Origin of the sequence: Lelliottia jeotgali (assembly GCF_016771845.1) — a bacterium.
GTDB classification, from domain to species: Bacteria; Pseudomonadota; Gammaproteobacteria; order Enterobacterales; family Enterobacteriaceae; genus Enterobacter; species Enterobacter jeotgali.
The window spans coordinates 113,913-169,234 of record NZ_JAENMQ010000003.1 but is presented as its reverse complement, the minus strand read 5'-3'; the positions used below and the strand labels follow the sequence as shown (position 1 = coordinate 169,234).

59 protein-coding genes (2 of these 59 cut by a window edge) are annotated in these 55,322 nt (G+C 53.6%); 22 read left to right on the top strand and 37 right to left on the bottom strand.

The annotated features are described in order from the left end of the window. Together mfd and JBO43_RS09610 are read right to left on the bottom strand one after the other, a co-directional pair. Positions 1–796: the 5' end (the start) of a transcription-repair coupling factor gene (gene mfd, locus JBO43_RS09615; protein ID WP_202674199.1), read on the bottom strand. Its footprint begins 2,651 nt before the window's first position; the window shows 796 of its 3,447 coding nt (coding positions 1–796); its start codon is at positions 794–796; the stop codon falls past the left edge of the window. A gap of 138 nt (positions 797–934) precedes the next feature. After that, a complete protein-coding gene (locus tag JBO43_RS09610) occupies positions 935–2,008 on the bottom strand; it encodes an acyltransferase family protein (protein ID WP_095281615.1) in 1,074 nt (357 codons plus the stop codon). Positions 2,009–2,277: 269 nt separating this feature from the next. Here JBO43_RS09610 and lolC point away from each other — a divergent pair, with 269 nt between their 5' ends. From lolC to cobB, 5 genes are read left to right on the top strand one after another with little or no spacing between them, the layout of a single operon-like run. Further along, on the top strand, positions 2,278–3,477 hold the full coding sequence (lolC, locus tag JBO43_RS09605; protein WP_103947609.1) for a lipoprotein-releasing ABC transporter permease subunit LolC: 1,200 nt from the start codon (positions 2,278–2,280) through the stop codon (positions 3,475–3,477). Beyond that, positions 3,470–4,171: a lipoprotein-releasing ABC transporter ATP-binding protein LolD gene (gene lolD / locus JBO43_RS09600; RefSeq protein ID WP_095281617.1), complete on the top strand. Its 702-nt coding sequence runs from the start codon at positions 3,470–3,472 to the stop codon at positions 4,169–4,171. The genes lolC and lolD overlap by 8 nt, the downstream gene beginning before the upstream one ends. Beyond that, positions 4,171–5,415, top strand: a complete 1,245-nt coding sequence (gene lolE, locus JBO43_RS09595; RefSeq protein ID WP_202674198.1) for a lipoprotein-releasing ABC transporter permease subunit LolE — start codon at positions 4,171–4,173, stop codon at positions 5,413–5,415. The genes lolD and lolE overlap by 1 nt, the downstream gene beginning before the upstream one ends. A 54-nt stretch (positions 5,416–5,469) precedes the next feature. Further along, positions 5,470–6,381 (top strand): N-acetylglucosamine kinase, encoded by a 912-nt coding sequence (gene nagK, locus JBO43_RS09590; protein ID WP_202674197.1) that lies wholly within the window; start codon positions 5,470–5,472, stop codon positions 6,379–6,381. Positions 6,382–6,396: 15 nt separating this feature from the next. Then, complete coding sequence (cobB, locus tag JBO43_RS09585) at positions 6,397–7,218, top strand: Sir2 family NAD+-dependent deacetylase (RefSeq protein WP_103947606.1); 822 nt, start codon at positions 6,397–6,399, stop codon at positions 7,216–7,218. Between the two features lie 265 nt (positions 7,219–7,483). Here cobB and potD read toward each other — a convergent pair whose 3' ends face one another. Genes potD through potA form a run of 4 tightly spaced genes read right to left on the bottom strand, consistent with a single transcriptional unit; the run spans position 7,484 to position 11,292 of the window. Further along, positions 7,484–8,530, bottom strand: coding sequence for a spermidine/putrescine ABC transporter substrate-binding protein PotD (gene potD / locus JBO43_RS09580; RefSeq protein ID WP_202674196.1), 1,047 nt, complete (start codon positions 8,528–8,530; stop codon positions 7,484–7,486). Then, positions 8,527–9,318: a spermidine/putrescine ABC transporter permease PotC gene (potC, locus tag JBO43_RS09575; RefSeq protein WP_103948621.1), complete on the bottom strand. Its 792-nt coding sequence runs from the start codon at positions 9,316–9,318 to the stop codon at positions 8,527–8,529. Before potC ends, potD begins: the two co-directional genes overlap by 4 nt. Next, complete coding sequence (potB, locus tag JBO43_RS09570) at positions 9,315–10,172, bottom strand: spermidine/putrescine ABC transporter permease PotB (RefSeq protein ID WP_202674195.1); 858 nt, start codon at positions 10,170–10,172, stop codon at positions 9,315–9,317. Before potB ends, potC begins: the two co-directional genes overlap by 4 nt. Then, positions 10,156–11,292 (bottom strand): spermidine/putrescine ABC transporter ATP-binding protein PotA, encoded by a 1,137-nt coding sequence (potA, locus tag JBO43_RS09565; RefSeq protein WP_202674194.1) that lies wholly within the window; start codon positions 11,290–11,292, stop codon positions 10,156–10,158. Before potA ends, potB begins: the two co-directional genes overlap by 17 nt. A 250-nt stretch (positions 11,293–11,542) precedes the next feature. Here potA and pepT point away from each other — a divergent pair, with 250 nt between their 5' ends. Together pepT and JBO43_RS09555 are read left to right on the top strand one after the other, a co-directional pair. Further along, positions 11,543–12,766 (top strand): peptidase T, encoded by a 1,224-nt coding sequence (gene pepT, locus JBO43_RS09560; RefSeq protein WP_103947603.1) that lies wholly within the window; start codon positions 11,543–11,545, stop codon positions 12,764–12,766. Positions 12,767–12,877: 111 nt separating this feature from the next. After that, complete coding sequence (locus JBO43_RS09555) at positions 12,878–13,369, top strand: REP-associated tyrosine transposase (protein WP_202674193.1); 492 nt, start codon at positions 12,878–12,880, stop codon at positions 13,367–13,369. Between the two features lie 141 nt (positions 13,370–13,510). On the opposite strand, the gene JBO43_RS09550 is transcribed toward JBO43_RS09555, so the two are convergent. The 7 genes from JBO43_RS09550 to JBO43_RS09520 form a co-directional block, all read right to left on the bottom strand. Next, complete coding sequence (locus JBO43_RS09550) at positions 13,511–14,632, bottom strand: ribosomal protein uL16 3-hydroxylase (protein ID WP_095281627.1); 1,122 nt, start codon at positions 14,630–14,632, stop codon at positions 13,511–13,513. Positions 14,633–14,722: 90 nt separating this feature from the next. Next, positions 14,723–16,186, bottom strand: coding sequence for a two-component system sensor histidine kinase PhoQ (gene phoQ / locus JBO43_RS09545; RefSeq protein WP_095281628.1), 1,464 nt, complete (start codon positions 16,184–16,186; stop codon positions 14,723–14,725). Next, entirely contained in the window at positions 16,187–16,858 is a 672-nt protein-coding gene (gene phoP / locus JBO43_RS09540; RefSeq protein WP_095281629.1) for a two-component system response regulator PhoP, read from the bottom strand. 124 nt (positions 16,859–16,982) lie between these two features. Then, positions 16,983–18,353: an adenylosuccinate lyase gene (purB, locus tag JBO43_RS09535; protein ID WP_202674192.1), complete on the bottom strand. Its 1,371-nt coding sequence runs from the start codon at positions 18,351–18,353 to the stop codon at positions 16,983–16,985. 19 nt (positions 18,354–18,372) lie between these two features. Beyond that, positions 18,373–19,002 (bottom strand): high frequency lysogenization protein HflD, encoded by a 630-nt coding sequence (gene hflD, locus JBO43_RS09530; protein WP_202674191.1) that lies wholly within the window; start codon positions 19,000–19,002, stop codon positions 18,373–18,375. 27 nt (positions 19,003–19,029) lie between these two features. After that, positions 19,030–20,139, bottom strand: coding sequence for a tRNA 2-thiouridine(34) synthase MnmA (mnmA, locus tag JBO43_RS09525; protein ID WP_103947600.1), 1,110 nt, complete (start codon positions 20,137–20,139; stop codon positions 19,030–19,032). A 40-nt stretch (positions 20,140–20,179) separates the two neighbouring features. Continuing rightward, positions 20,180–20,653 carry an NUDIX hydrolase gene (locus JBO43_RS09520; protein ID WP_202674190.1) on the bottom strand — a complete coding sequence of 158 codons (474 nt, stop codon included), beginning with the start codon at positions 20,651–20,653 and terminating at the stop codon, positions 20,180–20,182. Positions 20,654–20,771: 118 nt separating this feature from the next. On the opposite strand from JBO43_RS09520, the gene JBO43_RS09515 reads away from it, so the two are divergent. After that, the gene (locus JBO43_RS09515; RefSeq protein WP_202674189.1) at positions 20,772–21,269 is read left to right on the top strand and encodes a methylglyoxal synthase; all 498 of its coding nucleotides are present in this window, start codon (positions 20,772–20,774) and stop codon (positions 21,267–21,269) included. On the opposite strand, the gene rluE is transcribed toward JBO43_RS09515, so the two are convergent. Continuing rightward, a complete protein-coding gene (gene rluE, locus JBO43_RS09510; protein ID WP_202674188.1) occupies positions 21,264–21,926 on the bottom strand; it encodes a 23S rRNA pseudouridine(2457) synthase RluE in 663 nt (220 codons plus the stop codon). The genes JBO43_RS09515 and rluE overlap by 6 nt on opposite strands. 108 nt (positions 21,927–22,034) lie before the next feature. Between rluE and icd the strand changes: the two genes are divergently transcribed. Continuing rightward, positions 22,035–23,285 carry an NADP-dependent isocitrate dehydrogenase gene (gene icd, locus JBO43_RS09505; RefSeq protein WP_174348626.1) on the top strand — a complete coding sequence of 417 codons (1,251 nt, stop codon included), beginning with the start codon at positions 22,035–22,037 and terminating at the stop codon, positions 23,283–23,285. A 91-nt stretch (positions 23,286–23,376) separates the two neighbouring features. Here the strand turns inward: icd and JBO43_RS09500 are convergent, their stop codons facing one another. The 5 genes from JBO43_RS09500 to JBO43_RS09480 form a co-directional block, all read right to left on the bottom strand. Further along, positions 23,377–24,051, bottom strand: coding sequence for a DUF1120 domain-containing protein (locus tag JBO43_RS09500; RefSeq protein ID WP_202674187.1), 675 nt, complete (start codon positions 24,049–24,051; stop codon positions 23,377–23,379). A gap of 327 nt (positions 24,052–24,378) precedes the next feature. After that, positions 24,379–25,008, bottom strand: coding sequence for a helix-turn-helix domain-containing protein (locus JBO43_RS09495; RefSeq protein WP_202674186.1), 630 nt, complete (start codon positions 25,006–25,008; stop codon positions 24,379–24,381). Positions 25,009–25,074: 66 nt separating this feature from the next. Then, positions 25,075–25,629 carry a DUF1120 domain-containing protein gene (locus tag JBO43_RS09490; RefSeq protein WP_202674185.1) on the bottom strand — a complete coding sequence of 185 codons (555 nt, stop codon included), beginning with the start codon at positions 25,627–25,629 and terminating at the stop codon, positions 25,075–25,077. After that, a complete protein-coding gene (locus JBO43_RS09485; RefSeq protein ID WP_202674184.1) occupies positions 25,626–28,070 on the bottom strand; it encodes a fimbrial biogenesis usher protein in 2,445 nt (814 codons plus the stop codon). The genes JBO43_RS09490 and JBO43_RS09485 overlap by 4 nt, the downstream gene beginning before the upstream one ends. 19 nt (positions 28,071–28,089) lie before the next feature. After that, positions 28,090–28,788 carry a fimbria/pilus chaperone family protein gene (locus tag JBO43_RS09480; RefSeq protein WP_202674183.1) on the bottom strand — a complete coding sequence of 233 codons (699 nt, stop codon included), beginning with the start codon at positions 28,786–28,788 and terminating at the stop codon, positions 28,090–28,092. 267 nt (positions 28,789–29,055) lie between these two features. On the opposite strand from JBO43_RS09480, the gene JBO43_RS09475 reads away from it, so the two are divergent. Further along, a complete protein-coding gene (locus JBO43_RS09475) occupies positions 29,056–29,718 on the top strand; it encodes a DUF1120 domain-containing protein (protein WP_202674182.1) in 663 nt (220 codons plus the stop codon). 97 nt (positions 29,719–29,815) lie between these two features. Next, positions 29,816–30,028 carry a hypothetical protein gene (locus JBO43_RS09470; protein ID WP_095281643.1) on the top strand — a complete coding sequence of 71 codons (213 nt, stop codon included), beginning with the start codon at positions 29,816–29,818 and terminating at the stop codon, positions 30,026–30,028. A gap of 84 nt (positions 30,029–30,112) precedes the next feature. On the opposite strand, the gene JBO43_RS09465 is transcribed toward JBO43_RS09470, so the two are convergent. Then, a complete protein-coding gene (locus tag JBO43_RS09465; RefSeq protein WP_237730004.1) occupies positions 30,113–31,681 on the bottom strand; it encodes a methyl-accepting chemotaxis protein in 1,569 nt (522 codons plus the stop codon). Between the two features lie 480 nt (positions 31,682–32,161). Here JBO43_RS09465 and JBO43_RS09460 point away from each other — a divergent pair, with 480 nt between their 5' ends. Further along, complete coding sequence (locus JBO43_RS09460; RefSeq protein WP_095281646.1) at positions 32,162–32,410, top strand: GlsB/YeaQ/YmgE family stress response membrane protein; 249 nt, start codon at positions 32,162–32,164, stop codon at positions 32,408–32,410. Positions 32,411–32,466: 56 nt separating this feature from the next. Here the strand turns inward: JBO43_RS09460 and yoaJ are convergent, their stop codons facing one another. From yoaJ to JBO43_RS09445, 3 genes are read right to left on the bottom strand one after another with little or no spacing between them, the layout of a single operon-like run. Beyond that, complete coding sequence (gene yoaJ, locus JBO43_RS23180) at positions 32,467–32,541, bottom strand: protein YoaJ (RefSeq protein ID WP_202674288.1); 75 nt, start codon at positions 32,539–32,541, stop codon at positions 32,467–32,469. Beyond that, positions 32,542–32,640, bottom strand: a complete 99-nt coding sequence (locus JBO43_RS09450; RefSeq protein ID WP_041689378.1) for a YoaK family small membrane protein — start codon at positions 32,638–32,640, stop codon at positions 32,542–32,544. 42 nt (positions 32,641–32,682) lie between these two features. Then, positions 32,683–33,711 (bottom strand): sensor domain-containing diguanylate cyclase, encoded by a 1,029-nt coding sequence (locus tag JBO43_RS09445; protein ID WP_095281648.1) that lies wholly within the window; start codon positions 33,709–33,711, stop codon positions 32,683–32,685. Positions 33,712–34,020: 309 nt separating this feature from the next. Here JBO43_RS09445 and JBO43_RS09440 point away from each other — a divergent pair, with 309 nt between their 5' ends. Both JBO43_RS09440 and JBO43_RS09435 read left to right on the top strand, forming a co-directional pair. Beyond that, positions 34,021–34,263 (top strand): putative hemolysin, encoded by a 243-nt coding sequence (locus tag JBO43_RS09440; protein ID WP_095281649.1) that lies wholly within the window; start codon positions 34,021–34,023, stop codon positions 34,261–34,263. Positions 34,264–34,345: 82 nt separating this feature from the next. Then, the gene (locus JBO43_RS09435) at positions 34,346–34,651 is read left to right on the top strand and encodes a hypothetical protein (RefSeq protein ID WP_103947589.1); all 306 of its coding nucleotides are present in this window, start codon (positions 34,346–34,348) and stop codon (positions 34,649–34,651) included. On the opposite strand, the gene JBO43_RS09430 is transcribed toward JBO43_RS09435, so the two are convergent. After that, complete coding sequence (locus JBO43_RS09430; protein WP_202674181.1) at positions 34,637–34,990, bottom strand: DUF488 domain-containing protein; 354 nt, start codon at positions 34,988–34,990, stop codon at positions 34,637–34,639. The two genes, JBO43_RS09435 and JBO43_RS09430, sit on opposite strands and share 15 nt — an antisense overlap. Further along, complete coding sequence (locus tag JBO43_RS09425; protein WP_202674180.1) at positions 34,977–35,480, bottom strand: 2-thiouracil desulfurase family protein; 504 nt, start codon at positions 35,478–35,480, stop codon at positions 34,977–34,979. Before JBO43_RS09425 ends, JBO43_RS09430 begins: the two co-directional genes overlap by 14 nt. Before the next feature lie 154 nt (positions 35,481–35,634). Between JBO43_RS09425 and JBO43_RS09420 the strand changes: the two genes are divergently transcribed. Then, a complete protein-coding gene (locus JBO43_RS09420) occupies positions 35,635–36,342 on the top strand; it encodes a CTP synthase C-terminal region-related (seleno)protein (RefSeq protein WP_095281653.1) in 708 nt (235 codons plus the stop codon). Positions 36,343–36,372: 30 nt separating this feature from the next. Here the strand turns inward: JBO43_RS09420 and JBO43_RS09415 are convergent, their stop codons facing one another. Further along, on the bottom strand, positions 36,373–37,560 hold the full coding sequence (locus JBO43_RS09415) for a CynX/NimT family MFS transporter (protein ID WP_095281654.1): 1,188 nt from the start codon (positions 37,558–37,560) through the stop codon (positions 36,373–36,375). A gap of 99 nt (positions 37,561–37,659) precedes the next feature. Here JBO43_RS09415 and JBO43_RS09410 point away from each other — a divergent pair, with 99 nt between their 5' ends. Then, positions 37,660–38,451, top strand: a complete 792-nt coding sequence (locus tag JBO43_RS09410) for an AraC family transcriptional regulator (protein WP_202674179.1) — start codon at positions 37,660–37,662, stop codon at positions 38,449–38,451. Here JBO43_RS09410 and JBO43_RS09405 read toward each other — a convergent pair. The 3 genes from JBO43_RS09405 to JBO43_RS09395 all read right to left on the bottom strand — a co-directional run bounded on the left by JBO43_RS09405 (position 38,435) and on the right by JBO43_RS09395 (position 42,373). Beyond that, positions 38,435–38,881, bottom strand: coding sequence for a DUF441 domain-containing protein (locus JBO43_RS09405; protein ID WP_202674178.1), 447 nt, complete (start codon positions 38,879–38,881; stop codon positions 38,435–38,437). The genes JBO43_RS09410 and JBO43_RS09405 overlap by 17 nt on opposite strands. Before the next feature lie 105 nt (positions 38,882–38,986). Further along, positions 38,987–41,023: a glycoside hydrolase family 31 protein gene (locus tag JBO43_RS09400; RefSeq protein WP_202674177.1), complete on the bottom strand. Its 2,037-nt coding sequence runs from the start codon at positions 41,021–41,023 to the stop codon at positions 38,987–38,989. Between the two features lie 15 nt (positions 41,024–41,038). Further along, complete coding sequence (locus JBO43_RS09395; protein WP_095281657.1) at positions 41,039–42,373, bottom strand: glycoside-pentoside-hexuronide (GPH):cation symporter; 1,335 nt, start codon at positions 42,371–42,373, stop codon at positions 41,039–41,041. 287 nt (positions 42,374–42,660) lie between these two features. Between JBO43_RS09395 and yoaI the strand changes: the two genes are divergently transcribed. Beyond that, entirely contained in the window at positions 42,661–42,765 is a 105-nt protein-coding gene (gene yoaI, locus JBO43_RS22945) for a small membrane protein YoaI (RefSeq protein WP_095281658.1), read from the top strand. Positions 42,766–42,786: 21 nt separating this feature from the next. On the opposite strand, the gene JBO43_RS09390 is transcribed toward yoaI, so the two are convergent. Beyond that, positions 42,787–43,287 carry a YbaK/prolyl-tRNA synthetase associated domain-containing protein gene (locus JBO43_RS09390; RefSeq protein ID WP_095281659.1) on the bottom strand — a complete coding sequence of 167 codons (501 nt, stop codon included), beginning with the start codon at positions 43,285–43,287 and terminating at the stop codon, positions 42,787–42,789. A gap of 164 nt (positions 43,288–43,451) precedes the next feature. Here JBO43_RS09390 and JBO43_RS09385 point away from each other — a divergent pair, with 164 nt between their 5' ends. After that, positions 43,452–44,348, top strand: coding sequence for a diguanylate cyclase (locus JBO43_RS09385; protein WP_202674176.1), 897 nt, complete (start codon positions 43,452–43,454; stop codon positions 44,346–44,348). Positions 44,349–44,382: 34 nt separating this feature from the next. Here the strand turns inward: JBO43_RS09385 and JBO43_RS09380 are convergent, their stop codons facing one another. Next, positions 44,383–45,663 (bottom strand): YeaH/YhbH family protein, encoded by a 1,281-nt coding sequence (locus JBO43_RS09380; protein WP_095281661.1) that lies wholly within the window; start codon positions 45,661–45,663, stop codon positions 44,383–44,385. Positions 45,664–45,788: 125 nt separating this feature from the next. Next, a complete protein-coding gene (gene yeaG, locus JBO43_RS09375) occupies positions 45,789–47,723 on the bottom strand; it encodes a protein kinase YeaG (RefSeq protein WP_095281663.1) in 1,935 nt (644 codons plus the stop codon). Between the two features lie 435 nt (positions 47,724–48,158). Between yeaG and JBO43_RS09370 the strand changes: the two genes are divergently transcribed. After that, a complete protein-coding gene (locus JBO43_RS09370) occupies positions 48,159–48,905 on the top strand; it encodes a MipA/OmpV family protein (RefSeq protein WP_202674175.1) in 747 nt (248 codons plus the stop codon). 91 nt (positions 48,906–48,996) lie between these two features. Beyond that, the gene (locus tag JBO43_RS09365; protein WP_202674174.1) at positions 48,997–49,851 is read left to right on the top strand and encodes an aldo/keto reductase; all 855 of its coding nucleotides are present in this window, start codon (positions 48,997–48,999) and stop codon (positions 49,849–49,851) included. Positions 49,852–49,892: 41 nt separating this feature from the next. Here the strand turns inward: JBO43_RS09365 and JBO43_RS09360 are convergent, their stop codons facing one another. Both JBO43_RS09360 and gapA read right to left on the bottom strand, forming a co-directional pair. Continuing rightward, the gene (locus JBO43_RS09360) at positions 49,893–50,777 is read right to left on the bottom strand and encodes a D-hexose-6-phosphate mutarotase (protein WP_202674173.1); all 885 of its coding nucleotides are present in this window, start codon (positions 50,775–50,777) and stop codon (positions 49,893–49,895) included. Positions 50,778–50,851: 74 nt separating this feature from the next. Beyond that, a complete protein-coding gene (gene gapA / locus JBO43_RS09355) occupies positions 50,852–51,847 on the bottom strand; it encodes a glyceraldehyde-3-phosphate dehydrogenase (protein ID WP_095281667.1) in 996 nt (331 codons plus the stop codon). Between the two features lie 341 nt (positions 51,848–52,188). On the opposite strand from gapA, the gene msrB reads away from it, so the two are divergent. Continuing rightward, positions 52,189–52,602 carry a peptide-methionine (R)-S-oxide reductase MsrB gene (gene msrB, locus JBO43_RS09350; protein WP_202674172.1) on the top strand — a complete coding sequence of 138 codons (414 nt, stop codon included), beginning with the start codon at positions 52,189–52,191 and terminating at the stop codon, positions 52,600–52,602. Between the two features lie 41 nt (positions 52,603–52,643). Then, entirely contained in the window at positions 52,644–52,916 is a 273-nt protein-coding gene (locus tag JBO43_RS09345; protein ID WP_095281669.1) for a YeaC family protein, read from the top strand. A 117-nt stretch (positions 52,917–53,033) separates the two neighbouring features. On the opposite strand, the gene JBO43_RS09340 is transcribed toward JBO43_RS09345, so the two are convergent. The 3 genes from JBO43_RS09340 to pncA form a co-directional block, all read right to left on the bottom strand. Then, positions 53,034–54,290 carry a chitinase ChiD gene (locus tag JBO43_RS09340; RefSeq protein WP_202674171.1) on the bottom strand — a complete coding sequence of 419 codons (1,257 nt, stop codon included), beginning with the start codon at positions 54,288–54,290 and terminating at the stop codon, positions 53,034–53,036. Between the two features lie 187 nt (positions 54,291–54,477). Beyond that, a complete protein-coding gene (yajD, locus tag JBO43_RS09335) occupies positions 54,478–54,822 on the bottom strand; it encodes an HNH nuclease YajD (protein WP_095281671.1) in 345 nt (114 codons plus the stop codon). Positions 54,823–54,858: 36 nt separating this feature from the next. After that, positions 54,859–55,322, bottom strand: the 3' portion of a protein-coding gene (pncA, locus tag JBO43_RS09330) for a bifunctional nicotinamidase/pyrazinamidase (protein WP_103948568.1). 178 nt of this gene lie beyond the right edge of the window; the window shows 464 of its 642 coding nt (coding positions 179–642); the start codon falls outside the window, past its right edge — the gene reads right to left on this strand; its stop codon occupies positions 54,859–54,861.

Below are 55,322 nucleotides of genomic sequence, written 5' to 3'. Positions count from 1 at the left end.
TGAAGAACAGTGGCTGCCAGTATTCAATCCCCGCAGGCAGCGTACCTTTGCTGACCTGCTGATAAATGTGTTCGGCGTCGCGCTTCACATCGAACTTATCGCGCCACTGGCTGCGGAAAAGCTCGATGGCGGTTTTGTCGGTCGGGAATTCGTGTGCTGGCAGTAAATTAATCGCTTCAACCTCTTCCAGCGTGCGCTGGGTGTCGGGGTCAAAGACGCGCAGACTGTCGATTTCATCATCGAAGAAATCCAGGCGATACGGCTGATCGCTGCCCATCGGGTAGAGATCCAGCAGTGCGCCGCGCGTGGCGTATTCGCCGTGCTCCATCACCTGATCTACGTGACGATAGCCCGCGCTGTCGAGCTGCGCACGCAGCGCATCGCGCGACAGGCGCTGGCCTTTTTTCATCACCAGCGCATGACCGTTCAGGAAGCTGTGCGGGCAAACTCGCTGCATCAAAGTGTTGACCGGAACGATCAGCACGCCGCGCTGCATTGACGGCAGTTGATAGAGCGTTGAAAGGCGCGAGGAGATGATCTCCTGATGCGGGGAAAAACTGTCGTAGGGCAGCGTTTCCCAGTCAGCCAGGTTGAACACCAGGCTGTCGGTAAACTGGCGGATCTCGTCGTGCAAACGGAGCGCATTTTGCATATCGGGGGCCACGAGGACCACCGGTCCAGAGTGACGCTCAACGATCTCTGCCACCAGCGTGGCGCAGGCAGCGCCCGTCAGTTCGCCTAGCTGGCGCTGGTCGCCCGCTTTGTTGGGCAGGGAATAACGGTATTGTTCAGGCATGGCTTTGTCAGAGTCTCTTATGAGTTTTGGGACATATCACTGATACGCAATGTCTTTATTATCCTTGATCGTTTTGCATTAGCAAACCGGAACCGCACAGAGCGTGAATTCGCCCCCGGAAGAGGGCGAAGGGAAGGGTTAGCGTGTGGCCTGAACCGGTGCGAGACGGGCGGGAGGAGCAAAGAAAACGTCACCAAACAGGGCGCTGGAGACTTTGCGCGCGCCCAGGCCAAACAGCGTACACACCAGCAGGCTGATGAACGGGTAGACCAGAATCAGGCTCAGCTCGGCCCACACCGGCCAGGTCCCGGCGTTGAGTTGACCAATCAGGAACAGGCTAAACATTTCAATTAAAATGCGATGGGTGGTGTAAATCGCAATGGTATTCGAGCCGACGACGTTCAGCAGATTGCTCGGATGGACGGCATAACGCTGCTCGACGCTGTAAAAGAGTTTCATGATCAGCAGAATCGACAGAAGCGACAGCAACAGGGGAACATTGGCAAACCACAGCACCACCGAGACCGCGCCAAATGCAACAATCGGCAGCCAGGTGCGGCGCATTGTCATCCCTTTCATCCACTCCATCAGCTGCGCGCCGTACCAGGCCCCAAGGCTGTAGTAGATCATATTGCGCACCACACTGTTCATCCCCCACCACGGCAGCGGCAGGAAATTAATCGCCACGCTCGCCAGGGCCATGAACGCCAGAACCGGCAATTTCCAGCGGCTGAGCAGTTTGCACAGGATGAAATAGACAATCAGCGCATAGAGATACCACAGGCTGGTGCTGGCGGTGAGCATGGCACGCATAAATTCGCCGATCGAACCTGCGTATGCGGCGTTGGAAGAGGTGGCTAATTCACGCTCCGGCGCAAGCCAGGCGTTAATGTGGCTCAGCGCTTGCCACTGCAACACGCCCCACAGCGCCAGCACCCAGACGATACTCCAGATTCGCTTATCCAGGCTGATTCGCCAGCCTACTTCATCGATATAACGACGAATAAGATAGCCCGAAATAAAGAAAAACACCGGCATACGAAACGGTGCGAGATAGAGATTAAAATAGACCCAGCATTTGGCGAGCAGACCGGACAGCGGGTGTTGTAGCCCGTTCAGGTGAGGATAAAAGGTGATCACCGAGTGGTAAATCACCACCAGGCAGATACACAGCCCCTTTATCTGATTAATCCATAATGCTTTTTGTTTCATCGGTCTTCGAACCTTGTTTTGCCATAAAAGAAGCCGTTAATCCTGGGCGAAGGGGCCAGAGATGTAACGGGTAACAGTCTGTATCCGGAGGATTTTCAGAAAAGGTGGAGAATGGCGCGTCTCTCGGGAATATTGATTCGTGAAGTAGCGTGATGATTTCTCAGACTTTTTCGCCAGAATCATTACCAAAGCTTACGGTTTCAGTCATTTACGCTTAACGGATTCGCTTATATACTCGTGGGTCTGCTATCAGCAACCAGACGGATTTCATGTATCAACCTGTCGCACTCTTCATAGGCTTACGCTACATGCGTGGGCGCGCCGCGGACCGCTTCGGTCGCTTTGTCTCCTGGCTTTCCACTATTGGCATTACGCTTGGCGTGATGGCGCTGGTGACGGTTCTGTCCGTGATGAATGGCTTCGAGCGCGAGCTGCAAAACAACATCCTGGGGCTAATGCCGCAGGCGGTTCTCTCTTCGTCTAATGGCTCGATCAACCCGCAACAGCTGCCGGAAAGCGCCGTGAAGTTACAGGGCGTGAGCCGAATTGCGCCGCTGACCACCGGTGACGTGGTGCTGCAAAGCGCGCGCAGCGTGTCGGTGGGCGTGATGCTGGGTATCGATCCGGCGCAAAAAGACCCTCTCACACCCTATCTGACCAACGTCAAACAGACCGATCTTGAACCCGGCAAATACAACGTGATTCTCGGCGAACAACTCGCCAGCCAGCTGGGCGTCAACCGTGGCGATCAGCTGCGCGTGATGGTGCCCTCTGCCAGTCAGTTCACGCCGATGGGCCGCTTGCCGAGCCAGCGTTTGTTCAACGTTATCGGTACTTTCGCCGCCAATAGCGAAGTCGACGGCTATCAAATGCTGGTCAATATTCAGGACGCTTCGCGCCTGATGCGCTATCCGCTGGGCAACATCAGCGGCTGGCGTTTGTGGCTCAATGAACCGCTGAAAGTGGATACCCTGAGCCAGCAAAAACTGCCGGAAGGCACCAAATGGACGGACTGGCGTGATCGCAAAGGCGAGCTGTTCCAGGCCGTGCGTATGGAAAAGAACATGATGGGGCTGCTGCTGAGCCTGATCGTTGCCGTCGCCGCGTTTAACATCATCACGTCTCTTGGCCTGATGGTGATGGAAAAACAGGGCGAAGTGGCGATCCTGCAAACTCAGGGGCTGACGCCGCGCCAGATTATGGCGGTGTTTATGGTTCAGGGGGCGAGCGCCGGGATTATCGGTGCGCTGCTCGGTGCCGTGCTGGGCGCATTACTTGCCAGCCAGCTCAATAATTTAATGCCGATAATCGGTATTCTGCTCGATGGTGCCGCGCTGCCGGTGGCAATCGAGCCATTGCAGGTAGTGGGTATTGCGCTGGTCGCAATGGCCATCGCGCTGCTCTCTACGCTTTATCCTTCCTGGCGCGCCGCCGCCACTCAACCCGCTGAGGCTTTACGTTATGAATAAGATCCTGTTGCAATGCGACAACCTGTCCAAACGCTATCAGGAAGGCACCGTGCAGACTGATGTGCTGCATGAGGTCACTTTCAGCGTGGGCGAAGGCGAAATGATGGCGATTGTCGGCAGCTCCGGCTCGGGCAAAAGTACCTTGCTGCACCTGCTGGGCGGGCTGGATACGCCAACGTCTGGCGATGTGATTTTCTCGGGCCAGCCGATGAGCAAAATGTCGTCGACGGCAAAAGCCGATCTGCGTAACCAGTCGCTGGGCTTTATCTACCAGTTCCACCACTTGCTGCCTGATTTCACCGCGCTGGAAAACGTCGCCATGCCGCTGCTGATTGGCAAAAAGAAACCGGCAGAGATCAACACCCGTGCCAGCGATATGCTGAAAGCCGTTGGCCTGGGGCATCGTGCGAATCATCGTCCGTCTGAACTCTCCGGCGGCGAACGTCAGCGTGTGGCGATTGCCCGCGCGCTGGTGAATAACCCGCGTCTGGTGCTGGCCGATGAACCGACCGGTAACCTTGATGCGCGTAACGCAGACAGTATTTTCGAATTGCTGGGTGAACTTAATGCCTCTCAGGGAACCGCGTTCCTGGTGGTGACCCACGATCTGCAGCTGGCGCGTCGCATGAGCCGCCAACTGGAGATGCGTGACGGTCGTCTGACGGCGGAACTGACCCTGATGGGAGCCGAGTAATGGCTTCATCGTTATCCTTATTGATCGGTACACGTTTTAGCCGTGGTCGCCGTCGCGGCGGCATGGTGTCGCTGATTTCGGTGATCTCCACCGTGGGTATCGCGCTGGGTGTGGCGGTGCTGATTGTCGGTTTAAGTGCGATGAACGGTTTTGAACGCGAGCTGAATAACCGCATTCTGGCAGTGGTTCCGCACGGCGAAATTGAGCCGGTGAATCAGCCGTGGACCAACTGGAGCGAGGCCCTCACTAAAGTCGAAAAAGTGCCGGGCATTGCTGCCGCAGCGCCGTACATCAACTTCACCGGGCTGGTGGAGAGCGGGGCGAATTTGCGTGCTATTCAGGTCAAAGGCGTGAATCCAGAGCAGGAAGCGCGTTTGAGCGCTCTGCCACAGTTTGTGCAGAACGGCGCGTGGGCGAACTTTAAAGCCGGTGAACAGCAGATTATTATCGGCAAAGGCGTTGCCGATGCGCTGAAGGTCAAGCAGGGCGACTGGGTATCAATCATGATCCCGAACGCCAGTGCCGACCATAAGCTCCAGCAACCGAAGCGCGTGCGTTTGCACGTCACCGGTATTTTGCAGCTGAGCGGTCAACTCGACCACAGTTTTGCGATGGTGCCGCTGGACGATGCGCGTCAGTATCTGGATATGGGCGACAGCGTCACCGGCATTGCCATCAAGGTGAACGACGTCTTTAACGCCAACAAACTGGTGCGTGATGCGGGCGGTGTGACCAACAGCTATGTCTATATCAAGAGCTGGATTGGCACCTACGGCTATATGTATCGCGATATTCAGATGATCCGCGCCATTATGTATCTGGCGATGGTGCTGGTGATCGGCGTGGCCTGTTTTAACATCGTTTCGACGCTGGTTATGGCGGTCAAAGACAAGAGCAGTGACATTGCCGTACTGCGTACTCTGGGTGCGAAAGACGGTCTTATTCGTGCCATTTTCGTCTGGTATGGTTTGCTGGCGGGACTGTTCGGCAGCCTGTGCGGCGTGGTGATTGGCGTGGTGGTTTCTCTACAGTTAACGCCCATTATCAACGGGATTGAAAAGCTGATCGGGCACCAGTTCCTGTCCGGCGATATCTATTTTATTGACTTCCTGCCGTCTGAATTGCACTGGCTGGACGTTATTTATGTGCTGGTTACAGCACTTTTACTGAGTCTGCTGGCAAGCTGGTATCCGGCGCGTCGCGCAAGCCGAATTGATCCGGCGAGGGTGCTAAGTGGCCAGTAATTACGTCATGATTTAGCGGTTTTAGGACCGCCAAATCAGAAAGAGGAATGCGTTATGTATTATGGATTTGATATTGGTGGCACCAAAATTGCGCTCGGCGTCTTTGATGAACAGCTCAAACTGCAGTGGGAAACCCGCGTTCCCACGCCGCGCGACAGTTACGACGAATTTTTAAACGCGGTCGCCGCCCTGGTGACCGAAGCCGATACCCGTTTCGGCGTGAAAGGCTCCGTGGGGATCGGCATTCCTGGGATGCCGGAAACCGACGACGGCACGCTGTACGCGGCCAACGTTCCCGCCGCCAGCGGCAAACCGCTGCGCGCCGACCTCTCTGCTCGCCTTGACCGCGACGTGCGTCTCGACAACGATGCCAACTGTTTTGCTCTCTCCGAAGCCTGGGACGACGAGTTTCGTCAGTATCCTTTAGTTATGGGACTGATTCTGGGTACCGGCGTCGGCGGCGGGATTATCATTAACGGCAAGCCGATTACCGGGCGCAGCTATATCACCGGCGAGTTCGGTCATATTCGCCTGCCGGTGGATGCACTCGAGGTGGTCGGGCGTGATTTTCCCCTGACACGCTGCGGCTGCGGACAGCACGGCTGTATTGAGAATTATCTTTCCGGTCGCGGGTTTGCATGGCTTTACGAACACTTCTATCATCAGAAACGTGAGGCCCCAGAAATCATCACCTTGTGGGAGCAGGGCGATGAACAGGCCCGTGAACACGTTGAGCGCTATCTCGATCTGCTGGCGGTGTGTCTGGGCAATATTCTGACCATCGTCGATCCCGATCTGCTGGTAATTGGCGGCGGATTATCCAACTTCTCGGCGATCACCGAGCATCTGTCCGGGCGACTGCCTCGTCATTTGCTGCCGGTCGCCCGCGTACCGCGTATCGAACGTGCGCGTCATGGGGATGCCGGAGGCATGCGCGGTGCGGCATTCCTTCATCTCACCCGCTAGTTATACGAGGTTTTTATGCTGTCGCGTCGGTTAGGTCGACTGAGCCGTTTTCGCAAAACTAAACGCCGCCTGCGTGAGCGCTTGCGCCAGCGGATTTTTTTCAGAGACAGGGTGATGCCAGAAGGTATGGAAAAGCCAAGAGTCGTAGTGTTGACCGGGGCGGGGATCTCCGCCGAGTCCGGAATTCGGACTTTCCGCGCCACTGACGGACTGTGGGAAGAACACCGTGTAGAAGACGTGGCGACGCCGGAAGGTTTCGCCCGTAATCCTGAGCTGGTGCAAACTTTCTATAACGACCGCCGCCGACAGCTTCAGTCGCCGGAGATTGCGCCCAATGCGGCGCATCTGGCGCTGGCGAAGCTCGAAGAGGCGTTAGGCGACCGCTTTCTGCTGGTGACGCAGAACATTGACAACCTGCATGAACGCGCCGGGAATCACAACATCATCCACATGCACGGCGAACTGCTGAAGGTGCGCTGCGCGTGGAGCGGGCAGGTGCTTGACTGGACCGGCGATATCACCCCGGACGATAAGTGCCACTGCTGCCAGTTCCCGTCCCCTCTGCGTCCGCACGTGGTGTGGTTCGGCGAAATGCCGCTCGGCATGGACGAGATCTACAGCGCGCTGGCGATGGCCGATGTGTTTATCGCGATTGGTACCTCCGGGCATGTCTATCCGGCGGCGGGTTTTGTCCATGAGGCGCGCCTGCACGGTGCGCATACGGTGGAGCTGAATCTGGAACCGAGCCAGGTGGGCAGCGAGTTTGAAGAGAAGCAGTATGGTCTGGCGAGCGTGGTGGTGCCAGATTTTGTCGAGAAGTTGTTGAAGGGATTGTAAGGCGGTTTCTCGCTCTTGTAGGCCCGGTAAGTGTAGCGCCACCGGGCATTTTTCAGCTTACACAGTCGTTTTTTGCCGGGTGGCGGCTTCGCCTTACCCGGCCTACTTGACGTTAGCGACCCGCTTTCAGGTGCCAGATTGAAGGGATTGTAAGGCGGTTTCTCGCTCTTGTAGGCCCGGTAAGCGTAGCGCCACCGGGCATTTTTCAGCCCGCACAGTCGTTTTTTGCCGGGTGGCTGCTTCGCCTTACCCGGCCTGCTTAACGTTAACGACCCGCTTTCAACTTCTGATAATAATCTTCATAAATGCGGCTCGCGTCGCCAACGTCGTTTTGCCACTCGCCTTTCTTGACCGTTTCTGCATCCGGATACAGTGACTTATCGTTCGCCACTTCCGGGCTCAGCAACTTGCGGGCCGCCAGGTTTGGCGTGGGATAACCGATGGTTTCGGCTACCTGTTTTGCAACTTCCGGGCGCAGCAGGAAGTTAATCAGCTTCATCGCGCCGTCGACATTTTTAGCATTTGCCGGAATTGACAGGCTGTCCATCCAGAAGATCCCGCCTTCTTTCGGCCACACAACTTGCAGCGGAGTCCCCGCCTGACGCGCCACGTAGGCCGAGCCGTTCCACACCATCCCCAGATTCACTTCGCCTTCCATATACGGGTTGGCCGGGTTGTCGGAGTTAAACGCCGCCACGTTGGGCATCAGCTTTTTCAGCTCGTTATATGCCGCCTCAATCTCTTTTGGATCGGTGGTGTTACCGGAATAACCTAATTTACGCAGCGCCATCTGGAACACTTCGCGTGCGTCGTCGGTCAGCAGCAGGCTGCCTTTGTACTCTGGCTTCCACAGATCGGCCCAACTGGTGACAGTTTTTGGATCGATCTCGTCGCTATTCACACCGATAGCCGTCGCGCCCCAGATGTACGGAATGGAGTAGTCATTGTTCGGGTCGAACGGCTTGTTCAGCATCTCCGGATCGAGATTATCGAAGTTGGTGAGCTTGGTTTTGTCGATCTTCTGGATCATCCCTTCTTTGCGCATTTTGTCGACAAAGTAGGTCGACGGCACTACCAAATCGTACGCGCCGTCTTTGTAGGTTTTGAGCTTGGCATACATGGTTTCATTCGACTCGTAGGTCGAATAGATCACCTTGATCCCGGTCTCTTTGGTGAACTGCTCCAGCAGGCCCGGAGGCACATACTCGGTCCAGTTGTAGAAGTAGAGCGTTTTACTGTCGTCCGCGTGCGCGGCGCTCATGCCGATTGCGAGAGCGCCTACCGCGAGCAGGTGGCGTGACCATTTTTTCATTTTAACGTCCCCTGAGATTTAGTTGTATCACGAGCAATAAGCTGGCTGGCAATCACCATCACCAGCGATAGCACCAGCAGTATCGTCGCCAGCGCGTTCACCTCAGGCGACACGCCGACTTTCACCATCGAATAAATCTTCAACGGCAGAATTTCATAACCCGGACCGGTGACGAACGATGAGACCACCACGTCGTCCATCGACAGGGTAAAGCTCAGCAGCCATCCGGCGGCGACCGCGGGCATTGCCAGCGGCAGGATGATTTTACGCAGGATGGTCATTTCACTCGCGCCCAGATCTTTCGCTGCTTCGAGCATCCGCACGTCAAAGCCTTTCAGACGGGAGTAAACCGTCACCACCACGAACGGCAGGCAGAAGGTGATGTGGGAGAAGAGCAGCGACCAGAAGCCAAGCTGAATGCCGAGGAGCATAAACAATACCAGCAGGGAGATCGCCATTACGATGTCCGGCGACATCATCACCACAAACAGCATTCCACTGACAAACGGTTTACCGCGAAAACGGTAGCGATACAGCGCCACGGCGGTCAGGGAGCCAATCAGCGTGGCAAAGGTCGCGGAGACTATCGCCATCGTCAGGGAGTGCTGTGCGGCCTGCAACAGGCTATCGTTGTTCATCAGCAGGCTGTACCAGTTGGTGGTAAAGCCTTGCCAGTTAATTCCGAATCGCGAACTGTTAAACGAGTTCACGATCAGAATGATAATCGGGATGTACAGGAATGCGTAAATGGCGGACATAAAACCGCCGCGCAGCAGACGACCGATCATTCGAGATCTCCCTTCTTATTCAGCCAGCGGGAGGCACGCCAGTAAACGAGCAGCATCAGGCCCATTACCACCGTTAGCGTTATGCTGGTGGCCGAGCCAAACGGCCAGTCGCGAATGTTCAGGAACTGGCTCTTAATCACGTTGCCGATCAGCAGGTTTTTCGCACCACCCATCAGATCCGAGACGTAGAACAGCCCCATCGCCGGGAGTATCACCAGCAGACAACCGGCGATAATGCCCGGCATGGTCAGCGGAATAATGATCCGCAGGAAGGTTTGCAGCTTGCTGGCACCCAGATCGCGTGCCGCTTCGAGCAGCGGTTTATCGAGCTTTTCGATGCTCGAATAGAGCGGCATCACCATAAACGGCAGCAGAATATAGACCAGGCCGATAATCACCGCGCTCGGGGTGAACATGATACGAATCGGTGTATCAATCACCCCCAGCCAGAGCAAAAACTCGTTCAGATACCCTTTGGTGCTCAGGAAAATCTTCAGGCCATAGATGCGGATCAGCGAGTTGGTCCAGAAGGGAACAATCAGCAGAAACAGCAGCAGCGGGCGGATTTTTTGCGGCAGCCGCGCCAGAAACCAGGCAAAGGGATAGCCCAGCACCAGGCAGGCGAGCGTGGCAATCAGCGCCATGTTGAGGGAGTGCAGCAAGACCTCAAAGTAGAGTGGGTCCAGCAGGCGCGCGTAGTTATCCAGCGTAAAGACCAGACTGACGAAGTTCGTATCGTCGCGGGTCAGAAAACTGGTGACAATGATCATCAGGTTGGGCAGAAAAACAAACAACACAAGCCAACCCACGATCGTGGCGATCACCGCGTTCTGGAATTTACTGGTGTTCTTCATCGGCCAGCACAACCTCCCAGCTTTCTACCCAATTAACGACCATTTTCTGATCGAGCGGATGGTCAAAGTCGGGGTCATCCTCGTTAAAGAACTCACTGACCATCACCATTTTGCCGTTTTCCAGCTCAACTACGGATTCAAGCGTCATACCTTTGTAGTTACGCTCGCGGATGTAGCCGATCAGGCCTTCCGCGTCGGTGGTATCGTGAATTTCATCGACGCGAAGATCTTCCGGGCGCAGCATCACGTTCAGCTTCTGACCTTTCTCGACGGCAAAATTGACGTAAATGTTGCACTCGCGGCCTTCCACGCTGGCACGCACGCGCTGCTCGTCGAGACGCTCAATCACCGTGGCATCAAAGATATTGATCTCGCCAATGAAACTGGCGACAAACAGGTTTTTCGGCTCTTCGTAGATTTCGCGCGGCGTGCCGTCCTGCTCAATTTTGCCGTCGCGCATCACTACGATACGGTCCGACATGGTCAGGGCTTCTTCCTGATCGTGCGTAACGAATACAAAGGTAATGCCAAGCTTACGCTGCAGTGCTTTCAGCTCGTTCTGCATCTGCTTGCGCAGCTTGTAGTCGAGCGCGGAGAGGGACTCATCCAGCAGCAGCAGGCGCGGTTTATTGACCACTGCGCGGGCAATCGCCACCCGCTGTTGCTGGCCACCGGAGAGCTGATGCGGTTTACGCTGGGCGAACTCGTCGAGCTGAACCATTCGCAGGGCATCGTTCACACGCGGGGTGATTTGATCGGCAGGTGTTTTTTGCATGCGCAGGCCGAATGCCACGTTTTCGAACACGGTCATGTGCGGAAACAGGGCGTAGCTCTGAAAGACGGTATTAACGTGACGATGTTCGGCGGGAACATCGGTGATGTTCTGATTTTCAAGATGAATTTGGCCGCTGTCGACGTTTTCCAGTCCGGCAATCAGGCGCAGAACGGTTGTCTTGCCGCAGCCAGAAGGGCCAAGCAGCGTGAGAAACTCACCGTTATTGATAGTCAGGTTAAGATCGTCAATGACGGTTTTACCATCGAAACTTTTGCTGATCCCCGACAGAAGAACCAGCGGTGACAGTGTTCCTGGTTGTGTATTCAATTTTTGGCGCTGTCCCATATAAACGCGTCGGTGGGTTTACCGACTGCGGGGTTTGTGTGTAACCACCTTGGTGACTCTTAATGAGGGCGGTCATTCTACGGCAAACCACTGAAATCACCAATCCTTGTGACTGATTGATAAGCTACATTTATTAACGAATCACGACAAAATCGAAAATATTCTCGTTTACGGGATAAAAGTGACCTGACGCAATATTTGGGATTTGATGCTTCCTGATAATGTTGTCACAAAAAGTGAGGGTGACTGCATGGAAAAATTACTTGAGCGTTTTTTACAGTACGTTTCGCTGGATACCCAATCTAAAGCGGGTGTCAGACAGGTGCCGAGCACCGAGGGCCAGTGGAAGCTTTTAAACCTGCTGAAGGATCAGCTGGAGGAGCTCGGCCTGGTCAACGTGACCTTGAGCGAGAAAGGCACGGTGATGGGGACGCTGCCGTCGAATGTCAAAGGTTCGGTTCCGGCGATTGGATTCATTTCTCACGTTGATACCTCACCTGATTTTAGCGGTAAGAACGTCAATCCGCAGATTGTTGAAAATTACCGTGGTGGCGATATCGCGCTGGGTATTGGCGACGAGGTGCTCTCGCCGGTGATGTTCCCGGTGCTGCATCAGCTTCTGGGCCAGACCATTATCACCACCGACGGCAAAACGCTGCTGGGCGCGGATGATAAAGCCGGTGTGGCGGAGATCATGACTGCCCTGGCGGTGCTGAAAGGCAAAAACATTCCGCACGGGGATATCCGCGTCGCCTTTACGCCGGATGAAGAGGTGGGCAAAGGGGCGAAGCATTTCGACGTCGAAGCGTTCGATGCGAAGTGGGCTTACACCGTCGACGGCGGTGGCGTGGGGGAGCTGGAGTTTGAAAACTTTAACGCAGCTTCTGTGACCATCAAAATCGTTGGTAATAATGTCCATCCCGGTTCGGCAAAAGGGGTGATGGTCAACGCCCTGTCGCTGGCTTCGCGGATTCATGCGGAAGTGCCCGCCGAAGAAAGCCCAGAGCAGACTGAAGGCTATGAAGGTTTTTACCATCTCACCAGCATCAAAGGCACGGTGGACAGTGCGCAGATGCACTACATCGTTCGCGATTTTGACCGTAAAGCCTTTGAAGCGCGTAAGCGTAAGATGATGGAAATCGCCAAAAAGGTCGGCAAAGGGCTGCACCCGGATTGTTACATTGAGCTGATCATCGAGGACAGCTACTACAACATGCGCGAGAAAGTGGTGGAGCATCCGCACATTCTCGATATCGCCCAGCAGGCGATGCGCGATTGCGACATCGAACCCCAGCTCAAACCGATTCGCGGCGGCACCGATGGCTCGCAGCTCTCGTTCATGGGACTGCCATGCCCGAATCTGTTTACCGGTGGCTATAACTACCACGGCAAACATGAGTTTGTGACGCTGGAAGGGATGGAGAAAGCGGTGAACGTGATTGTGCGGATTGCGGAGTTGACGGCGAAGCAGTAGCCGCTTTGTGCCGGGTGGCGGCTACGCCTTACCCGGCCTACGATTTAATGTTTTTGTAGGTCGGGTAAGCGAAGCGCCACCCGACGCCCGACACCCGGAAAAGGATTTCCCATGTCAAATTACCGCCGAAACTACATCTCCGGTGGAACCTGGTTTTTCACCGTCAATCTGCAAAACCGCCAGAGCGATCTGCTCACCCGCCATATCGACCCTCTACGCGCTGCAATCAAAACCGTCAAACGCACAAAACCCTTCACCATCAACGCCTGGGTGGTGCTCCCCGAACATATGCACTGTATCTGGACGCTCCCGGAAAACGATGATGACTATTCGGGGCGCTGGCGGGAAATCAAGAAAAACTTTACCCGCGCGATTGAAATGCGTTACGTGTGGCAACCGCGTTTTTGGGAACATACGATTCGTAATGAAGAAGATTACCGGCGGCATATGGACTACGTGTATATCAATCCGGTGAAACATGGGTATGTCAATCGCGTGGCGGATTGGCCGTTTTCAACGTTTCATCGGGATGTGCGTAGTGGATTGTATCCGGAAGATTGGGCGGGAGATTTGGAGGACATTGCAGCTGGGGAGCCGAAATAAAAGCCGGGTGGCGGCTACGCCTTACCCGGCCTACAAAATCTAACTCGTAGGTCGGGCAAGCGACGCGCCACCCGACATCAACAAACCGCACCGTTTTTGTAGGTCGGGTAAGCGAAGCGCCACCCGACACAAGCAGGCAACTCAGTCCTCGAAGAACCAATACCCGCTATTCACCAGCGCGGCTAACATCGCGAGGAATGACGGATCTTCCAGCGCATCACCGAAGGTTTCTGCATTCAGCACCAGATGGCTGGCAAGGGCTTCCAGCGCTGGACGGTGCGGGGAATCCAGCTTCTCGCCGTTGACGAAAATATCATCGCCAATGCGCAGCACGCGCAGCCCACCCAGACGGACCAGCGAATCACCCTGTTGCAGGGCGTCGTAAATTTCATCCGGCTGATAAGGCGGTTCGGCGGGCGCAACGTCCAGCTCGTGACGTGACTGGCTGACAAACTCGCCAAACCACTGGCGGAAATGCTCCGGCTCGTTAATCAAACCGAGCATCATTTCGCGCAGTTTATCCAGCTCCTGCGGCAGAATGTCGGCAGGATGTTCACGCGCAGGCACGTCCGGGTCGCTGTAGCGATGGCTGCCCAGCTCGCGTTGCAGAACGTAATCCGCAAATCCGCTGATCATCTCGCGACCGCTTGGCGCACGGAAGCCAACCGAATAGTTCAGCGAGTTCTCAAGAGAATAGCCTTCATGAGGGAATCCTGGCGGAATATAGAGAATATCGCCCGGCTCCATCTCTTCGTCGATGATGCCTTCGAACGGGTCAACCTGCAGCAGGTCCGGGTGCGGGCAGTGCTGTTTCATCGGCACTTTATCGCCGACGCGCCAGCGACGACGGCCAGTTCCCTGAATGATAAACACATCGTACTGGTCGAGGTGCGGGCCCACGCCACCGCCCGGAACAGAGAAGGAGATCATCAGATCGTCCATGCGCCAGTCGGGCAGGGCGCGGAACGGATGCATCAGGGCTGCGGTGGGTTCATGCCAGTGGTTGACGGCCTGAACCAGCAGCGACCAGTTGGTTTCCCCGAGGTGATCGTAGCTTTCGAAAGGACCGTGGCTGACCTGCCATTTCCCATCCTGATGGCTCACCAGACGGCTGTCGACTTCGTTTTCCATCGCCAGTCCAGCCAGTTCATCCGGCGAGATCGGGTCGACAAAGTTGCTGATGCCGCGCTTAAGAACGACCGGGCGTTTCTGCCAGTAGCGTTCGATAAATTCGGGCCAGTTAAGTGTTAATTGATAATCCATAATTATATTTCCGCAGGCTCTTACTGACTCGGATTATAACGGAAGCGCAAGAGCCTGAGTGCGACAATCTCGCTTTTTTCACATTCCGCTCTAACTATCGTCAGATGAGGGATGCTGGCGGCCAAAAATGGCGACCATGCGCGCGCCGCCCAGCAGGCTGTCGCTGGTTTCAATTCTGCCGTTGTATTGATCGACAATCTCCTGCGCAACGGATAAACCGACACCCTGACCAGGGCGGAGCGTATCGGCGCGTTGACCGCGATCAAACACCACGTCACGCTTGTTTTGCGGGATACCGGGGCCATCGTCCTCAACGATAATTTGCAGCTCGTCATCGGTCTGGTGCGCAGAAACCTCGACAAATTCGAGGCAATATTTGCAGGCGTTATCCAGCAGATTGCCCATCACTTCCATAAAGTCATTTTTCTCACCGACAAAACTGATTTCCGGCGAAATATCGAGGCTAATGTTCACCCCTTTGCGTTGATAGACTTTATTCAGCGCTGAGGTCAGGCTATCCAGCAGCGGGGCGACGGGGTGCAGTTCACGGCTTAACAACGGGCTGCCGGAGCGCATACTGGCGCGGTGGAGATAATAGCCAATCTGCTGGGAGATACGGCTGATTTGCTCCAGCATTACCGGCTCGGCGTCGTCGACGCTGAGCTTCGAACTGCGCATCGATCGCAACGTGCTTTGCATCACCGCGAGCGGCGTCTTCAGACTGTGCGTCAGATCGGTCAGGGTGGTGCGATATTTATCGTAACGTTCGCGCTCGCTTTTCAGCAGGCGGTTGAGATTTCGCACCAGGCTGGTGAGTTCGCGCGTGGTTTGCGAATTGAGCTTATCCCGGTTGTGTTCTTCGAGCTCGCGGACCTCTTTCGCCAGCGATTCGATAGGACGCAGGCTCCACCAGGCAGCGACCCACAGCAGCGGGATAACCAACAGCAGGTTGGCAGCCAGAACATATACGAACCAGCTCCAGACCATGTAGGAACGTTTAAGCTCTACCGGAATGGTGTCGATGACTACGATGGTGAGCTGCGGCATATCAATGGTCGCCGGGTAGAGATTAATCGCTACCGAGTGCGTCATCTCTGTATTGTCGTCATCCTCACGAATTTCAGCGAGTTCGCGCTGCATGGACTCGTCGTTGCCCAGCAGTGAACTGGTCGCATTCAGATCGGCTTCAATTTCGTGGAATCCGTTAGTTTTAAGCCACTCTGGACGAATGCTTTTTTCAACCCACGGCACATGGCGCTGCGCCCACAGCAACTGACCTTTTTCATCATAAATCAGTGCCATCGTCGGGCTTTGCCGGTTGAGATTTTCCGGCATTTCCACGCTGATTCGATTATTTTCCCATTTAGCCAAGGTGTAGAAGAGATTGCTCTCGCCGCGCAGCAGACGGAATGTGGTCTTGTCGAAGCTGACGCTATACCCGACCAGCGCCACCATGCCGTAAGCGAGAGACAGGATCAGCACCACGGCAGCGGTGGCCAGTAAAAAGCGGACCCGCAGCGACAGCGGCAAAAAGTGGCGAAGGATTTTTTTCATTTAGCGTAATTCAAACAGGTATCCCTGACCCCTCACCGTGGTGATGACGTCCTGTGGGTATTGTGCCTGGATTTTTTTACGTAAGCGGCCCATCAGCACATCAATGGTGTGGCTCTCGCGCAGTTCGGCATCGGGATAAAGCTGGAGCATTAAGGAATCTTTACTCACCACTTTGCCGCTGTTGCGGATCAGCGTTTCCATAATGGTGTATTCAAACGCCGTCAGCTTGATAACTTCGTCGTTGATCGAGAATTCACGACGCGAGAGATCCACCTGGAATGGCGGAAGGGAGATAACCTGGGACGCCAGACCGCTGTTACGGCGCATCAACGCCTGCATACGGGCGGCCACTTCTTCGATATGGAACGGTTTGGTGACGTAATCATCAGCGCCTGCGCTGAGCACTTCAACTTTGTCCTGCCAGCCTTCACGGGCAGTTAGAACCAGCACCGGAAGAGAGACATCGTGGCTGCGCCAGCGGCGGATCAACGATAAACCGTCTTCATCCGGCAGCCCCAGATCGACGATGGCGATATCGGGCAGGTGTTCATTGAGATAATAATCTGCCTCTTTTGCGTCTTCCGCGTCATCCACCTGATGCCCCATTTCCTGAAGCTGAACTTTCAGGTGATGACGTAGCAATGCATTATCCTCAACAACCAGTACGCGCATCATCTCTTCTCCCTAACATGAATGGTATGAATAGTTTAACGTGATTATGTTGTTACGGGGATAAACATTGCGTAAACCGCAGAGGAAGGAACCCTCTTTCCGGGCGGAAAGAGGGTAAAGGCAATTACTTCAGCTCATCTACCATTTTAATGGCGCGACCGATGTAGTTCGCCGGAGTCATCGCTTTCAGGCGCGTTTTCTCTTCTTCTGGCACATCCAGACCGTCGATAAACTGTTTCATGCCTTCAGCGTCGACGCGTTTGCCGCGGGTCAGCTCTTTCAGTTTTTCGTACGGTTTTTCGATGCCGTAACGACGCATCACGGTCTGGATTGGCTCGGCCAATACTTCCCAGTTGTGATCCAGTTCGTCCAGCAGACGATCGCGGTTCACTTCCAGTTTGCTCACGCCTTTCAGGGTGGACTGATACGCAATCAGCGCATAGCCGATACCCACGCCGAGGTTACGCAGGACTGTGGAGTCCGTCAGGTCACGCTGCCAGCGGGAAACCGGCAGTTTGCTCGCCATGTGTTGCAGCAGGGCATTGGCCAGACCCAGGTTGCCTTCGGAGTTTTCGAAGTCAATCGGGTTCACTTTATGCGGCATGGTGGACGAGCCGATCTCACCGGCGATGGTTTTCTGCTTGAAGTGGTTCAGAGCCACGTAGCCCCACACGTCGCGGTCGAAATCGATCAGGATGGTGTTGAAACGCGCGATGCAGTCAAACAGCTCGGCGATGTAATCGTGCGGCTCGATCTGAGTGGTGTACGGGTTCCACTGAATTCCCAGAGAGGTCACGAACTCTTCGCTGAACTGATGCCAGTCCACTTCCGGATACGCCGCGATGTGGGCGTTGTAGTTCCCGACTGCGCCGTTGATTTTACCGAGGATCTCAACCTGCTCCAGCTGGCGATACTGACGTTCCATACGGTACGCCACGTTCGCCATCTCTTTGCCCATCGTGGACGGTGTGGCTGGCTGGCCATGAGTACGGGAAAGCAGCGGGATATCACGGTATTGCACGGCGAGGTCTTTCACCGCGTCGATGATTTTGCGCCAGTAAGGCAGCACCACGTCCTGACGCGCAGTCGACAGCATCAGGGCATGAGACAGGTTGTTGATATCTTCAGACGTACAGGCAAAGTGGATGAACTCAGACACCGCGTGCAGCGCCGGTACGCTCTCTACTTTCTCTTTCAGGAAGTATTCAACCGCTTTCACATCGTGGTTGGTGGTGCGCTCAATGGTTTTGATACGCGCCGCGTCTTCTTCGCTGAACTCCGCGACGATTTTATCAAGGTAATCGTTTGCCTGGGCGTCAAAAGCAGGAACTTCCTTGATTGCTGCCTGGGTAGCTAACTTTTGCAGCCAGCGCACTTCAACCTGTACACGGAACTTCAGCAGACCATATTCGCTGAAGATCCCGCGCAGCGCGCTGACTTTATCGCCGTAACGTCCATCGACAGGGGAAACGGCGGTCAGTGAGGATAATTCCATAATTCGCAACTCCGGGAGGTTAACAATGAGCAAGAATTTGTTTTGCCTGAGTCGTCAGGCGATTACGAGAGAACATTAACTGCAGTCGGCCACCGCCAACCTGATGCCACAGCACGGCGGCACGAATCCCGGCCAGCAGCGAGGCGCGGACTTTGGCCTGCACCTGTGGGCTTTGCAGCACGGCAGGGGAGCCGGTCACCTGAATGCGTGAACCGAGCGGGCTGATGACATCGACGTAAATCGCGGCCATCGCACTCATCAGGGTTTCGGACTGCAAATCAAAATGGTCAAGCTGACGCTGTAAACCGTCAATGCGGTTGCCGAGCGTGTCCATCGCGCCTTTTGCGCCGCTCAGCTTACGCTCCAGCACCATCAGGCTTAAGGTGTAACGGGTCAGTTCTGAATTCAGTCCCTGACGATTGCTGGCATTCAGCACGCCGAGCAGGGTTTCAAGGCCGAGGCGAAGATTGGTTTCGCTGCCACCGAACACCCCAAGCGTCGAGCCTGGGTTAAGATCGATAACGCTGTTGAGCGAAACGTGCAGCGCATCAGCGTCGCAATGACCCTGATGTGCCAGCTGTTGCACCAGACGGGCGGACTGGCAAATGCCGGCCAGCGCCAGGGTGATGTCATAATAATTCTTCGCCACACGTGCTCCTTTTGGTGTGCAAACTGTTTATTCGGCCAGCGGCAGACGCTGTTCAATGATCCCGCCGCCGAGGCAAATTTCGCCGCTGTAGAAGACAGCGGACTGGCCAGGCGTGACGGCAGAAACCGGCTCGTCGAAACGCACTTCGATACGTTCGTCATCAATGGCGGTGACAGTGCAAGGGATATCAGTCTGACGATAGCGGGTTTTCACCGTGCAGCGCAGAGTGCCGGTAAACGGTTCACGATCGACCCAGTGCAGCTGCTGAGCGATAAGCCCGACGGACATCAAACGCGGATGCTCGTGGCCCTGAGCCACCACCAGAATATTGTTTTCGACATCTTTATCGACCACATACCACGGCTCTTCGCTGCCTTCTTTGGTGCCGCCAATGCCCAGACCTTTACGCTGACCGAGGGTGTGGTACATCAGGCCCTGGTGCTCGCCGACGTCATCGCCGTCAACGGTGATAATTTTGCCCGGTTGAGCAGGGAGGTAGCGCCCCAGAAATTCGCGGAATTTGCGCTCGCCGATAAAGCAGATGCCGGTGGAGTCTTTTTTCTTCGCGGTGATCAGATCCAGTTCTTCGGCGATTTTACGCACTTCTGGTTTTTCCAGCTCACCGACCGGGAACAGGCTTTGTGCAATCTGTTCGTGACCGAGGGTGTAGAGGAAATAGCTCTGATCTTTATTGCCGTCGAGACCGCGCAGCAGCTGGCTTTTGCCATCAACATCCGCGCGGCGCACGTAGTGACCGGTCGCGATGTAATCTGCGCCCAGGTCTTCGGCGGCGAATTCGAGGAAGGCTTTGAATTTGATCTCTTTGTTGCAGAGGATATCCGGGTTCGGGGTGCGGCCCGCTTTGTACTCTTCGAGGAAGAGTTCGAACACGTTGTCCCAGTACTCGGCAGCAAAGTTAACGGTATGCAGTTCAATGCCGAGTTTGTCGCACACGGCCTGCGCATCTGCAAGATCCGCTGCCGCCGTACAGTATTCCTCGCCATCGTCTTCCTCCCAGTTCTTCATGAACAGGCCTTCCACCTTGTAGCCCTGTTGTTGCAACAGGTACGCGGAAACGGAGGAATCGACACCGCCGGACATGCCGACGATCACTTTTTTCTGGCTGTTATCTGACATGGAATACTCACGACATTGAACTTAAAGGCGGCGTATTCTATCACGCGCCCCCCGCGTTGGCACCCTCTGTAAACGGCCAGTTAAATTCCGCGATCACCTCAAGCGGCAGGCGGCTACCGGACTGATAGCAGCGAATGCTTTCGGCAACCAGCGGCGAGCGCAGGTTTGGCGCGTTCAGGATCTCCTCTGCCGTCACCCACAGGCAACGGTCGATATCGTTGTCGTGCGGCTCAGTGGCGCACATTTCGTTAAGTTCGACGACGAATAAAAAGCGCAGGAATGGCGTGCGATCGGGAGCGATCCACTGATGCAGACGTACAAAGTGCTGCGGTTCGGCGTGAATACCGGTCTCTTCCCACAGCTCGCGACGCGCGGCCTGAACCAGCGTTTCGTCGGCTTCAAGATGACCCGCGGGCTGGTTCCACAGCGCTTTGCCGTTGATCGTCTCTTCGACGACGAGGAATTTGCCTTCGGCGTGAACCAGGGTGGCGACGGTAACGTGTGGTTTAAACATCGTTTTTCCTTAGTTAGCTGAATGACGCAATTCAATATCAATATTTGATCTGGATCACATTTTTACCCGGTGCTCTATACTTGCTGAGGTTCTGATTCTCACCACCGAGGGTACCATCATGCAGCTTACCACGCGTACTATGCCGCAAAAGAAACGTATCGCTTTAGTGGCTCACGATCCCTGCAAACCCGACCTGCTCAACTGGGCAATCGATAATCAAACGGCACTTGAGGGCCACACCATCTACGCCACCGGCACCACCGGAAACCTGCTGCTTGCCCACACGCGTTTGCCCGTCCTGGCGCTGATGAGCGGCTCGATAGGCGGCGACCAGCAGCTGGGTTATCTCATCGCGTCGGGCCAGATTGATGTGCTGGTCTTTTTCTGGGACCCGCTGAGCGCAGTGCCGCATCACTCGGATGTGAAGGCCCTGATGCGTCTGGCAACGGCGTGGAATATTCCCATCGTCAGCAATGCCTGTAGCGCCAATTTCCTGATCCACTCGTCGCTCTTTGAGCAGACGTTCGATATCACCGTTCCGGACGGAGATGCGTTCCTCAGCAGTCGCGTATCCCACGTCACGCAAAATGGCGTTCATACGCAGCATCTTTTATAACGAATCTATCGGGATTTCCCGCCACTCACCCGATGCCAGATTGTCCAGCGTCAATGTCCCCATCGCATACCTTATCAGGCGCAACGTTGGAAAACCGACATGCGCCGTCATGCGTCGCACCTGGCGATTCCGCCCTTCATATAAGGTGATTTTCAACCAGCTGGTGGGGATGGTTTTGCGTTCGCGAACCGGCGGGTTACGCGGCCATAACCACTCGGGTTCTGCGACCAGCTCAATACCGGCGGGCAGGGTGGGGCCGTCATTGAGCGTCACGCCATTGCGCAGGGCATCAATCGCCTCTGCCGTCGGTTCGCCCTCCACCTGCACGTAGTAAATCTTACCGGTGCCCTTGCCCGGCTGGGTCAGTCGCGCCTGGAGCTGTCCGTCGTTAGTCAGCACCAGCAGGCCTTCGCTGTCCCTGTCTAAGCGGCCAGCGGCATAAATTCCTTGTAACGGGATGTAATCTTTCAGGGTGCTGCGTCCCGCCTCATCCGTGAACTGCGGCAGCACATCATAAGGTTTATTGAAGATAACCAGCCGCTTCGGTCCAGTGTCAGGCTTTTTTTTGGCGTTGCGTCGCGTGCTGAATCGTTCAACTTGGTGATTTCTAAAAGAAGTTTTGTTCATAGTGTTTTCAGAATGGGTGGATTCGAGCATTATAACGGAAATTCATGAGTGATTGGCGCGAGCCTGATATTCGAGTAGTATGAGCTCGCATATTACAACTCATTAACAAAAAACCAGAAGCGCTCGAAGGAGAGGTTAATGGAAAGCAAAGTAGTCGTTCCGGCGGAAGGTAAGAAGATCACCCTGCAAGATGGCAAACTGAACATCCCTCACAACCCAATCATTCCTTTCATTGAAGGTGATGGTATCGGTGTGGATGTGACGCCAGCCATGATCAAAGTGGTGGATGCCGCCGTGCAGAAAGCCTATAAGGGCGAGCGGAAAATTTCCTGGATGGAAATCTATACCGGCGAAAAATCTACCCAACTGTATGGCCAGGATGTCTGGCTGCCAGAAGAAACTCTGGACCTGATTCGTGATTACCGCGTTGCCATCAAAGGCCCGCTGACTACCCCGGTCGGTGGCGGTATTCGTTCCCTGAACGTTGCGCTGCGCCAGCAGCTTGACCTGTACGTGTGTCTGCGCCCGGTGCGTTACTACGCGGGTACGCCAAGCCCGGTTAAACACCCTGAGCTGACCAACATGGTTATCTTCCGTGAAAACTCCGAAGACATCTATGCCGGTATCGAGTGGAAAGCCGACAGCGCCGAAGCCGAAAAAGTGATCAAGTTCCTGCGCGATGAGATGGGCGTAACGAAGATTCGTTTCCCTGAACATTGCGGCATCGGCATCAAGCCGTGCTCCGAAGAAGGCACCAAGCGCCTGGTTCGTGCAGCCATCGAATACGCAATCACCAACGACCGTGATTCCGTGACCCTGGTTCACAAAGGCAACATCATGAAATTCACCGAAGGCGCTTTCAAAGACTGGGGTTACCAGTTAGCGCGTGAGGAGTTTGGTGGTGAGCTGATCGACGGCGGCCCATGGGTGAAAATCAAGAACCCAAATACTGGCAAAGAGATCGTTGTGAAAGACGTGATCGCCGATGCGTTCCTGCAGCAGATCCTGCTGCGTCCGGCGGAATACGACGTGATCGCCTGTATGAACCTGAACGGTGACTACATCTCCGACGCCCTGGCAGCCCAGGTTGGCGGTATCGGTATCGCCCCAGGCGCCAACATCGGTGACGAGTGCGCGCTGTTCGAAGCCACCCACGGTACCGCACCGAAATACGCAGGCCAGGATAAAGTGAACCCAGGTTCCATCATCCTGTCCGCGGAAATGATGCTGCGTCATATGGAATGGTTCGAAGCCGCAGACCTGATCGTTAAAGGTATGGAAGGCGCGATTAACGCTAAGACCGTGACTTACGATTTCGAACGCCTGATGGACGGCGCTAAGCTGCTGAAATGTTCAGAGTTTGGTGACGCGATCATCAAAAACATGTAATCCAGTTTACTGGGTTAAATGAAAACGGGAGCCGAAAGGCTCCCGTTTTTTTTATGTCTGATTGAGATGAATGTCCTTCGTGAGGACTGTATTACAGGTACTTCACAGAGATAGTTGCCTGGCCATCCAGCGGGGTGTCATCGGTGATTGCCAGGGTAGTTGTATCCTGGATTGATGCGCCGACAGTCAAAACATCAGTAGCTGTAGTGATTTCTACAGGGTTACCCAGAGTGTCAGCGAAAGTGATCAGTCGGCTACCGTCTGGGTGGTTATAAACGTCACTTACCTCTGCGGCCCAGGTGGCACCATTATCAACAGAATCAGCCAAATGCCCAGGGGCTGAATCAACGGTGACTTTTTCGTAGTTGGCAACGAGACCATATGAGCCTAACTTAACATGATCTGCCGTTTCGCCCAGACCAAACTCATTGGCTGGGCTTGTGACAGCCTCAGCTACTTTCGGTCCGGTATCGACAACGCTTGAGGATTTATCATCCATGGTCGTCCAGGCTACTTTTGTTGGACTTGTGCAGCTCAGGGTCAGGGTAATATCCTTATCGCCTAACTGGTTTACGGCAGTATCACTCAGAGAAGCGATCGGCAGTGATCCATAATCCACAACGCCACCGGATGAAAGAGAAGGCGTACAGGAACCCATAATTAAAGTTCCTTGTACTTTCAGGTCGGCAGTATCTGCTGCGAATGCGGAGTTAGCAGTAGAGATAACGAGTGCAGCGGCTGCACAGAATTTAAAAATGTTTTTCATGGAATAATGACTCTTCAGTTGGATGATTTAAATAAGACACTGTTGTCTTGTTGAACATATTATCTGTATTATCTCGCAATCCTTCAATTCAATAAGCACGCAGTTATGGATTCAATGTTGAGTGTAAAACTGGACTCGACTTTATATTTATAGAGATCAGGCTTTTTAAAGGTCCATGAAAATAAAAGCGATTATTAATAGAGAGAGAATTAAGAGGAGCAACGCGTGGAAATGAAAAAGGGGAGGGCGAAACAGAATCTAAATGGCTACGGAATGCCTGATCAACCGATACAGGCAATCCGCATAGTAGAAAAGTTGATAGGCTGATTACTCGAGGTTTTTCACATCCATCAGCAAGCCCTTACTTAGCAGTACCTTACCTTCGGCTTTGAACTGGGCCAGCATTTTCATCACTGTGCTGCGCGATAGTCCGCTTTTATCGACAATATAATCAGCCGCTGTGCGGCGTAAGCGAATAATCTCCGGCTCAGCCTGAAGTTGATACAGGCAGTTAATCACCTGGGCGTAACTGGACACCCCGGCCATGTTGTTAACATACTTCAGCATGTTAGCGATGGTCATCATGTGGTTGACGGAGACACCTTGCCACAGATTTTTTTCATTGATGATTTTCTCTGCCTCCACGAAAGGCAGAAACTCATAGCGGATGTCGGTGCAGGCCCGAAAATATAAAAGCGTGGTGTCAAAATAGAGGTTGATGCCGAAAATCCGTGGTGCACTGAAATTCACTAAAAGTCGGTCATCACTCGGCCGACAACCTGAAATAACCCCCTGGTGAAAAATGAGAATATTTCTTTCAGTGAAGCCGTCCATCGTGACAATCTGGTTTTTACGTTTGGTGAAGATATTTTCTTGCTGCGATAAATTATCAATTAAGAGCTGAATATGTTCTCTGGGATTTAACATAGAATGTTTTCCACTCGTCACTTTTGCCATTAATAGTAGCCTATATTCGAAAGGAGATGTGTCTTTACAGCCACATACGTGAAGTCCATGGCTTTTTTACTGGCTCTCAATCTGAACGGTCAAATTTGCCAGTAAATCCTCTTCATCCTGAGGATGTTGTTGTTGTGGCTTCAGCGCTGGTCGAATATGCAAAAGCACAGAAAATTGCTGGCCGACAGGCACTTCGCCGTTATGTACGGGGAGGAGACCGTCGTTGTTGAGTACCAATAGTTTTTTCCGATTTCTCTCCTGCTTTGGCACGAAAGAACCGTGAGTCAGCGTCTTGCCAAGATCAACGGGTTTACCGTCCAGCACCGCCTGTTGAGCGGAAATCAGAATGTCTCCGCTGTCGCCGAAGCGAAAACGTCGCTGGCCAGAGTCATCGCTAATAAAAATTGCCATCGCCTGCGGTTCGCTGCAAATCGCATTCACTCTGACTTCACGCTCATCCAGGGTATAGACACCGCCACGCTGGCTGGTGACTTCGCTGTTGCTGAGCTTTCCATAATCCACGGTCGTATCAGAGACGTTGACGTCACATTCCGCGCGGGCAGTCCCTGCACAGAGTAATCCGGCCAGCAGTGTTAATGTCAGGATCGTTTGGATTTTCATTTGCATACCCCGTTAATGTTTTCATAAGTCTGATTTTCACCACCCTTTGCCAGGGCATAGCTGATCTGGCAAACGCGTAAGCCGTCTTCATCAGTGAGATAAAGTGCCGGTTTGGCAGAGACGTCTTCCATGAACAGCAGGCCGTCGTCGACTGCAGTGGCAGCGTAGTCGCCATTTCCATCAACCACGGTGCTGCCTTTTTTTAGGGTCTTACCCTTTGCCATTTGCACGCGGATCATGGCCCGGTGGACATGCAGCGTATTGAACGCTACGTGCCCGACGGCACCGCGACCTGCTGCCAGTTCACTGAAACCGTTCTCGACGTCCACATCCTTCGGAAGGGTGTTGGTGTCCAGTTCGACGCGTACTTTGTGATACGGATTAACGGACGGCACGATGGCCTTGCCCCAGCGATCGGTCCAGACATCACCCGCTGGAGTATTGATTCGCGTTCCGGCCAGATCTTTACCGGCATCAATGATGGCGAAGGTGTCCTTAACCGGCCAGGGTGAGAAGGTTACGCCGTTATCATGCGCAACCACGCCACCAGAAAGTGCCACGCCATAGTTACGACCATCTGGACCATCGGTTCCGGCGCTAACGCCCAGTCGGGTGTAGTGCAGATTACTGTTGATCGAGCCGCTGAAGCTGTTTTCCCGATCGGCCAGATCGCGCTCGGCGGCCAGGGAATAACTGGTGCTCTGGCTGATATCCCCGTTGGTCTGCAGTCCGGTATTGGTCTCATGATGCATGGTGTGCGAGTAGGCGCTGATGTGTTGACCGCCAAGCGGCATGCTGATATTCACAAACACCGTATCCCCGTTGTCGTCGCTCTCGTTGCGACCATCGTCCTGATCGTCATTTTTCTGATTTACAGAGCGCTGCCAGCTGACGTTCAGGTTCATGTGGCCAAATGACTTGCCCCATGACGCGTTCACAAATTCGCTGCCTTCGTTTCCGTCTGTACCCTGGTTCTTTGAGTAACGCAGATTAAAGGAACCCAAATTCGACAGGGAGTAGTGCAGCCCTGCGGAATATTGCCCTTCGTACTGCTGGAAATCATCCTCAAGAGAATCTTCCAGCTCGCGATAGCCCTGGGTATAACGCGTCATACTGACATCGGTCGTCAGTTGGCCGGACAAGGCGTAGCTGGCAGACAAGGTGCTACTACGTCCTTTTACGCCATGCTCTTCATCCATTGACGCTTTAAAGGTGGTCGATAACAGCATCTTATTAAACGGTAGGGTATCCAGAGTCAGAGCGGCGGAGTCGTAGCCCTGTGCAGTCATCACACCGGTACCGACATTCAGCCAGGGTTTGACTCGCCAGCCGTCGGAGAGGGTCGCCAGCATCGGCTCACTCTCTCCGTCGCCGTTGCTGCGATAGCGTCCCACGGCGGCAGAAAGGCCTGACGGGCTGGTCAACTGATGGCTGTTCACCGCATCAGCAGGGATCACGAAATGGCTCTTACTGCCGTCGGTTTCCGTGACCGTGACATCGAGTTCGGCATTGCTGCGAATAATCGGAACATCGTTCAGAGTGAACGGACCCACGGGGACCAGAGTGGAATAGACCATCCGGCCCCCCTGGCGGACTTCCACACGCGCCTGGGCTGTGCGGGCAATACCAGAAACCGCCACACCGCTGCTGCCTTCCGGGCTCAGCGCTTCTTCCGGCATAATCTGCACACCTGAAATGGCGGTGCCAGCGAAAATCGTACCGCCGGTGTTGATTTCACCCGCCTGGAATATTTTCTTGCTATCAACGAGCGTATGCTGCAGATAAGCGTAAAGGTTATCGGTGGTGCGCGTGCCGTCATTCTCTGCCAGGGATTGTCTGCTGCGAAACAGCCAGTCATGGACGTTCAAACCCTCTTCCAGCATCAGTTGCTTAGTCTCGCTGTTGCCGCTGTCCGACCTGTTTTGCGTTGCGAAAGCGGTGTAATTGAGAATGCCCGCCGTACCGCCGGTGCTGTAATCTTTGGCCTGGTCGCCTTCGCCTGATGTGTCGATCGCTTCTTGCGGCACCACCAGATCCAGCTCTTCTTGGGCAGGGACGGGGGTAATCACCGTGCCGGGGAAAGCTTTGGTGTAGTCGTAACAGCTGTCGTTCTTTTCGTCATCGCTGAGCTTCGCCACTTCGCGTGGGACGACCAGTGAAGCGCCCTGCAGAAAAGGCGTGCTGGCACACAGCTGGCCGTCCTGGCCAAAAGTTGCGGATACCTTTCCTTTTTTCTCGCCATTCACTACCACGGTGACCATTTTTACGCCGGGCGTAAATTTCGGCGTGGAGGCGAAATAATGACCGAGAGAGGGATCAAGCCCACGATCTTTGATGATGCTGGTATCAAATTCCACAGGTGCTTCAGCCGCCGAGGAAAGAACCGGGTACAGGCAGCAAAGCACGGCGAGTGATAAACAACGACGCGATAACGAAACCATCTCAGAATACTCGGTTAGATTATTTATTCAGAGTGGCGGTGTAGCTTGGGACATCAATGCCGTAGCGACTGGCCGGGAAGAATTTTAATTGACTATCTCCGGCAAGTGATGTTTTTGCCTGAGCAGTCAGCGTCTGACCCGGAAGAATATACGTTTGCTTAATTTTCATTTGCGTACCTGAAGGCTGAGCCACCAGATTTTCAGCCATACGAACGACATAAGGTGAATCATTTTTAACGGTGACAGTGTTACCGGATGCAGACCATTTCAGCAGTGTCCAGGCATCTTTTACGACCGCAAGACTTGCCGGATGAATCAGTACCGGAATATCCTGACGAATATTAATGGACACTCGGCTGTGATCGCTTTTTGTTTTCGGTGGAATGCCTTCAAAGGTTACGCGCTTCAAATGCTCTGTCGTTAATGGAGCATCAGTTGCCAGAATAAAACGCAGCTGCTGGGTCTGTCCATCTTCGACACGGGTGACGGGTTGGGTGACGGTCAGATGTGTACCTGTGTCGCCAGGAATATCGACAATATTGGTATATAGAAGGGAAGGATGCGGGTCGGTATTCTTAACATTAATACTGCCGCCTTTATCCTGCTCTTCAATAATAAGCAGCGAGGATTCGGGAACCATCCCCGTTGCCAGTGCAGCGGCGGATTTAATAATAAGTAATAATGTAATAAGTTTTGCAGATTTATTCAGGTGAATCATATTATCTCCAGTCGGTAATTGAATTATATTAAAAGGCGGAGGCTGATGACGAACATCGCTATCCGATGCCGTGCATTCTAATTAGGTGCATTGTCAAAATCAGCTCGAAAATAAATCAAAAATAAAGCCGATTTTGAGTCCGATTTTGCGATCTATTTATTTGCGAGATAGAAAAATAGCGATATATCATTAACTTCTGAGCACATTCGATAAGGGTATTCTTAATATGGATGCTGTATTTACCCGTACTCAAAATGGGAACTGGCAATGATAAAATCATTAATGCGTGCAACAGCGCTTATCCCGCTACTGCTTTCACCTGATGTCATGGCCGCTGATACCGCGATTATCAAAGTTCAGGCCACACTGATGATGGGTTCCTGCACGCCTTCGCTGGATAACGGCGGGCTGCTGGATTTTGGCGGCTTTCCCATTGACCATCTCTATGAAGATACGCCAAGCGGACTGGATACACGCAATATTAGCCTGCATATCACCTGTTCTGAACCTGTCGCGTTGGCCTACACTTTTCAGGATGACCGCAGCGATACGCTGGACGGCGGCAGTGCGGATATTGCCACTTATGGATTTGGCATCGGCAAAACCGCAGGGGGCGTCAATATCGGCCATTATTATCTCTACCTGGTCGGCCCCGATACGCCGGTGGTCAATAATGCTCCGGCCCGCACGATCTTCTCTGACAATAACGGCGCAGACTGGAATTTAGCTTCCAGCGCGACCCGAGCCTCAAACAGCGGGGGGAATCTTGCGGCCTTTTCCGATACTCAGGATTTCACCCATCCGCTGGCCGTTGAAACTGCCGAGGTGGAATTGTCGGTCCACCCGATCGTCCAGAGCCGCAAAACGCTGGCCCTGACGGACGACCAGCCGTATGAAGGGCTTGCGACGATAAGCCTGGTGTATCTCTAAGCCTTGTAAAAAGGTGTTGCATTTTACCGGTCAAAAAGCCTGGCGATTAACTTTCTTGTAGCTACGCTTAAACAGGTAACCTATAGCGGGAGGGGTTATGTTGACTCATTCTGAAGCCAAACGGTGGGCGTCGGTAATGCTGAAATCAGCGTTATGCGATGGGATGCAAACGGAGGAGATTTCTCGTCAGGTACACCTGGTCTGCGATCATCACGGGCGGGAGTGTCTGGAGGAGTTAATTGAAGAGATCTTAATTGAAGCAGGACGAATAGGGCCTAAGCACAGCAATGGTGAAATTCACCATCACTAAGCTTCAATATTCTGCTAACCGTTTTCACCCATCACGATGTTCTCACGCTGGATCCGGGAGCGTTTCCGCTCCCGGACAGCCGGTTTAGAAAATTTCCTTCACTTTGAATAGTGACACTGAACGTGACAGCAGATTTGCCTGCTCGTTCACGCCAGAAGCCGTAGTGGCTACCTCTTCGACTAACGCGGCGTTTTGCTGCGTCACATGATCCATCTGGGTGATCGCCACGCGAATCTGCTCAACGCCACGACTTTGCTCTTCCGATGCCAGCGCGATATTTTCCATCATTACGTTAACTTTACTGACCGCTCCGCTGATATCCAGCATCGTCCGGCTGGTTTTATTGGCAAGCTCTGCCCCTTCCTGGATGTACAGCGTTGATTCATTAATCAGCGTCGTTATCTCTTTTGCGGAATCAGTACAGCGGCGGGCAAGATTTCTTACTTCGCCAGCAACCACCGCAAAACCACGCCCGGACTGGCCTGCACGTGCCGCTTCTACTGCGGCGTTAAGCGCCAGAATGTTGGTCTGGAACGCAATACTGTCGATGACGCTGATGATCTCCACCATTTTCTGCGCGCTTTGACTGATGGCATCCATCTTCTTCATCATATCGCGCATCTGTTCTTCGCCTTCGTTGGCAATCCCGGCGGCATTCTGCACCATCTGCGACGCCTGCAGCGCATTATCCGTGTTTTGTTTTACCGTTGCGGTGATCTGCTCCATGCTCGCCGCCGTCTCGACCACGGCTGCGGCTTGCTCCTCGGTACGACGCGAGAGATCGCCATTGCCGGATGATATTTCCTGCGTGCCAATATTGATGGATTCGACGCCCTGGCGAATAGAGACCACCGTCGAATTCAGCTCCGCCTGCATGGTCTGCAATGCGCCGAACAGCATACCAATTTCATTTCTGTTGGCCACGTGGATATCGCCGGTCAGATCGCCTTTGCCAATATATTCAAAATGCTGAGCCACCTCCTGCAATGGCAGGATCAACATCTTGCGCATCCAGATATTGATAATAAAAAACAATACCCCAGCCAGAATAAGCATGGCGATCATAATAAGCAGGGCAAAGTGATAAGAACTGTTGCTGAAATTAATCACCTGGTTGAGATTATGCTGGGTGGTATCGATATATGAATGGTATTCATTATCCCACGCCTGGCGCGCCTGTAACGTTGCACGACTATTATCGGCTAATGCGGTTTTGAGTTTTAGCGGGTCATTGATGTTGATGACCTGGTCGGTATTGTGATTCAACACGCTGACTTGCTGATCGTAGCGGTCTTTCATTCTGGCGCCTACCTCAGGCTCGATAGTTGAAAGGCCGGGGATTTTGACAAACATCTGATACTGCTGAGCGGCAGTCTGCAACTCATTGCGGACACTCTCCTGCACCGCGGGCTCATCGATATCATCGCCGTGGGTTTTTGCCTGTGCGGCGGAATCAATAATAATTCGCGCGCGCAAGATGGCATCGCGCACGGCGTTCAGGGCTTTCTGTTCTCCGGCATTATAACTTAACGTTTGAATATCATTATTACTGCGGTGCAGGAAATAGAGCCCAAGACCGCTCGAAAGAATAAGCATTAACGTAAAGGATGTCAGAACGATCAATAGCCCTACGCTGATTTTAATATTTTTCAAAATAAACTCCTTTATAACCTGTGTCGATATAACACCACGCTTGGGAGGGTTATCGGCAGGTGAAAAGGGGGCTTGATTGGCATAAACGACAAAATCAGCCTAAAACGGAAATATGACGTTTACGGTTTTATCTGGTGGGAAAATCGATATTTAAACTTGATGATCCGCATGCGTATGACGAAAGGAGGGGATTTGCCAAAAAAAAGCCCACTAAAAAGTGGGCAAGAAATACTGGAAGCAATGTGAGCAATGTCGTACTGAATACCTGAGTGTTTTGCTCAACTATTCAGTGTTGAGAAAGATAATCTTTCTCAATAAAAGATGCAACCCCATCTTTTGTGTGGCGTGAGATTTTTTATTGGTGATAAAACACGCAAACAAACTTTGTGATGCCTATCACAAATTTCATTTTTGAAATCCTGTGCTATCCTTTTCTGTGTCGTTGATTTGATGACAAAAAACCATACAGAGAGGAAAGCTATGGGAATTTTATCCTGGATTATCTTTGGGCTTATTGCGGGGATTCTGGCGAAGTGGATCATGCCAGGCAAAGATGGCGGCGGATTCTTCGTCACAGTAATTCTTGGGATCGTGGGCGCCGTAGTCGGTGGCTGGATCAGCACCTTGCTCGGTTTTGGTAAAGTCGATGGTTTCAACATCGGCAGCTTTGCAGTTGCGGTGATTGGTGCGCTGGTAGTTCTGTTTGCCTACAGAAAAATCAAAAGCTAAGAGTCAAAGCATCGAAAAAAGGCTGCCAGTGAGCAGCCTTTTTTACACGTAATCTATCACCACCAGCCGAACTGGGTGCCCGCGATGGCGACGAGTGCGACGATTAACATAATAATAGTTGTCTTGCGCATTTACGCCCCCGGAGCGGCGTAACCGCCGACAAAAAACCACGTTAAAAAAACCACTGCCGTTATAAAAATAACGACCGGGAAGACAATTCCGATCCTCATAACATCCCCTTTCTGATTTCCTTGCCCGCAGAGTGTACGGGGTTACTCTTCGCGGAGAAAGCGCGTTTTGCGTTTCCCTTTTTTATCCAGATACATCGCCGTATCCGCCGTGCGCAGTGCGCTGTCTGCATCCATTCCGTCTGGATCGACCGCGACCACGCCTAAGCTGGCGCCTGGGTAGACAAGATGCACATTTCCCAGCCAATACTCACCGGCAATCGAGGCGCTGATCTGGGTTCTGAGAATATTAATTTGCGCATTGTCGGCGTCGGTATCGCCCTTGCTCAGACAGGCAACCAAAAATTCATCGCCCCCAAGTCTGCCAACAATGTCGTCTTCGGTTTGACCGTCGATCAAACGCTTACCCACCTCAACTAAAAACTGATCGCCCGTTTCGTGACCAAAGCGATCGTTGATGAGCTTGAAATCATCCAGATCGATGTAGGCAATGATGGCATTGCGCTTGAGATGCCGCGCCAGCGAGAAGAGGGTGGTGAGGTTATCAAAAATCGCACGACGGTTGGGTAAACCGGTCAGCGCATCGGTATAGGAATGTGCGATCAGTGCCGCATTTGCTTCGCGCAGTTGCATCACCAGCGACTCTTTCTGAATGTACTGAGCAATGAGACCGGCGAAAAGTTGCAGAACCTGCTCCCCCCGATCGCTCAACGTCTGCTTTTGCGTACTGGCCGCGCAGAGCGTTCCATACAGCGAGCCATCAGCCAGATGAATGGGAATGCTGACATAGGTGGTGATGCCGAGCGCTTTGGCCGCGTCGCAATCCGCCCAGTGTTCCGCCACTTCGTTGCTGAAAAAGCAGTTGCTGTCGATGGCGCGTTTGCACAGGGTGTCGCCCCAGGGCACGCTCAGCCCTTCGGGGATCTGCATCTGTTTGCTGTTACGGGCATAAAGAATGTGCTGCAAACGCGCGTTAATATCGACTTTCGTCAGATAGGTCGATTCCATATCGGTAACAATCTCCAGCATCTCCAGGAGCTGACGCACCAGGCTTTCAAGAGATTGTTCAGTGGCGAGGGTTTCTGAAACACGGGCAAGAATAATATCCGACATGACGTAGGTAGACTCCCATGCAGAAGACGCCAGTATCTGCATGTTGTGCTGAATTTTTCGGCTGGGGCATAGTAGAACACGAATACAGGAAATTTTATATATTGTCGCGGTGGGTGCCGCTGGGCAGGCGAAAAAAAGCCCCGCCGTTAAGTGCGGGGCAAAAGACATCTTGATTACGGAATGATGTTCTCTGGTCATTGAGAACGCAGCCACTATAGGTTTAAAAAGTGCAGGTTTAATGGAGAAATCATGGAGAAAATGGCGAAGACTGGGTACGCTTTAGGCTCTGTACATTGAAAGGATATGACAATGCGATATCTGTTACTGGCGATGATTCTGCCGTTAGCCGCCTGTTCGACCCCACCTGAAGCGCCAAAACCCCCGCAAATTGGTATGGCTAATCCTGCTGCCGTGTATTGCGTGAAGAAGGGCGGAGAGCGCGTTCCCGTGCAAAGTCCGCAGGGCGTTCGCACCGAATGCAAACTGCCGGGTGGGGAAGTGATCGATGAGTGGGATCTGTTCCGTCGCGATCACCCAACGCCTGCCTCGTGACAGTTAAGTAGCGACTGCGATACACTTCTCTTTAGGAATTATCTCAGCCCATGCGGCTGGCAACCGACACCGAGAGAGAAGTATGTTTCAGTTAAAACCGGGCAGCCTGTGCATGGTCATTGGCGCCCGCACCGCCGCCGGGCGGCGCAATATCGGCAAATCCGTTGAGCTTTTTGAACTCTGCAAGCCTGGCCTGCGTTTTCTGAATCCGGTTAACGGCGTGATGACCGAACTGCCCGCGAGCGCCGACCGCGCCCTGTGGCTGGTCACTGGCGACGTTTATGCGGTTGATAATCAGCATGGTTTTGCTTTTGTGCGCCCGGAACATCTCCTGCCGCTGACGCCGGATGACGCCTCGCAAACTCTCGACGAATTAACGTTCAGCTAACTGGCGCAGCCAGTCGGCTAACACCAGGGCGTGATTCTGTTGGGTATTCTTTGCGCCGTACAACAGCGTCACGGTTTGGTTTTTAGCGAGGGCGGCAACGCGTTTGCCCTCGTCCATCTGCTGAGCCAGTTCCTGCTGGTACGCCTCGCGAAAGGCGCTGAAATCAAGCACTTCACCGTGAAAGGCCTTGCGTAATTCGCTGGACGGCGTTAGCGCTTTGCACCATTCTTCAATCGCCAGCTCCTCTTTTTTCACGCCGCGCGGCCACAATCTGTCGACCAGAATGCGATAGCCGTCGTTCTCGCTCGCGGCGTCATACACCCGTTTACACTGAATCATTGTCTCTCTCCTCGACCCAGGCGATCAGCTCTGCAAGCTGGTTATCGGAAAATACCTGAATGCCATGTTCACGTAACAGCGCGGCAGCAACGCCCATTCCGGCGCGTTTTATTCCGCTAAAACTGCCATCGTAAATCTGCTCGCTGCCGCAGGTCGGGCTGCCGTCGGTGAGCAGCGCGGCGCTGCACTTTCCTTCCTGGGCGGCACGCAACGCTAACCAGGCGGCAAGCTGATAATGCGCGGTGACATCGCTGCCATCGCTTTCCAGAATACGCGCGTTGCCCGTCATCACCTCGTGTCCATCGCCTTGCACAATTTCAGCGGGCAAACGGGGGATGGAAAGCCCAGCCGCCAGCTCCGGGCAGTGCGTCACCAGCCGTTGTTCCTGCTGCCAGCGTTTGAGGGTTTCAGAGATCGCTGCTTTCTCGCTGCCGTTGTAGCGAACCTTATGGCCCATCAGACACGCGCTGACCAGAATTTTGGTTTTCATAAGGTTTTAAATGTTCCGAAGAGGGGGAAATACGCTACCACTATACCACCTGGAATTTTCCCCCTCCAATTTAAGGTATTGTGAACCCTGCAAAAGATCGGTAGGCTGAGGTTCCTTATGTTATCTGATAATTCTTTGGCATATGGAACCTCTTATGGAACTTTCCCCGGTAAAAGACACACTTCGCATTGCACTTGTTGGTGATTACAACCCTGATGTCATTGCTCATCAGGCGATCCCTTTATCCATCGATGATGCTGCTGCCGTGCTGGATTTGACGGCGGATTACGACTGGATTGCCACCACCGAATTGACCAGCCCGGAAGATTTGGTGGGTTATGACGCCATCTGGCTGGTTCCGGCCAGTCCTTATCAAAATGTCGATGGGGCGTTTATCGCCGCGCGCTTTGCACGTGAAAACAGCATTCCGTTCCTGGGGACCTGTGGTGGATTCCAGCATGCGTTGATTGAATACGCACGAAACGTGTTGGGCTGGAGCGATGCGGCACATGCCGAAACCGATACTGACGGCAGAATGGTGATTGCACCGCTGACCTGTTCACTGGTGGAAAAAACCGACACCATCGAGCTTCGCGCGAATACCATTATCGCCAAAGCCTACGGCAGAGAAGAGATTGAAGAAGGCTATCACTGTAACTACGGCGTCTCACCTGAGTTCACAAAAGAGCTGGAAAGCGGTGATATGCGCGTGACGGGCTGGGATGAGCAGGGTGAGATCCGTGCGGTTGAGCTGGTGACGCATCCGTTCTTCGTGGCGACCCTGTTCCAGCATGAGCGTGGTGCGCTGGCCGGTCGTCCTGTGCCGTTGGTGCAGGCGATGCTGTACGCCGCACGCGGCTAAAGGGGCAGGCCGCCCGGCCTGCCGTCAGATTCAATGGGGCGTGATCTCACGGTCGCGCCCGGCAAGCATGCCACAAACAGCCATCACCACTCCTGCCAGTGCGCAGGCGATCAGCGGGATCCGCCAGTCGCCCGCCGTGTCATGAATTTTCCCCATCAGCGGAGGCCCACAGGCCGCCAGCAGATATCCTACCGACTGTGCCATTCCAGAAAGTGCCGCCGCCTGATGCGCAGAGCTGGCGCGAAGCCCGATAAACGTCAGGCCCAGAATCATGGTCGCGCCAGAACCAAAGCCATAGACGATAGTCCAGAGCACCGCCTGATCCGGAACAAACCAGAACCCGGCCAGACTCACAGCGCACATCAGAGCCGATAATCCGGCGATACCGCGCTGATCTTTCAGTTTATGCAGCAGCAGCGGTACGGCCAGACCCGGCGCTGCTGTCGCCAGCTGCAGCAGACCGTGCATAGATCCGGCCTCGGTTTCGCTGTAACCGTGGCTGAGTAAAATTGCCGGCAGCCAGCCGATAATCACATAGTAAATCAGGGAGTTAATCCCTAGGAACAGCGTCACCTGCCAGGCCAGCGCCGAGCGCCAGATCCCGCGATTATGCAGCGCCCGCGCGCCGGTCAGCGGGGCGGTCTGTTTTTGCCGCCACTGTGGCAGCCACAGAAGTGTCGCCAGCAGCGGGAACACCATCAGCATCAGCAGTGCACCGTGCCAGCCCGCGCCGCTCAACGCCAGTGGAACGATCATCGCTGAACCGAGCGCAGCCGCCGCGCCCATCGTCAGAGAGTAGGCTCCAGTGAGTTTTGCCACCTGACCTGGGAAATCGCGCTTAATCAAACCGGGGAGAAGTACGTTACCCAGTGCAATGCCGCAGCCAATCACCGCAGTGCCGATAAACAGCAGCGCTGAAGAGGGCAGCGAACGAATACCAATGCCGACGCAAATCAGCAGCATGGCGATAAACAGGCTGCGCTCCATGCCGATTTTGCGCGCCACACCGGCGGCTAGCGGGGAGATTAAGGCAAACGCCAGCAGCGGCAGCGTAGTTAACAATCCGGTCTGGGCGGTCGTCAGACCATAGTCGTGGCGAATCATGTCCAGCAAAGGAGCCGCGCCGGTAAACGTGACGCGCAGCGTGGTGGCAATCATCAGGATGCCTGCGATCAACAGCAGGCGATCTTTGCCGGAAGAGGGAATGGCAGTGGTCATGGTTTTCTCTTACATCGTAACGAGGGCACACAATACCCGTTTTCATCGTTGTTTGAATCAAGCTAAAATGACAGTTAATCGCTCATATCGGACAACTTTATGCAAGGTCTTGGACTCGACGGCTACGATCCGGATAGCCAGCACGATGCGGCAGTAGCGTTTCGCATACGCGTGGTGGAGGACGAACAACGCATTCCTCGCCACCAGCATCGCAAAGGCCAGCTGATCCTCGCCCTGCGCGGGGCGATTACCTGCGAAGTCGAAAATGCGATGTGGATGGTACCGCCGCAGTACGCGGTGTGGATACCGGGGCAGATTCCGCACAGCAACAAAGCCACGCCAGGTGCGCAGCTCTGTTTTCTGTTTATCGAGCCGGGCGCAGTGACGCTTCCCGATCGCTGCTGCACCCTCAAAATCTCCCCGCTGGTGCGCGAGCTGATCCTGACGCTGGCCACCAAAACACCCGAAGAGCTGGCGCTTCCGGCCACTCATCGGCTGGTGGATGTACTGTTTGATGAAATTCCACAGCAGCCGCAGGAGCAATTACAGCTCCCGGTTTCACCGCATCCCAAGATCCGCACGATGAGTGAAACGATGGCCGAAGAGCCCGCCGTTTGGCAGACGTTGGCGCAATGGGCTAATCACTTTGCGATGAGCGAGCGCAATCTGGCGCGGCTGGTAGTGAAGGAGACAGGCTTAAGCTTTCGCCGCTGGCGGCATCAGTTGCAGCTGATCGTCGCGCTCCAGTTGTTGATCGGCGGAAAATCGGTACAGCAGGCGGCGCAGTCACTGGGATATGACTCCACCACCGCGTTTATCACGATGTTCAAAAAGGGGCTTGGGCAAACCCCCGCGCGCTATATCGCCAACCTGTCTACGATTTCCCAATAAACAGCGATACCAGCCCGGCGGCAATCAGCGGCCCGACCGGCACCCCGCGGAACAGCGCCACGCCGAGCACCGTCCCGACCAAAAGGCCAGCGACGAGAGACGGCTGTGAGCTCATCAGCGTCACGCCGCGTCCGCCGAGCCATGAGACGAACACCCCGACCGCGATGGCAATCAACGATTTCCAGTTCACAAAAGAGTGCAAAAGCGTCGATGCCGGCAGCGTGCCGCTGGCGATCGGGGCCATCACTCCGATGGTCAGAATGATAATCCCAATGGTCAGGCCTTGTTTTTCAATCCACGGGAAAAAGGTGTTGAGCGGGGTCACGCGCACGATAATTAACACCAGGATCGAAATTGCCACCGTGGTGTTATGACTGACAAAGCCGAGCGCCGCCAGCGCCAGCAGGATCAGCAGAGTAGGGTCAAGCATGAGGTTTCCTTGCCAGAAAAAGTAAGCCTGCTTACTTTACCCGCAAAGACGAGTGTAAACAGGCTTTTATCGACAAATTCCTCATTTTTGGGCGGCTGCCTGAGGTTAATTCACCAGCAGTTCAACCAGCGGGCTGCCCGCGCGGATAAACACCGGAATCGACTCCAGCGCGGCGTCAACCGTTATGCGTTCGCCGCCGCGATAATGTTCGCCATTGAAGGCGATCCAGTTGTCACCGGCAGGGAGCCAGACCTCGCGCTGGCGCTGCCCGGCAGACATCACCGGCGCAACCAGCAGATCTTCACCGAACAGATACTGATCTTCCGTCTCCCAACTCTGTTTTTCCTGCGGATAGTGCCAGAACAGCGGGCGCATCAGCGGGTCGCCGTGCTGATGGGCATTTTCATACAGCGCATCAATGTATGGACGCAGTTTTTCCCGCACCGTCAGCCAGTGCTGCATGATGGCGAAATTTTCCTCGCCGTAGCTCCACAGCTCGTTAGGTGAGCCGCTATTACACTGCGGAATGCCGTCGCGATAGCGCTCTGGCGGCTGGATTTGCGGTTCACGATACCCGTGCATCCGCAGCACCGGGCAGAAAACCGCCCACTGGAACCAGCGAATTAATAGCTCATGGAAGGCGGGATCGTTGACGTTTCCGCCCTGGAACCCGCCGATATCGGTGGTCCACCAGGGTATACCCGCCAGCCCCATATTCAGGCCAGCGGCAAGCTGATTGCGAAACGCATGGAAGGAAGAATGCACATCCCCGGACCAGGCAAGCACGCCGAAGCGCTGGCTTCCGGCCCACGAGCAGCGCACCAGATTCACGATATCGCGCTCGCCGTTAGCGGTTAAACCATCGTAAAAGCCCTGGGCAAAATCACGCGGATAGCGGTTGCCCACTTCCAGCACCGGGCCCGCGTGGTAGCGGTAATTATCAAAATCGTAGGCGCGATATTCCGGCTCGGCTTCGTCCAGCCAGAACAGTTTAATCCCCAAATCGTAGTAATTTTTCTTCACCGTATCCCAGACAAATTCGCGCGCCTGCGGATGAGTGGCATCGAAAAAGGTGGTGTTGCCCATAAAGTCGAGATTCACCTGCACGCCGCGCTCGCTGCTGACCAGCCAGCCTTTGGCCTTCATCTGTGGATAGAGCGGGCTGCGTGCTTCGACGGTGGGCCACACCGAGACCATCAGCTCGATGCCCATCCCGGTGAGTTCTTCCACCATCGCTTTGGGATCGGGCCAGTCAATCGGATCGAAGCACCAGGTCCCCTGATTCGGCCAGTGGAAGAAATCAATCACCATTACAGAAAGTGGCAGGCTGCGGCGACGATATTCCCGCGCCACGTCCAGCACTTCCTGCTGGGTGCGATAGCGGAGTTTGCACTGCCACAGGCCGCTGATAAAGGCGGGCGCAGACGGCGGTGTTCCGGTCGCGGCGACATACTGGCGAGTGATGTCGGCAATACTGTCGCCAGCGGTTATCCAGTAGTCCATTTCACCGGTTACGCGGGCGCGCCACTCGGTCTGGTTTTTGGCGAAACTGACTTCGCCAATCGCCGGGTTATTCCATAGCATGCCGTAGCCCAGATTTGACTGCATAAAGGGCACGCTGGCCTGAGAATTACGTTGGGCCAGTTCAAGATTGCAGCCTTTGAGATCCAGCCACGGCTGTTGGTACTGGCCCATGCCGTAAATCCGCTCATCCGGGCGTGATTCGAAACGCACGGTGAGCTGATATTTCCCACCCGCCAGCGGTTTGAACTCGCGCCCGTCCAGCTTCAGCGCGCTGACGTATTTGTCCTGACTCTTTTCGCTGGCGCCAATCCCCACTGTCGAACGCTGACGCCACATCTCTTCCAGCAGCAGCTCGCCGCGTTGGTTGTAAAACGCCAGTTGGCCTTTAAGATTCAGGGTCGCAGTGATATTGCCATTACGCAGCTTAAGGCTTTCGGCCTGCGCGGTGATCTCCGCGTCGTGATGTTCCGCTGGCAGCAGCGCTTGTAACGCATCACTCAATTCCGGCAAACAGGTGGCTCTGACGCGCAGGCTGTTTTTACCCCAGGGTTCGATGCGCAAGATCTGGCGTTCAAAACGCCACTCGATGCTGTTGGTATGTTGAATCAATTCACTCATGGTTAATGCGTCCTTTTACGAAAGACTGTGTTTGGCCAGATTGATGGATTGCATGGTGCGATCGTCGAGTTTGTACCAGCGCAGAGTGGCAAACGCGCACAGGGACAGAATGCCAGGCACCACGGTAAAGAGGGCGATGATGCAGTGCATGGCGGTGGAGGTTTGCTCCGGCGCGTTAGCGACATAGCCGCTAAAGCCGAGCGTCCAGCCGACGATGGCGCCGCTGATTGCCATGCCGAGTTTGAGCACCGCCAGGAAAGTAGAGAAGATCACGCCATCCATTCGTTTGCCCTGTTTCCACTCGCCGTAGTCGGCGACATCAGCCATCATCACCCACATTAAGGTGGTGGTTGCCTGGTACAACGTGGAGATAATGAAGGTGAGCGGCACCAGCACGGCGACCATTTTCGGTGCGAAGAACAGAGCAATACTCAGCACGCCCGCCAGCACCGCGCAGTAGCCAAACATCTGCACTTTGCTGTAATTGCGTGTCAGTCGTTTTGCCAGCGCGCTGCCTGCCGCTTTACCCAGAATATGTGCGCCGAGCATCCACATAAAATAACTGGCGCTGCCCAGGTAATAGGTCACGAAATACATCATTGCGCCAAGGCGAATAACCCCAAAGCCGATATTGGTTAATACCAGCACGGCGACGACGCGCCACTGATCGTTACGTAATAAATCACGTAATTCTGCGAGGTAATTATTATGTGTCGCCGGGGCGTTAATTCGCTCGCGGGTATTCGCAAAACAGATCCAGAACATAATGACCGCAATGCTGGCCATAATGGCCATCGCCCAGCGATAGCCGAGTAATTTATCGGCACCCCCGATAAATTCGGCCAGCGGCATCATAAAGAAAGTGGATAATGCGCCACCGAGCGTGGCGAGGAAAAAGCGATATGATTGCAGGGAAATACGCGCGTCGTTATCCGCTGTGATCACCGCGCCCATCGAGCAATAGGGAATATTGATCGCGGTATACATCAGCATCATCACGGTGTAGCTGATGGTGGCGAAAATCATTTTTCCGTGCAAATCCAGTGATTCCGGAACCGCGTAGGTGAGCAGGCAGCTCGCCCCGAACGGCAGTGCCAGCCACAGCATCCACGGGCGGAATTTACCCCAGCGGGTCCGTGTGCGATCGGCAATATAGCCCATCGCCGGATCGATAATCGCATCCGCCGTGCGCGCCAGCAGGAACATGGTGCCGACAAATGCGGCGGGTAAACCCACCACGTCCGTATAATAAAAAGTCAGGAAGATAATGACGTTATCCAGCCCTATATGGCTCGCCATATCACCCAACCCATAACTGATTTTTTCTTTACGGGTAATCGTATCGGTCATTATATTCACCCTGCCAGTGTAAGGTTTATTTTTCGGATATTGTGATAGGCAGTGTTAAACAGCGAGGAGGGGTTAACAATTACGAGATTTGGCAATGGAGTTATGGAAACTCTTTTTCGTGATACCGGTAACAAATTATTGTTTAACGGGTTGTGTTTCTCTCTGGCGGGCTATTTTTAACAAAATCGTTTCAGCCTAACATTATTCATCATGCTGACCTGATATTGTCATATCATTGTCATCTGTAGGGATTAAAAAAGGGTGAATGTAGCAAAAGGGGAATCAACATGAACGATCAAATGTTTGTTGAAACGCTGATTATCTCGTCTTCGTTTTTCACCATTGCGATGATTCTGGTGGCATCAGTGATGTTTCTGGAAAAGCACGACTGACAGCATTGTCAGCCGCGACGTTCAGGAACGGCGAAACGCCACCAGCTCAGGCTGGGCGATGCGCAGATAATCTGCACTGCTCATAATGACCGACTTTTCCAGCAGGCCTGCGTTAAAGGCGATTTCATCATAACGCTCAAACAGGAGCGGATCGGCGACCAGCGCCAGATCGGGATGAAAGCTGAAAGGCGGAATCGCACCAAAAACGCAGGCGGTTAAATCGTCCACTTCCGCCGGGCTTGCCAGCGACGCTTTGATCCCACCAAAATGGCTGGCCAGTTGACTCAAATCGGCTTGTTGATCGGCTGCCAGAATCGCTAAAACATGCTTTTTAACGCCGTTACCCTTAACTTTACACACCAGCGCTTTCGCTCCCTGGCCGAGAGCCGTTCCGCGAATTTCACTGACTGCTTCGCATTTCCCGATGGCCTCATGTTCTACCACCCGATATTGCGCACCCTGTTGTGATAACAGCGCAATCAGCCGTTGATGGGTGGCCGTGCCTCTGACTTCTTCTGACATAATCCTTATTAACCTCCGGTTGTTAAGTCGCGCTAATACATTAGCACATTATTTTTTGAGCGCAGTAATTTCAGCAATATATGTCATATACCCTAAGTTGACAAATATATAGAAACATCCTGGTAATATCTTTTGCAGTCATTCACTCTTTATCAGGGGTATCTATGAACAGGAAGTTCAATGAGATCGACAGTACGTTGCGCGGCTTAAATCATTCGACCGATGCGCATTTTAAATGGCTGGTCACAATATTACGCTTTGTTTCCAGTCGTGATATCGAATTAGCGGAAATAACGCAGGAAGATGCACACGATCATTGTGAATTTGGTCAGTGGCTAAATGTGCAATTGCAGCAAGAGCGCGAAGACCGTCATTTTCTTCTCGATATTAATATCAAGCACAATCGTGTTCACCAGGCATGTCGGCAAATTTTAAATACCATCGAGAATGATGAGGGCCGTTCCGGCGCATTTGATGTCTTCGAAGCGGCGCTGCTGGATTTTACTGAATCAATCTCTCTTTATAAGCAGCATTTACTGCAATTACGCACCAGCTATGACGCGCTAACGGGCCTGCCGCTGCGGCGTATTCTGGACGAATCATTTGACCGATTAAATGAGGGCGCTGACGGCGCTGGGCTATATTTACTCCTGCTTGATATCGATCACTTTAAAAAGGTGAACGACAATTATGGCCATTTAACGGGTGATGCGGTATTACGTTCGCTGGCGTTGAATCTGGAGGATAATGTCCGCCGGTCGGAATCGGTTTATCGCTACGGCGGTGAGGAGTTTATTATTTTGCTGCGGGCGGAAAGCGACCGGAAAGCCACTGCGGCTGCGGAGCGCTTACGTCATATCATTGCGGCGGTGGAGACGGTGTCCGGCGAACATGTTATTCGCATTACCTTCACCTCCGGTCTGACGCGCGTGCATCGCGGCGAACCGTTGCGCGAAGTGCTGGAGAGGGCAGATATGGCGCTCTATCGCGGGAAACACGGCGGGCGAAACTGCACCATCCTGATTGGCAAGAATCTCGACTGTATAAATGTGAGCCACTAAAGAAAACAGCCAGCGTTTTGCGCTGGCTGTTGGTTTATGCATTGCTGGTACTTTGTGTGTGGAACAGTTCGCGGAAGACCGGATAAATATCATCCTGGTCGCGGATATGCTGCATGGCAAAATTATCGAACATCGCCTGCAGGTGTTCATACTCCCGCCACAGCGTTTGATGCGCGCGACGGGTGATTTCGATATAGCTGTAATACCGCACCACCGGCAGAATTTTCTTCGCCAGTATTTCGTGACAGAGCGGGGAATCATCCGCCCAGTTATCGCCATCGGAGGCCTGCGCAGCATAAATATTCCACTGCGCCGGGTCATAGCGTTCTTTCACCACTTCATCCATCAGCTTCAGGGCACTGGAGACAATGGTCCCGCCGGTTTCCTGCGAGTAGAAGAACTCATGCTCATCCACCTCTTTAGCCTGCGTGTGGTGGCGGATATAAACTACATCCACGTTCTTATAGGTTCTGCTCAGGAACAGATACAGCAGAATATAAAAGCGCTTCGCCATGTCCTTGGTGGCCTGATCCATCGAACCGGAGACGTCCATCAAACAGAACATCACCGCCTGACTGGAAGGTTCCGGACGTTTCTCGTAATTCTTGTAACGCAGGTCGAAAGTGTCAATAAACGGCACGCGATCGATTTTCGCCCGTAGCTCGGCTATCTCTTTGCGCAGCCGTTCTTCCTCCAGCAGTTGTGCCGGTTCCGTGTTTTCCACAACCTTAAGACTGGTTTCCAGCTCTCGCAGTTCGCGACGTTTTCCTGCCGTCATCGCCGTGCGTCGTGCCAGCGAATTTTGCAGGGAACGCACGACGCTGATGTTCGCCGGAACACCGTTGGCGGTATAGCCCGCGCGGTGGGTTTTGTACTCGTTTAACTGACGATGCTGATTTTTCTTCAGGTTTGGCAGCGCCAAATCCTCGAACAGCAGATCGAGATACTCATCTTTGGAAATCTGGAAGACGAACTCATCCTGGCCTTCACCGTCCTGGCTCGCTTGCCCCTGACCGCTGCCCGAACCGCCGCCTCCGCCCTGGGGGCGTTCAATGCGATCGTTCTGGACGAAGTGGTCATTACCCGGATGCACGCGATGGCGCAGGCCGCCGCGCCCCTGATGGAACATCGGCTCGCTAATATCATCCGTCGGGATAGAGACGGACTCACCGCTATCGACATCGGTCACCGAACGTTTGTTGATGGCCTCGGAGATCGACTGTTTAATTTGCGCTTTATAACGGCGCAAGAAGCGCTGGCGGTTCACCGTGCTCTTGTTTTTGCCGTTAAGACGCCGGTCAATAAACCAGGTCATATGCCCCCCGTACTGCCAACTTGCAGTGCCTGTAAATGCCGGATGGCGCTTCGCTTATCCGGCCTACGGAACAATGCTTTTGTAGGCCCGGTAAGCGAAGCGCCACCGGGCATCGTTGTTAAGCGTTAAGACGATTTACGCACGCGCAAGTACCATTCGCAGAGCAGACGAACCTGCTTGCGGGTATAGCCTTTCTCCATCATGCGGTCGACAAAATCGTCGTGCTTTTTCTGCTCGTCGGTTGAGGTCTTGGCATTGAACGAAATGACCGGCAACAGCTCCTCGGTATTGGAGAACATTTTTTTCTCAATAACCGTGCGCAGTTTTTCGTAGCTGGTCCAGTTCGGATTCCGCCCGCTGTTGTGCGCTCTGGCACGCAGAACGAAGTTGACTATCTCATTACGGAAGTCTTTCGGATTACTGATCCCGGCAGGCTTCTCAATTTTTTCCAGTTCGGCATTCAGGGATTCACGGTCAAACAGCTGGCCGGTATCCGGGTCGCGGTACTCCTGATCCTGGATCCAGAAATCCGCATAGGTGACATAACGGTCGAAAATGTTTTGTCCGTATTCGGAGTAGGACTCCAGGTACGCCGTCTGAATCTCTTTCCCGATGAACTCGGCGTATTTCGGGATCAGATAGCCTTTGAGGAACTCCAGGTAGCGTTCTGCCAGATCCTGCGGGAACTGCTCGCGCTCGATCTGCTGTTCAAGCACATAGAACAGATGTACCGGGTTGGCCGCCACTTCGGCGTGGTCAAAGTTGAACACACGGGAGAGGATTTTAAACGCGAAACGCGTGGACAACCCGTTCATCCCTTCGTCGACACCGGCGTAATCGCGATACTCCTGATAGGATTTCGCTTTCGGGTCGGTATCTTTCAGGCTTTCACCGTCGTAGACGCGCATCTTCGAGTAGATGCTGGAGTTTTCTGGCTCTTTCAGACGCGACAGAATCGAGAAGCGCGACAGCGTTTCCAGAGTTCCCGGCGCACAAGGCGCATGCACCAGCTCACTGTTGTTCAGCAGTTTTTCGTAAATCTTGATCTCTTCGGAGATCCGCAGGCAATAAGGCACTTTGACGATATACACACGGTCAAGGAACGCCTCATTGTTTTTGTTGTTACGGAAAGTCACCCATTCGGATTCGTTTGAGTGCGCCAGAATGATCCCGTTGAACGGCAGGGCGGAGATACCTTCCGTCCCGTTGTAGTTCCCTTCCTGGGTGGCGGTCAGCAGCGGATGCAGCACCTTGATCGGCGCTTTAAACATCTCGACGAACTCCATCACACCCTGGTTGGCACGGCACAGCGCGCCGGAGTAACCGTAGGCGTCCGGGTCGTTTTGTGCGTGATGTTCCAGTTTACGGATATCCACTTTACCGACCAGCGCGGAAATATCCTGGTTGTTCTCATCGCCCGGCTCGGTCTTGGCAATCGCAATCTGTTGCAGAATCGACGGCCAGACTTTTACCACGCGGAATTTGGTGATGTCGCCGCCAAACTCATGCAGGCGTTTCGCCGCCCACGGCGACATGATGGTGCCGAGATAGCGGTTCGGAATGCCAAACTCTTTTTCCAGAATTTGCGCATCTTCCTGCGGATTGAACAGGCACAGCGGATGATCGTTTACCGGGCTGCGTTCTCCGTTAGCGCTGAGAACGTAAATCGGCACGCGCTGCATCAGCGATTTCAGGCGCTCTGCCAAAGACGATTTACCACCACCGACCGGGCCGAGTAAATAGAGGATTTGTTTCTTCTCTTCCAGACCCTGAGCAGCGTGTTTCAGGTAAGAGACAATCTGCTCGATGGCATCTTCCATGCCGTAAAATTCTTCAAAGGCGGGGTATCGTGCAACCACACGATTCGAAAAGAGACGGGAGAGCCGTGGTTCGAGAGCGGTGTCGACCATGTTAGGCTCACCGATAGCCATTAATAGCCGTTCTGCCGCATTGGCATAGGCACTGCGATCTTGCTTACAGACAGCAAGAAACTCCTGCAGTGTGAACTCTTCGTCCTTGGCAGCTTCATAGCGCTGGCGATAGTGATCGAATATATTCATGGCATGCCGTCCTTTCGTTTTTTAGCACAGGAAAAGAGCCGTTCGTATGAATAGTGGAGGCTCCTGGAAGCATCTTCACTCCCGCACCTCAGTACCAGAGCAGCAACCCGTGTGCCAGGTCTTGCGCTCTAAACCGCCGGGCGTTCAGCAATTCATCTTCCTAAAATTAAGCGTAGATGGAGTTTGCAAAACTTGCATGCCCTCAGAATCTAATTTCAATGACATATCAATAACTCATCCAAAAAATCTGCTGCGGGAATCAGGACAAAAGTGCGGGTTTCATTGCTTCGTCACAGAAATGAAAGCCTCCGGTCATCTTAAATGATGAAAATAATCGGTTAATTAAACTCATTAGCAGGCAAAAAATTTTGGGATGTGCGGGCAGGGCGGTTACACTTCACCCGCTGATTATTTGACTACAGGAAAGAATGGATTGTGACCAAACTCAAACTTCTGGCATTGGGCGTACTCGTCGCCACGTCCGTTAGCACCGCTCACGCGGCCGAACAGTGGTCCGTTGGCGCAGGCGTCGGCGTTATTAATAGCCCGTATAAACAGTACGATCGTGACGTTTATCCCGTACCGGTTATCACTTATGAAGGCGATAACTTCTGGTTCCGTGGCCTGGGTGGCGGTTACTACCTGTGGAATGACGACACAGACAAGCTCTCCGTCATGGCCTATTACGACCCTAAGCACTTCAAACCGGGTGACAGTGACAGCCATGCGCTGCGCCAGCTCGATAAGCGCAGAAGCTCCCTGATGGCTGGACTGTCTTACGTCCACAACACTCAGTACGGCTTCCTGCGTACTGCGTTGGCCGGCGATACGCTGGATAACAGCAACGGCTTTATCTGGGATCTGGCGTGGCTGTACCGTTATACCAACGGGGCTGTCACACTGACGCCGGGTATCGGTGTGGAGTACAACAGTGAAAACTACAATGACTACTATTATGGGGTATCCCATAAAGAGTCTAAACGTAGTGGCCTGAACAGCTACGACGCTGATGACGGCTGGAACCCGTACCTGGAACTGACTGCAAGCTACAAGTTTGCCAGTGACTGGAATGTGTATGCTTCGACTCGCTACACCCGTCTGAGCGATGAAGTGAAAGACAGCCCGATGGTCGATAAGTCCTGGGCCGGTCTGTTCTCTGCGGGCGTTACCTACAGTTTCTGATTGTGCACTTTCATTGTGCATTCTGTGCATTACAACGGGGCGCTTGCGCCCCGTTTGCATTACTGTGGTGCAGTGAAACCAGGAGAGACGCATGAATGAAAAAACAGTGACTTTTGCCGACCGTATCACGCTGCCGGCGATTGGGCAGGGCACCTGGTATATGGGTGAAAACGCCGGTCAGCGGCAAAGCGAAGTGGCTGCACTGCGAGCGGGCATCGATTTGGGTCTGACGCTGATCGATACTGCCGAAATGTATGCCGATGGCAAAGCAGAGGAAGTGGTCGGCGAGGCGATAAAAGGACGGCGCGAAAATGTCTTTCTGGTCTCGAAGGTCTACCCGTGGAACGCGGGCGGAAAGAAAGGGATAGCTGCCTGCGAAGCCAGCCTTCGTCGTCTGGGCACCGATCATATCGATCTCTATCTGCTGCACTGGCGTGGAAACTACGGTCTGGATGAGACGGTCGAGCTGATGCAGGCATTACAACAGCAGGGCAAAATTGGCCGCTGGGGTGTTTCTAATCTCGATTATGACGATATGCAGGAGTTGTGGGGCGTTGAAGGTGGCCCGGCCTGCGCCACCAATCAGGTACTTTATCATCTGGCGTCGCGCGGCATCGAATACGATCTACTCCCCTGGTGTCAGCAGCAGTTGATGCCGGTGATGGCCTACTGCCCGCTGGCACAGGCCGGACGTTTACGTTCAGGCCTGATGAATCATCCGGCAGTGAATGACATCGCCCGCCAGAATAACGCCAGTGCTGCACAGGTTTTACTGGCATGGGTAATTCACCATCAGGGCGTGATGGCGATCCCGAAAGCGTCGTCGATTGAGCATGTGAAAGAGAATGCGAGCGCGTTAGAGATAACGTTTTCTGCCGAAGAACTCGCCCGACTGGATGCGGCGTTTCCGGCTCCGGGGCGCAAAACAGCGCTGGATGTGGTGTAGCGGATTTCACCCCCTCCGCCGGGAGAGGGTGAACGAAAGCCTTAGCGCTTAACGATTTTAATGGTCTGCCCCAGGCGAGACGGTTTGTCCGCGCTGGTTTTTTGCGGTGCGGTTACGCACGCGGTTTCGACGCAGACAAAGGTTTTGTATCCGTCGTCCGGCACGTCCGCCATGCTCACAGAAAGCGCCGGACCTGGGTTCCAGCCCACCACATTGCTGTGATGATGGTGAACCACTTCAATACCGCGGTTGAGCGCTGCATCGTGGATCACGCTGCATGCTTCTGGGTTCAGATAAACGCGGTCGGTGCGATCCGGGAAGGTCTGCACGCCGTCACTCAGTTTGCCTTCTTTCGCGTTATCCACTTTGTCGATAAAGACATCGCCAAAGCCGCTTACTTTCACATCCGCAATATCACCGACGTTGAAATAGGTGTGCAGGGCGGAAGTGGTTTCAAACTCACCGTGCGCTTCCAGCTCAATTTCACAGGTTTTTCCCAGCTTGAAGCGGGCATACAGCGTGAAATCATGCGGCCAAAGTGCGCGGGTTTCATCGTTGCTTTGCAGTTCGAAAGTCAGCACCGCCCCGTTGTCATCTTCATTATGTGCTTTCAGCGTCCACTGTTGGTTACGGGCAAAACCGTGCGCTGGCAGGCCAGCGTCTGCCGCCGGGCCAAACCACGGCCAGCAGATCGGTACGCCGCCGCGAATCGCCGCGCCTTTTTTGAACGAAGTTGCAGCAGACAGCCACAGGCCTTCTTCTTCACCCTCTGGTTTCCAGGAGAGCAGGTGCGCGCCGTTGAGCGCCACAGAGGCTTTCACGCGTGGATGATCGACGACAATAATATCGGCACCATCAATCTGGCGGCGGGAGAGTACAGGGGTAAGTTGTTCGACTACTGGAAGTGCAAAAATTTTGTGAATCATTACGCAATCCTCTGTCTTTAAGCATAAAAAAAGGCGACCGAGGTCGCCTTTTTGGATCAGTGTCTCATCTCAACTTATTTGGAGATGTGAGCGATCAGGTCCAGTACTTTGTTAGAGTAACCAGTTTCGTTGTCGTACCAGGAAACCAGTTTCACGAAGTTGTCGTTCAGTGCGATACCCGCTTTAGCATCGAACACGGAAGTGCACACTTCGCCGTTGAAATCGGTAGATACAACGTCGTCTTCGGTGTAACCCAGAACGCCTTTCATTGGGCCTTCAGAAGCCGCTTTGATTGCTTTCTTGATTTCTTCGTAAGACGCTGCTTTTTCCAGACGAACGGTCAGGTCAACAACAGACACGTTTGGAGTTGGAACGCGGAACGCCATACCAGTGATTTTACCGTTCAGCTCTGGCAGTACAACGCCTACAGCTTTAGCAGCACCGGTAGAAGAAGGGATGATGTTCTGAGCTGCGCCGCGGCCGCCGCGCCAGTCTTTGTGAGACGGGCCATCAACAGTTTTCTGAGTAGCGGTAGTTGCGTGAACAGTGGTCATCAGGCCTTCAACGATACCGAAGTTGTCGTTGATAACTTTAGCCAGTGGAGCCAGGCAGTTAGTGGTGCAAGATGCGTTAGAAACGATATCCTGGCCAGCATATTTCTCGAAGTTAGCACCTTTAACGAACATAGGAGTGCTGTCTTTAGAAGGACCAGTCAGAACAACCTTTTTAGCGCCAGCAGTGATGTGCTTACGAGCGGTTTCGTCAGTCAGGAACAGACCAGTTGCTTCAGCAACGATGTCTACGTTGACTTCGTTCCATTTCAGGTTAGCCGGGTCACGTTCAGCAGTCACACGGATAGTTTTACCGTTAACAACCAGGTGGCCGTCTTTCACTTCAACGGTGCCGTTGAAACGACCGTGAGTTGAGTCGTACTTCAGCATGTAAGCCATGTATTCAGCGTCTAACAGGTCGTTGATTGCAACGATCTCGATGTCAGAACGTTCCTGAGCAGCACGGAAAACAATACGGCCGATACGGCCAAAACCGTTGATACCTACTTTGATAGTCATATATTCCACCAGCTATTTGTTAGTGAATAAAAGGTTGCCTGTAAAATTACAAAAACCTTACGCAGCGTCAAGCGGAATCGTGTCAATCATTGCGACAAATCAATCCTGCGCATAACCTTTGTGCGACTGAGAGCCTCACTTTCCTTTTGAGCTAGCAACCACATGGGGGCTGCGCCCGGAATTTTAAAGGGCTAACAGGATAAAAATGTGAGATAGATCACAATTGACCGACTGCCGTACGGTAACGCATAAGTTTAGAACAAAAGATCACACTTGGGTGTTAATGTTTTGTTAGAATTCGCCATGAAAAGGTAACTGTTTCTACAGCGAGATCAGAGCATATGTCGAATCAACGTAACCCTGACGAACTCAAAAAAAATCTAACAGAAATGCAGTTCTACGTGACACAGAACCACGGGACTGAGCCCCCATTCACCGGGCGTTTGCTGCACAATAAGCGCGACGGCGTGTACCACTGTCTGGTGTGCGACGCTCCTTTGTTTAATTCGCAAACAAAATACGATTCTGGCTGCGGCTGGCCGAGCTTCTACGAGCCCGTCAGCGACGAAGCAATTCGCTATTTAACCGACTCTTCACACGGTATGCAGCGCACAGAAATTCGCTGTGGAAACTGCGATGCTCATCTGGGACACGTTTTCCCGGACGGCCCACAGCCAACAGGCGAGCGTTTCTGCGTCAATTCGGCGTCAATGAGCTTCTCAGATGACGAAAATGGCGACCAGATCAAAGGTTGAAGAACCGATTCAGCAAATTATTCCATCACAGCGGATTTCTGATGAATATTGATGACATGATTAGCAGCATGACGCCGGAAGTGTATCAGCGCCTGGTGACAGCCGTAGAGCTGGGGAAATGGCCTGATGGCGTGGCGCTGACGGCAGAGCAAAAAGAGAACAGCTTGCAACTGGTGATGCTGTGGCAGGCGCGCAATAACAACGACGCGCAGCACATGACTATCGACACTAAGGGGCAGATGGTCATGAAGAGTAAGCGCGAGCTGAAAGAGGACTTTGGCATCACGCCAAAACCTATCGCCACATTCAAATAACCGAAACCGTAACCGTAGGCCGGGTAAGGCGAAGCCGCCACCCGGCAATAAACGGGTGTGCGGCCTGTTGCCCTCACCCTAACCCTCTCCCACAGGGAGAGGGAACAAGCACTGATTTTACTTCTGTTTAATATCCAACGACGTCGCCAACTGCTTCGCCAGCTGGTTGTGGTCGTCGGCGCCATACTCCCAGAACATTGCGCCACCCAGACCTTTCTCTTTGATGTACTGCGCCTTCAGGTCAACGGAACGCGGGTTCTCATAGGACAAAGCGAACAGCTCCTTACCTTCCGCCGATTTTACCGACAGCCACGGCACTTTCGCCTGGTCGTCCCAGTGCTCGGTAAAGCGTTTCTGCGGATCGTTAATCAGCTTGCTGACGATATCGTTGTATTTCACGTAGGTGTCTTTGCTGAGGTCATAGCCCAAGCCTTTGAACAGATCGATTTCTTGTGCGCTAAAGTACGGTTGTGTCACCGGATTTTTCTCGGCGTCGGTTTTGGTCCAGTCGATGCCTGGCTCAACGCTGCGTTTCGGGACTCGTCCATAAAAACCGATCCCCAGATTTACCTGTTCAGGCTTAAGTCCAGCGGCAAGATAATTGTTCACGACAAAATCAGCGCTGTATTTATCTGCCGCTGCCACGGTCGGCCATTTGGTCGAGTCGTACAGATTCGAGTTGAAATACTGCGTGCCGTAGGCCATATCGTAAGTCATCAGATTGATGTAATTCAGATACGGCGCGATCGCTTTCACATCGACCCAGCTTTTCGGGCTTTCCGCATTCGCGCCCAGGGCAACGGTCACCAGCTTCTCTTTTGGTAATGCTTCGCGGATCTCTTTCAGCAGGGCGGTAAAGTTGGCTTTATCCGCAGGTCGCTTGTCGACCAAACCCCACGCGCCATTTACCGGGTATTCCCAGTCGAGGTCGATGCCATCCAGGCCGTAGGTTTTGACGATATCCTGCACCGAGCGAATAAACACGGCACGGCTCTCTTTGCTGTCCGCAGCGCCGGAGAATCCGCGTGCGCCCCAGCCGCCAACTGAAAGCAGCACTTTCAGATGTGGGTTTTGCTTACGCAGTTCAGGGATTTTATGCAGATCGGCCATCACTTTCGGTGACAGCCAGATCTGGTGCAATTTGCTGGCGTCTTTCAGCTCGTCGTTGGTTTCACCGGCTTCGTTGTTGTAGATAAGGCCAAACGAGTAGTTGAGATGGGTGATCTGGCGCACGTCCAGTTTGTCGATATCACCGCCGGGGCCGGCAGTCACATCACCACCGCCGTTAAAGTAGCCGACGGACATCAGATCGGCGGCGAAAAGGTATGGCGCGCAGAGCAGGGGTAATGCTGCCATCACAGGCAATAGCTTCATAACGTATCCTCTTTGACTTAAAAAAAGTAAGCCACATCAGGGATGTGACAAAAAACAGCCAATTGAGGATAGCAGTGCCGCTTCGTTTGTGTTGCGAGGGAGTTCACTTTACAGGAGATTGCCGGGTGGCGGTTTCAGATGGTAGGCCCGGCAAGCGTAGCGCCACCGGGCGTTTACAGGTGCGCGATTACTTCTTATCGATCATCGACTTGAGATTAGCAAAAGGGTTATACGTCGCTTCACCAACGCTTTTCTGTGCATCTTCGCCCGCGACCACCGTTGAGCCGTACAAATCCGCTTCGGTGTATTTGGAATGCTCATGATCGTGACAAAACAGGCACAACATCTCCCAGTTGCTGCCGTCTTCCGGGTTGTTTGAGTGATCGTGATCGATGTGGTGGACCGTCAGCTCACGCAGATTAGAGTAGACAAACTCACGGCTACAGCGACCGCATACCCACGGGAAAAGCTTCAGCGCTTTTTCGCGGTAACCGACTTCCAGTCGGGCATAGTTTTTAGGGATAAAAGCCATAACACTGGCACTCCTGAATAGATTAAAAAAATGCGTTTACGCCTGCGTCTCTTGCCAGTCTGCCAGCGTGTACAGCGTCGCGCCTGCGGTCGACATCTCCATGAAGGCCAGCGCGCTATCCTGCGCCTGGATATTCACGCCGCGACAGCCATCGGTAATCACGCTGACGTTATACCCCAATTTTAGCGCATCAAGGACGGTGAACTTCACGCAGTAATCCGTCGCCAGCCCCATCACAATCAACTCACTGATTTCGTGATGACGCAGCCACGCGTCTAGCGCGGTTTTTTGCCGATGCTCGTTATCGAAAAAGGCGCTGTAGCTGTCGATATTCGGATTTTCGCCTTTATGAAACACCGCGTCGAGAGCCTTCTGGTCCAGCAGGGGATGCAGTTCCGCCCCTTCGGTCTGCTGGATACAGTGATCCGGCCAGAAGGTCTGCGCCAGCCCGTCCAGTTCACCCTGAGTAAAAGGCTCGACGTTATGCTGGCTGGCAAAAC

What these genes read in the sequence shown, in the direction of transcription:
- JBO43_RS09610 (WP_095281615.1), bottom strand. Translation starts at nt 2,008, where the DNA reads ATGAAACAAAAAGCATTATGGATTAATCAGATAAAGGGGCTGTGTATC.
- lolC (WP_103947609.1), top strand. Translation starts at nt 2,278, where the DNA reads ATGTATCAACCTGTCGCACTCTTCATAGGCTTACGCTACATGCGTGGG.
- lolD (WP_095281617.1), top strand. Translation starts at nt 3,470, where the DNA reads ATGAATAAGATCCTGTTGCAATGCGACAACCTGTCCAAACGCTATCAG.
- lolE (WP_202674198.1), top strand. Translation starts at nt 4,171, where the DNA reads ATGGCTTCATCGTTATCCTTATTGATCGGTACACGTTTTAGCCGTGGT.
- nagK (WP_202674197.1), top strand. Translation starts at nt 5,470, where the DNA reads ATGTATTATGGATTTGATATTGGTGGCACCAAAATTGCGCTCGGCGTC.
- cobB (WP_103947606.1), top strand. Translation starts at nt 6,397, where the DNA reads ATGCTGTCGCGTCGGTTAGGTCGACTGAGCCGTTTTCGCAAAACTAAA.
- potD (WP_202674196.1), bottom strand. Translation starts at nt 8,530, where the DNA reads ATGAAAAAATGGTCACGCCACCTGCTCGCGGTAGGCGCTCTCGCAATC.
- potC (WP_103948621.1), bottom strand. Translation starts at nt 9,318, where the DNA reads ATGATCGGTCGTCTGCTGCGCGGCGGTTTTATGTCCGCCATTTACGCA.
- potB (WP_202674195.1), bottom strand. Translation starts at nt 10,172, where the DNA reads ATGAAGAACACCAGTAAATTCCAGAACGCGGTGATCGCCACGATCGTG.
- potA (WP_202674194.1), bottom strand. Translation starts at nt 11,292, where the DNA reads ATGGGACAGCGCCAAAAATTGAATACACAACCAGGAACACTGTCACCG.
- pepT (WP_103947603.1), top strand. Translation starts at nt 11,543, where the DNA reads ATGGAAAAATTACTTGAGCGTTTTTTACAGTACGTTTCGCTGGATACC.
- JBO43_RS09555 (WP_202674193.1), top strand. Translation starts at nt 12,878, where the DNA reads ATGTCAAATTACCGCCGAAACTACATCTCCGGTGGAACCTGGTTTTTC.
- JBO43_RS09550 (WP_095281627.1), bottom strand. Translation starts at nt 14,632, where the DNA reads ATGGATTATCAATTAACACTTAACTGGCCCGAATTTATCGAACGCTAC.
- phoQ (WP_095281628.1), bottom strand. Translation starts at nt 16,186, where the DNA reads ATGAAAAAAATCCTTCGCCACTTTTTGCCGCTGTCGCTGCGGGTCCGC.
- phoP (WP_095281629.1), bottom strand. Translation starts at nt 16,858, where the DNA reads ATGCGCGTACTGGTTGTTGAGGATAATGCATTGCTACGTCATCACCTG.
- purB (WP_202674192.1), bottom strand. Translation starts at nt 18,353, where the DNA reads ATGGAATTATCCTCACTGACCGCCGTTTCCCCTGTCGATGGACGTTAC.
- mnmA (WP_103947600.1), bottom strand. Translation starts at nt 20,139, where the DNA reads ATGTCAGATAACAGCCAGAAAAAAGTGATCGTCGGCATGTCCGGCGGT.
- JBO43_RS09520 (WP_202674190.1), bottom strand. Translation starts at nt 20,653, where the DNA reads ATGTTTAAACCACACGTTACCGTCGCCACCCTGGTTCACGCCGAAGGC.
- JBO43_RS09515 (WP_202674189.1), top strand. Translation starts at nt 20,772, where the DNA reads ATGCAGCTTACCACGCGTACTATGCCGCAAAAGAAACGTATCGCTTTA.
- rluE (WP_202674188.1), bottom strand. Translation starts at nt 21,926, where the DNA reads ATGCTCGAATCCACCCATTCTGAAAACACTATGAACAAAACTTCTTTT.
- icd (WP_174348626.1), top strand. Translation starts at nt 22,035, where the DNA reads ATGGAAAGCAAAGTAGTCGTTCCGGCGGAAGGTAAGAAGATCACCCTG.
- JBO43_RS09500 (WP_202674187.1), bottom strand. Translation starts at nt 24,051, where the DNA reads ATGAAAAACATTTTTAAATTCTGTGCAGCCGCTGCACTCGTTATCTCT.
- JBO43_RS09495 (WP_202674186.1), bottom strand. Translation starts at nt 25,008, where the DNA reads ATGGCAAAAGTGACGAGTGGAAAACATTCTATGTTAAATCCCAGAGAA.
- JBO43_RS09490 (WP_202674185.1), bottom strand. Translation starts at nt 25,629, where the DNA reads ATGAAAATCCAAACGATCCTGACATTAACACTGCTGGCCGGATTACTC.
- JBO43_RS09485 (WP_202674184.1), bottom strand. Translation starts at nt 28,070, where the DNA reads ATGGTTTCGTTATCGCGTCGTTGTTTATCACTCGCCGTGCTTTGCTGC.
- JBO43_RS09480 (WP_202674183.1), bottom strand. Translation starts at nt 28,788, where the DNA reads ATGATTCACCTGAATAAATCTGCAAAACTTATTACATTATTACTTATT.
- JBO43_RS09475 (WP_202674182.1), top strand. Translation starts at nt 29,056, where the DNA reads ATGATAAAATCATTAATGCGTGCAACAGCGCTTATCCCGCTACTGCTT.
- JBO43_RS09470 (WP_095281643.1), top strand. Translation starts at nt 29,816, where the DNA reads ATGTTGACTCATTCTGAAGCCAAACGGTGGGCGTCGGTAATGCTGAAA.
- JBO43_RS09460 (WP_095281646.1), top strand. Translation starts at nt 32,162, where the DNA reads ATGGGAATTTTATCCTGGATTATCTTTGGGCTTATTGCGGGGATTCTG.
- JBO43_RS09450 (WP_041689378.1), bottom strand. Translation starts at nt 32,640, where the DNA reads ATGAGGATCGGAATTGTCTTCCCGGTCGTTATTTTTATAACGGCAGTG.
- JBO43_RS09445 (WP_095281648.1), bottom strand. Translation starts at nt 33,711, where the DNA reads ATGTCGGATATTATTCTTGCCCGTGTTTCAGAAACCCTCGCCACTGAA.
- JBO43_RS09440 (WP_095281649.1), top strand. Translation starts at nt 34,021, where the DNA reads ATGCGATATCTGTTACTGGCGATGATTCTGCCGTTAGCCGCCTGTTCG.
- JBO43_RS09435 (WP_103947589.1), top strand. Translation starts at nt 34,346, where the DNA reads ATGTTTCAGTTAAAACCGGGCAGCCTGTGCATGGTCATTGGCGCCCGC.
- JBO43_RS09430 (WP_202674181.1), bottom strand. Translation starts at nt 34,990, where the DNA reads ATGATTCAGTGTAAACGGGTGTATGACGCCGCGAGCGAGAACGACGGC.
- JBO43_RS09425 (WP_202674180.1), bottom strand. Translation starts at nt 35,480, where the DNA reads ATGAAAACCAAAATTCTGGTCAGCGCGTGTCTGATGGGCCATAAGGTT.
- JBO43_RS09420 (WP_095281653.1), top strand. Translation starts at nt 35,635, where the DNA reads ATGGAACTTTCCCCGGTAAAAGACACACTTCGCATTGCACTTGTTGGT.
- JBO43_RS09415 (WP_095281654.1), bottom strand. Translation starts at nt 37,560, where the DNA reads ATGACCACTGCCATTCCCTCTTCCGGCAAAGATCGCCTGCTGTTGATC.
- JBO43_RS09410 (WP_202674179.1), top strand. Translation starts at nt 37,660, where the DNA reads ATGCAAGGTCTTGGACTCGACGGCTACGATCCGGATAGCCAGCACGAT.
- JBO43_RS09405 (WP_202674178.1), bottom strand. Translation starts at nt 38,881, where the DNA reads ATGCTTGACCCTACTCTGCTGATCCTGCTGGCGCTGGCGGCGCTCGGC.
- JBO43_RS09400 (WP_202674177.1), bottom strand. Translation starts at nt 41,023, where the DNA reads ATGAGTGAATTGATTCAACATACCAACAGCATCGAGTGGCGTTTTGAA.
- JBO43_RS09395 (WP_095281657.1), bottom strand. Translation starts at nt 42,373, where the DNA reads ATGACCGATACGATTACCCGTAAAGAAAAAATCAGTTATGGGTTGGGT.
- yoaI (WP_095281658.1), top strand. Translation starts at nt 42,661, where the DNA reads ATGAACGATCAAATGTTTGTTGAAACGCTGATTATCTCGTCTTCGTTT.
- JBO43_RS09390 (WP_095281659.1), bottom strand. Translation starts at nt 43,287, where the DNA reads ATGTCAGAAGAAGTCAGAGGCACGGCCACCCATCAACGGCTGATTGCG.
- JBO43_RS09385 (WP_202674176.1), top strand. Translation starts at nt 43,452, where the DNA reads ATGAACAGGAAGTTCAATGAGATCGACAGTACGTTGCGCGGCTTAAAT.
- JBO43_RS09380 (WP_095281661.1), bottom strand. Translation starts at nt 45,663, where the DNA reads ATGACCTGGTTTATTGACCGGCGTCTTAACGGCAAAAACAAGAGCACG.
- yeaG (WP_095281663.1), bottom strand. Translation starts at nt 47,723, where the DNA reads ATGAATATATTCGATCACTATCGCCAGCGCTATGAAGCTGCCAAGGAC.
- JBO43_RS09365 (WP_202674174.1), top strand. Translation starts at nt 48,997, where the DNA reads ATGAATGAAAAAACAGTGACTTTTGCCGACCGTATCACGCTGCCGGCG.
- JBO43_RS09360 (WP_202674173.1), bottom strand. Translation starts at nt 50,777, where the DNA reads ATGATTCACAAAATTTTTGCACTTCCAGTAGTCGAACAACTTACCCCT.
- gapA (WP_095281667.1), bottom strand. Translation starts at nt 51,847, where the DNA reads ATGACTATCAAAGTAGGTATCAACGGTTTTGGCCGTATCGGCCGTATT.
- msrB (WP_202674172.1), top strand. Translation starts at nt 52,189, where the DNA reads ATGTCGAATCAACGTAACCCTGACGAACTCAAAAAAAATCTAACAGAA.
- JBO43_RS09345 (WP_095281669.1), top strand. Translation starts at nt 52,644, where the DNA reads ATGAATATTGATGACATGATTAGCAGCATGACGCCGGAAGTGTATCAG.
- JBO43_RS09340 (WP_202674171.1), bottom strand. Translation starts at nt 54,290, where the DNA reads ATGAAGCTATTGCCTGTGATGGCAGCATTACCCCTGCTCTGCGCGCCA.
- yajD (WP_095281671.1), bottom strand. Translation starts at nt 54,822, where the DNA reads ATGGCTTTTATCCCTAAAAACTATGCCCGACTGGAAGTCGGTTACCGC.